At 75.0% G+C, this 41,821-nt stretch carries 21 protein-coding genes and 1 pseudogene; 17 read left to right on the top strand and 5 right to left on the bottom strand.

Going from position 1 to position 41,821, the window contains the following annotated elements; translation table 11 throughout:
* Positions 1-634: pseudogene (locus AB0N76_RS28150) on the bottom strand (hypothetical protein); the annotation flags it as partial.
* A gap of 254 nt (positions 635-888) precedes the next feature.
* Between AB0N76_RS28150 and AB0N76_RS28155 the strand changes: the two are divergent.
* From AB0N76_RS28155 to AB0N76_RS28170, 4 genes are all read left to right on the top strand, one after another.
* On the top strand, positions 889-1,575 hold the full coding sequence (locus tag AB0N76_RS28155) for a transposase (protein ID WP_363561698.1): 687 nt from the start codon (positions 889-891) through the stop codon (positions 1,573-1,575).
* A 90-nt stretch (positions 1,576-1,665) separates the two neighbouring features.
* Complete coding sequence (locus AB0N76_RS28160; RefSeq protein ID WP_363561700.1) at positions 1,666-2,748, top strand: RICIN domain-containing protein; 1,083 nt, start codon at positions 1,666-1,668, stop codon at positions 2,746-2,748.
* 584 nt (positions 2,749-3,332) lie between these two features.
* Positions 3,333-4,334: a hypothetical protein gene (locus AB0N76_RS28165; protein ID WP_363561702.1), complete on the top strand. Its 1,002-nt coding sequence runs from the start codon at positions 3,333-3,335 to the stop codon at positions 4,332-4,334.
* A 76-nt stretch (positions 4,335-4,410) separates the two neighbouring features.
* The gene (locus AB0N76_RS28170) at positions 4,411-5,040 is read left to right on the top strand and encodes a sortase (protein ID WP_363561704.1); all 630 of its coding nucleotides are present in this window, start codon (positions 4,411-4,413) and stop codon (positions 5,038-5,040) included.
* Between the two features lie 83 nt (positions 5,041-5,123).
* Here the strand turns inward: AB0N76_RS28170 and AB0N76_RS28175 are convergent, their stop codons facing one another.
* Positions 5,124-6,041, bottom strand: a complete 918-nt coding sequence (locus tag AB0N76_RS28175; RefSeq protein ID WP_363561706.1) for an LLM class flavin-dependent oxidoreductase — start codon at positions 6,039-6,041, stop codon at positions 5,124-5,126.
* Positions 6,042-6,269: 228 nt separating this feature from the next.
* On the opposite strand from AB0N76_RS28175, the gene AB0N76_RS28180 reads away from it, so the two are divergent.
* Positions 6,270-6,923 carry a hypothetical protein gene (locus AB0N76_RS28180; RefSeq protein ID WP_363561708.1) on the top strand — a complete coding sequence of 218 codons (654 nt, stop codon included), beginning with the start codon at positions 6,270-6,272 and terminating at the stop codon, positions 6,921-6,923.
* A gap of 87 nt (positions 6,924-7,010) precedes the next feature.
* Positions 7,011-7,589 (top strand): signal peptidase I, encoded by a 579-nt coding sequence (locus AB0N76_RS28185; RefSeq protein WP_363561710.1) that lies wholly within the window; start codon positions 7,011-7,013, stop codon positions 7,587-7,589.
* 2 nt (positions 7,590-7,591) lie between these two features.
* On the opposite strand, the gene AB0N76_RS28190 is transcribed toward AB0N76_RS28185, so the two are convergent.
* The gene (locus tag AB0N76_RS28190; protein WP_363561712.1) at positions 7,592-8,257 is read right to left on the bottom strand and encodes a response regulator transcription factor; all 666 of its coding nucleotides are present in this window, start codon (positions 8,255-8,257) and stop codon (positions 7,592-7,594) included.
* Between the two features lie 122 nt (positions 8,258-8,379).
* Positions 8,380-9,555, bottom strand: coding sequence for a histidine kinase (locus AB0N76_RS28195; protein ID WP_363561714.1), 1,176 nt, complete (start codon positions 9,553-9,555; stop codon positions 8,380-8,382).
* Between the two features lie 345 nt (positions 9,556-9,900).
* On the opposite strand from AB0N76_RS28195, the gene AB0N76_RS28200 reads away from it, so the two are divergent.
* Positions 9,901-12,198 (top strand): hypothetical protein, encoded by a 2,298-nt coding sequence (locus AB0N76_RS28200; protein WP_363561716.1) that lies wholly within the window; start codon positions 9,901-9,903, stop codon positions 12,196-12,198.
* A gap of 131 nt (positions 12,199-12,329) precedes the next feature.
* Here AB0N76_RS28200 and AB0N76_RS28205 read toward each other — a convergent pair whose 3' ends face one another.
* Positions 12,330-13,847 (bottom strand): oligopeptide:H+ symporter, encoded by a 1,518-nt coding sequence (locus tag AB0N76_RS28205; RefSeq protein WP_363561718.1) that lies wholly within the window; start codon positions 13,845-13,847, stop codon positions 12,330-12,332.
* Positions 13,848-14,471: 624 nt separating this feature from the next.
* Between AB0N76_RS28205 and AB0N76_RS28210 the strand changes: the two genes are divergently transcribed.
* From AB0N76_RS28210 to AB0N76_RS28255, 10 genes are all read left to right on the top strand, one after another.
* Positions 14,472-15,383 carry a winged helix-turn-helix domain-containing protein gene (locus tag AB0N76_RS28210; protein WP_363561720.1) on the top strand — a complete coding sequence of 304 codons (912 nt, stop codon included), beginning with the start codon at positions 14,472-14,474 and terminating at the stop codon, positions 15,381-15,383.
* An 11-nt stretch (positions 15,384-15,394) separates the two neighbouring features.
* Positions 15,395-15,607 carry an MbtH family protein gene (locus AB0N76_RS28215; protein WP_363561722.1) on the top strand — a complete coding sequence of 71 codons (213 nt, stop codon included), beginning with the start codon at positions 15,395-15,397 and terminating at the stop codon, positions 15,605-15,607.
* Between the two features lie 70 nt (positions 15,608-15,677).
* Entirely contained in the window at positions 15,678-16,382 is a 705-nt protein-coding gene (locus AB0N76_RS28220) for a response regulator transcription factor (RefSeq protein WP_363561724.1), read from the top strand.
* A complete protein-coding gene (locus AB0N76_RS28225) occupies positions 16,375-17,535 on the top strand; it encodes a histidine kinase (RefSeq protein ID WP_363561726.1) in 1,161 nt (386 codons plus the stop codon). Before AB0N76_RS28220 ends, AB0N76_RS28225 begins: the two co-directional genes overlap by 8 nt.
* 114 nt (positions 17,536-17,649) lie before the next feature.
* Entirely contained in the window at positions 17,650-18,552 is a 903-nt protein-coding gene (locus AB0N76_RS28230) for an ATP-binding cassette domain-containing protein (protein WP_363561728.1), read from the top strand.
* Positions 18,549-20,132, top strand: a complete 1,584-nt coding sequence (locus tag AB0N76_RS28235) for a hypothetical protein (RefSeq protein WP_363561730.1) — start codon at positions 18,549-18,551, stop codon at positions 20,130-20,132. Before AB0N76_RS28230 ends, AB0N76_RS28235 begins: the two co-directional genes overlap by 4 nt.
* A 3-nt stretch (positions 20,133-20,135) precedes the next feature.
* Positions 20,136-20,336 carry a hypothetical protein gene (locus AB0N76_RS28240; RefSeq protein ID WP_363561732.1) on the top strand — a complete coding sequence of 67 codons (201 nt, stop codon included), beginning with the start codon at positions 20,136-20,138 and terminating at the stop codon, positions 20,334-20,336.
* Positions 20,337-20,559: 223 nt separating this feature from the next.
* Complete coding sequence (locus AB0N76_RS28245) at positions 20,560-28,722, top strand: amino acid adenylation domain-containing protein (protein ID WP_363561734.1); 8,163 nt, start codon at positions 20,560-20,562, stop codon at positions 28,720-28,722.
* Between the two features lie 61 nt (positions 28,723-28,783).
* Positions 28,784-41,200 (top strand): amino acid adenylation domain-containing protein, encoded by a 12,417-nt coding sequence (locus tag AB0N76_RS28250; protein ID WP_363561736.1) that lies wholly within the window; start codon positions 28,784-28,786, stop codon positions 41,198-41,200.
* Between the two features lie 3 nt (positions 41,201-41,203).
* The coding region (locus tag AB0N76_RS28255) for a serine hydrolase domain-containing protein (protein WP_363561738.1) at positions 41,204-41,821 on the top strand (618 nt) is incomplete at its 3' end.

Raw genomic sequence — 41,821 nt, forward strand, 5'->3', positions numbered from 1 at the left:
GCTGGCCGTCCTGGCCGCCGTTGGTGCCACCGCCGCCGCCGGCCGCCGGGACGCCGGCGTCGGCACCCGGCGAGGCCCCGCCGCCACCGCCGGCGATCAGCAGCGGGTTGGTGCCGTAGCCGCCGTTCCACACGGCGCTCAGGCCGCCGCCGCTGCCGCCGGCGGCGAGGGTGGTACCCGAGCCGCCGGCTCCGCCGCCGCCGTAGGTGGAGCTGGTGCCGTTGAGCCGGCCGCCCTGCCCGGAGGTGACGGTCAGCTGCTGACCCGGCGTCACGGCAAGCGTTCCGGTGGTGTATCCGCCGCCACCGCCGCCGTACTGGCCGGTGTAGTAGGCGCTGGGGGTGCCCGCGCCACCGGCACCGAACACGCGGGCGTAGACGCTGCTCACGCCGGCCGGCACGGTGAAGGTCTGGTCGCCGCCGCTGTAGGTGAAGCGGACACAGTTGGTGTTGGTGCCGGTCGGCGTGCAGGCGACCTGGGCGCGGGTCTGCTCGGCGAAGGTCGTGACGGCCCGCTGCGGTTGCAGCGGCGCGGCGACGGCGAACCCGCCCTCCGGCGTCAGGCAGAGCAGGGCGAGCACGCCCCGCACCACCGTCGAGACCCGACCGTCGAACACCGACCTGACCGCGCGCACCCGGTACCGTCCTCCCACGATCACGCGTCCACACGCGTGCGCGATCAGGAATAGCCCGGACCGGGCCCAAAGAACGATCACCTGACGTGATGTCATCGGTTTTTCGTCCCCGTTTCCCCGCTTTCGGCCCAGTGCCGAGGCCGAAGGGGGTGGCCAGGGGCAGTGCATGTTCGAGATCGGTCCGGTCCGCCGGTCTTGTGATGTGATGTATCTGGGTGCCCGACCCACGCAGTCGGCGGGGGCGGCGGTATCCGATGCTCCCCCTGTTGTGCGCGGCGGCTTCGGCCGTGCCGGCCGGTGCCCGTTCCCTCATCGCGATCGGGGAGTGGATAACGGACGCCCCGCAGTCGGCCCTGGAGGTCCTCGACTTCCCGGCCGAGCCGCTCACCGGTGTCCATCCCGTCCCTCACCCGGCGACCGTCCGGCGCCTGCTCCAGCGGCTGGACGGCGACGCTCCGGACGCTGCCATCGGAGCACTCCTACAGGCCGGAGGAGTACACCCGAGCGAGTCCGAGCGATCGGCGAAGCCGGTGCCGCGGGCGATCGCGGTCGACGGCAAGACGGTCCGCCTCGACCATCCCGGCGCCCGCCAGGCGATCCAGACCGTCCGATGGCGCCGCGACCGCTCGACCGGGAAGCTCACCATCGAACGGGTCTACCTGATCACTGGCCTGGACACCTACGACGCCACCGCCGTCCAGCTCGCCACCTGGATCAGGGGCCACTGGGGCATCGAGAACCTCCTGCACCACGTCCGAGACCGGACCTTCCGCGAGGACGACTCCAAAGTCCGCACCGGCCACCTGCCCCGCACCATGGCGGGCCTGCGCAACCTCGCCATCCTCATCTTCCGCCAGAACGGCCACACCAACATCGCCGCTGCCCTCCGCCACACCGGCCGCGACCACACCCGACCCCTGCGAATCCTCGGCCTCACGTGATCAATCCGGACAGACCGCAACCATGCAATGCCCCTGGGATACATGCGGCGTTCCCTCAGCGGCCATTCATGATCCCTAAGCTCACGCCTCGTGAAGAACGTGAAGAGGGCGATCGTGTTGCTCGCCTTGATAATGAGCTGCTTCCCGCTGACCCCGACGGCGTTCGCGGCGGCCAAGTCGCCCGCGCAGGTAGCCGAGGACTGCGCCGACCCGAGGCCCACGCAGGCCGGGGACATCATCTACTGGGACCCCGAGTGCTACCTCACCTTCAAAAGCAGCAAGCAAGTATGGGGCGAGGCCACCATGCCCGACAAGCTCGGCGGTGGGAACAGCCCCATCGCCTACGGCTGCACCAGTAGCGGCAGCGTGAGCGTCGCCGGAACCAAGAGCTCCTCCACCAGCTTCTCCTTCGGCCTCGACATCGGCGGGAAGAAGAAGTTCGGTGACTGGGAGGCCTCCGTCGGGCCCAAGCTCGGTTGGAGCTGGACCTGGAGCACCAGCGACACCCACACGCACACCGCCACGGTCCCCCTGGGCAGCGTCGGCTGGATCGAGGTCAGGGAGCCGCTGATCGAGGCGGTCGTCGACATCGATGCCCGCTACGACGGCAACAGGAACGAGCTCGTCAAGAACGCGGTCGTCCGGGTGCCGGACACCAGCCGGTCCTTCGCCTGGTTGTATCAGAGCCGCAAGATGACCGACGCGGAGCTGAGGGACATCTGCGGGCAGGACCCGCCGGCCACCAAGACCTACGACATGTGGTCGGCCGGCGGCAAGGCTCCCTACAAGAACCTGCTGAGCGGCAAGTGCCTGGCCATCGGCCCCACCGTCCCCAACGGCGGGCTCGTGGTGCAGCGTACCTGCGACGGCGGGGCCGCGCAGAAATGGAACGCCGTCAAGGCGAGCAACGGCTATTTCACCATCCGCAACAACAATGGCTACTGCCTCACAGTCCCCTACAACAACGGCACCCCGCCCGGCCAGAACACCCAGCTCATGTGGTGGGGCTGCGAGACCCGCTGGGACTCGGGCAACCAGCTCTGGTCGGTCAACCCGACCAAGATCAGCGGTACCTACACCTTCACCAACCAGTGGACGGGGCTCTGTCTCGCGCCGCACTCCAGTGAGATGACCAAGAACGGCGGCCGGGTGACCATCCGCAAGTGCGCGTAGCGGGATCGGTTGACCCCTCCTATGGAGTCCTCTGCGGAGTGGAGAAGACTCCGTAGGAGGGGCCCTGTGGACTCTTCTGCAGGAGCGAACCGGACTCCACCGGAGTCCATTCCGAAGCGGACTCCGGTGGAGTGGAGTCCGCAAGCGTCCAGAGCGTCGCCGTCCAGCCGCTGGAGCGGGCGCCGGACGGTCGCCGGGTGAGGGACGGGATGGACACCGGTCAGCGGCTCGGCCGGGAAGTCGAGGACCTCCAGGGCCGACTGCGGGGCGTCCGTTATCCACTCCCCGATCGCGATGAGGGAACGGGCACCGGCCGGCACGGCCGGCCCACGGTGACGATGGCCGGGTGTTCCGGGGTGTCTGGCGGGCGGCCGTCAAGGCGCGGCGAAAGATCGACAGCTTTCGATGTCGACGGCGTTGAACGAAAGTGAAGTATTTCGTCGGTGAAGGTTGATTCGGTGGCCAATTGGCGGTTGGACTCCCATTTCTCGGCATAGCGTTGGCCGGCGAACCGCCATTGCTGGGCGGATGGAAGAAAGAGTTTCGGGAAAGCAATGCGTAATCGTTTTCGTCATGCAGCCGTAGTGGCAGGAATCGTGGGCGTCGTGGCGCTCCCGGCCGCGAATGCCTTCGCCGACACGCCGTCCGGCCCCCCGGCCGCGCCCCCGAGCGCGGACCCGCACCCGTGGCCGACCGGGTCGGCGACCCCGACGGTCCCCGGGCCGGCGGGGAACGGGCACAAGCTGAAGACGCAGGAGCTGCTCGACGGCTACGTCGCGGACGTCACCGAAGAGAAGGGGACCTATACGGCGGAGATCCGCATCGCCCTCAGTGGGCCGCTGCTGACGCTGAAGGTGGACAAGGGCGCCGCGCCGGTCACCGGTAAGCACAATGGCCACACCTTCATCCTGTCGGGCGACGGCAAGGTGACCGCGACCAAGGACAAGGCGCCGGATGTGGCGAGGCGGCCGGCCGGTTCGCAGGAGCTGATCGACGGCTACATTGCGGACGTCTTCAAGGTCGCCTCCGCGGCGGGTGTGGAGAAGGGCTACGAGGCGGACATCCGCATCGCCCTCAGCGGGTCGCTGCTGACGCTGAAGGTGGACAAGGGCGCCAAGCCCGTCACCGGCAAGCACAACGGTCACACCTTCACCCTGTCGGGCGACGGCAAGGTGACCGCGACCAAGGACGCCGGCGACCAGCCCGGTACGCCCAAGCCGACCTCGCCGTCCGGTGGGCAGCAGCCCACCGGGCAGCCCGGCGGTGGCGCACCGTCCAATGGTCAGTCGTCCGACGGCGGCAAGCCCGCGAACCAGGCGCCCGCCGGTGAGCAGCCCAAGGGGCAGCCTGCGGGTGGCGCGCCGTCCAACGGTCAGTCGTCCGACGGCGGCCGGCCCGCGAGCCAGGCGTCCGCCGGTGAGAAGTCCAAGGGCCAGACCTCTCTGCCGGTCGTTCCCAAGGGCGCCGTGAAGGCGGGCGCCGAGTCCGTCGACGCCGGTACCGGGGTGCTCGCGGCGGGTGTCGGCCTGGCCGGCGCCGGTGCCGCGGGCCTCGCCCTGGTCCTGCGCCGCCGCGGCCAGGCCTGATCCCCGTTCCCTCCGCCCCGGTGGCCCACTCGCCCGGCGAGTGGGCCACCGGGGTTCCCATTGCCCGGAGCAGCTCGTGATTCCCAGTACCCGCGCCCGTTCCCGCCACCGGATCAGGCTCCTCGCCGCCGCGGCCGTCGGCTTCGTCGCCCTCGGCACCACGGCCGCCTGCGGCGGTGCCGCGGACCTTCCCCCGGATCCCCAGGTCGGCACCAGTTCGGCCGCCCCGGCCCCCGAGCCCGTGCAGGCGCTGCCGAAGGCCCGCCCGACCGGGATGAGGATCGACACGGCGGGCATCGACGCCAAGAAGATGGTCGACCTCAAGCTCGACGCCACGGGCGAGCTCGGTGTCCCGGACCCCGACACCGACGCGGACAGCCTGGGCTGGTGGCCGGAGAGCGTGACCCCGGGCGAGGTCGGGATCTCCGTCCTGGTCGCCCACTTCGACACCAAACACGGCCCGGCCCTGATGAAGGACGTCGGGAAGATCAAGGCGGCCGACGTCATCGAGGTCCCGCGTGAGGACGGCACGACCGCGAAGTTCCGGATCCGGGAGGTCCAGGGCGTGCCCAAGAAGGACTTCCCGACCGAGAAGGTCTACAGCTCGACCGACCACGCCGAGCTGCGCCTGCTGACCTGCGGCGGCGGGATCGAGGACGGTCACCGCACCGACAACATCATCATCTACGCCGACCTCGTCGTCTGAGGCCGGTCGCTCGGGCCACGGGCTCGCGAAAGCGCCCGGCCGGGGTTCTCCCGGCCGGGCGCCTTCGTCTGGTGGTGGGCCCCTCAGGGGAAGGGGCGCCGACGGGTGATCAATTCCTGGACGAGGGCGTACGACTGGGTGCGCAGCCGGTAGTCCGGGCAGGGCGTGGAGACGGCCAGGGCGTCGGGCCGGTACAGGTCGAGCAGCCGGTTCAGCTCCGGCCGGATCTGGTCCGGGGTGCCGACCAGGGTCCGGGGCCGGGCCGAGGATGGGGGAGCAGGGCGCGAGGGGTGCGGCTCCGCCGGTTCCGACCAGGCCAGCAGGGCCCGCATGGCCGCGGCGTCGTCGGGCTTCTCGGCGCACGCGATCCGCAGGGCGAGGGCGACGCGCTGCGCCTCGGGGTCGCTCTCCGTCTCACAGAACATCCGGTAATAGTCGAGCGGCTCGGGGTGCGGCAGTCGATCGGCGGGGAGTCGGAGGCAGAACGGCAGCCCGTACGTGGCCGCAGCGATGGCGTCCTCGGTGTGCCGTCCGGTCAGCCAGATCCTCGGCGTCGTCCCGGGCGGTGGCGAGGAGGCATCCGGGGTCTCCTCGTAGCGGAGGGCGGCGAGGAGCGCGGCGAGCCGCGGACTCGGGGCATGAGGGCCGTGCATGGTGTCGGGGTCCGGTGTGACGATCAGGTCGGTTCGCCGCGGGTGCAGGTGCGCGAGCGACATGAAGCCGGCGACGCCGCGGACCGGGCCGCCGTCCGCGGGCAGCACCAGGCCGGATCCCACCCGGATCGACGCGGTGATGGCGGCGGCGGCGGAGGCCATGGCGGCGAGCACGTACCCGTGGCCGGTCGTGTCGGGGCCGGCGGCCGCCCAGTAGCCGTCCCACCCCAGCTGCTCGCAGTCGAGCGCCAGCCGGACGGCCTCCTGAGCGGCGAGCGCCGTACCGGCCGGCTCGTTCGCGTGGCCCGACACGTGGATCGGTGCCTGATCATCGACGATCAGTTCCATCGGAGGGGAGAAGAGCCTTTCGGATCGTGGAGCGGTGGCGTCGCGCCCCGAATGAAATACGAGGCGAAACGATTCCTGGTCGATTCGGTACAAATGGACCGTAGCACCGGGGAATGCCACTTTCGCTGCCGTTCCGGTCAACTTTGGATTCGCCCGGCCGGGATTTGATCAACGGGCGCCCGGTCGGTCCGGCCGGGCGCGGAATTCCGAAAACCGGAGATCAATTCAATGAGCATGGACAAGCGGCGCACCGAGACCGCCAAGCGCTGGACGAAGCTGGTGGCCGTGCCGGTCGGTGTCCTCGGCGCCGGCGCGATGGTGCTCGCCGCCACCCACGCCACGGTCACGGCCTCGGCCTGGAACAACAACAACGTCATCGAGTCCGGTTCGTGGACCAAGTCCAAGGTCGGCAGCGACAAGGGCACCGACGCCGTGGTCGACCTGACCGGCGCCAAGAGCCTGATGCCCGGTGCAACCGGCACGGCCAAGGTGACCTACACCTACGAGCCCGGCAAGGCGGAGGGCAAGGAGAGCTGGGGACAGGTGATCCTCAAGGACATCGCCGTCACCAAGGGCCAGGGCCAGCCGGTCATCATTCCCTCGCACTCCGAGCTGGCCAAGCACCTGCGCCTCAAGATCGGCGTCAAGCAGGGCAACCACAAGGAGGAGAAGGAGATGACCCTCGCCGAGTGGTACGCGAGCGAGAACGAGGGCCGCCGGGTGGAGCTGCTGCGGCAGAAGCTCGACCGGAACCAGATGCAGGCCCCGACGAACCGGGCTGACGTCACGCTGGACTGGAAGCTGGACGACGACGCCCCGGCCGAGGCCGCGAACTCCGGCCTGAAGTTCGGCCTCGGTGCCGAGATCGACGTCGTGAAGTAACGCTCCACCCTCGTGGCGGCCGCCCGTCCTCCCAGTGGGGCGGCCGCCACGAGGCGGGGTTGGCCGGAGGGCAGGAAGGTGTATGGAATGAATGGCGAATCGACGCCGGGGGAGGAGAACGGGGGAGCGGAGGGGACCGCTCCGGAGGAGACCGAGAGCTGGTGGCAGGTCTGCCGGGTCGCCGCGTGCTGCGCGAGCGTCACGCTGGTCACGAGTCTGCTGGTGATGCCCCTGGCCGCCCTGGTCTGGGGCTGGAGCCCGTCCGTGATCGTCTCGGGCTCGATGGAGCCGGCGCTCAGCCGGGGCGATGTGGTCGCCGCCAGGTCGGCGACCGTGCAGGAGGTCGGTGGCGGAGCCGTGATCTCGTTCAAGGACGCGGCGCGCGGCGACCGGATGACGACTCACCGGGCCGTCGAGCGACTGGAGGACGGCGCGGCCTACCGGACCAAGGGGGACGCCAACCGCGACCCCGACCCCGCGCTCGTCCGGGCCGAGCAGCTGGAGGGCATCGTCACCGTCGCGATCCCGTACGCCGGGACGGCCTGGCTCTGGCTGCAGGACGGGGAGTGGGGTGCGGCGGCGGTCGCCGTTGCGGTGTACGTGTTGCTGCTGCGGGGCTGCCGCAACGGTGCGCGGGACTCCGGACCCGCGCTCGCGACGCCGTGAGGCTACTCCTCGTCGAGCAGGCCCGCGATGTGCGCCAGGATCGCGGCCTGGGTGCGGTTCTCCACGGCCAGGGCGCTGAGCAGCCGGGAGACGTAGGCCTTGACGGTGCCCTCGGCGAGGTACATCCGCTGGGCGATCTGGGCGTTGGACAGGCCGCCGCCGACCAGGCGGAGGAGTTCGCGCTGCTGGTCGTTGAGCTTCTCCAGGCGGCGGCGCTGGTCCGGGGGGACGCGGGCGGGCTGGGTGGCGCGGTCGCGGGAGGCGTTCACCAGGTGGGCCGCCGAGGCCGGGGCCAGTACGGTGCCGCCGCTCGCCACCAGGCGGATCGCGCCGACCAGCTGCTCGGGCGGGGCGTCCTTCAGGAGGTAGCCGGCGGCGCCGGCCTGGAGGGCCTCGGTGACGCCCTCCTCGGTGTCGAAGGTGGTCAGGACCAGGACGATCGGGGGGTTCGGCAGGGCGAGCAGCTGCCTGGTGGCGGTGATGCCGTCCATGCCGGGCATCCGCAGGTCGGTCAGCACCAGGTCGGGGGCCAGGGCCCGGGCCTGCGCGAGGGCCGCGGCCCCGTCGGCGGCCTCGCCGACGACGGTGATGTCGTCGGCGGCCTCCAGCAGCGCGCGCAGCCCGAACCGCACGAGCGGCTCGTCGTCCGTCACCAGCACGCGGATCACTGCCGCCTCCTCCGGGTCCGTTCCACTGTTCGCCCGGTGCCACGACCGGGTGTTTCGAGATCTCCGAGGGTCGCACGGCGGGCGTTCACCAAAGTGGATGATGTGCCCGCCGGAAGTGGGTTCTAGGGGTGTACGGGGGCCGGGGCCGGGGTGTCGAGCGGGAGCGAGGTCACGACCTTCCAGCCGCCCGCCTCGGTCGGGCCGGCGTGGAACTCCCCGCCGAGCAGGGAGACGCGTTCGCGCAGCCCGAGCATCCCGAAGCCGTCGCCCGCCACCGCGATGCACCGGGCGGGGGCCTGCGACGGATCGTTGCGCACCATGGCTTCGAGCCTGCCGTCCGCCGTGGTGATCCGCACCTCGGTCTTCGCCTCCGGGGCGTGCTTGACGATGTTGGTGAGCGACTCCTGGACGGTGCGGTACGCGGTCAGCGCCAGCTCCGGGGGGACGGGGTCGAAGACGTTGGTGGCGAGGGTGACGGGCAGGCCGGACGTCCGGGCGTCGGCCACCAGCTTCTTCACGTCGGAGAGGCAGTGGCCGGCGATCACCGAGTCGTCGCCGTCCCGCAGCGCGCCCAGCACCTGGCGCAGGTCCCGCAGCGCGGCCCGGGAGGTGTCGCCGATGGCCCGGGCCACCTGCCGGCTCTCCGGCTTCACCCCCGGGACGAATTCGAGGGCCCCGGCGTGCATCGCGATGATCGCGATCCGGTGGCCCAGGACGTCGTGCATCTCGCGGGCGAGCCGGATCCGCTCCTCCGTCCTGGTCTGGGCGACCCGGCGCTCGCGCTCCTCGCGCAGGGCGACGATGCTCCGCTCGTAGGCCCGCCCGCCGAGGCCGAAGACGATCGGGAGGAGGGAGTAGAAGGCCGAGGTGAGCAGGTTGTTCGACATGCTGCTCACCGGCGATCCGGGGAGCAGCATCTTCAGCGGCACGGACAGGGTGCCGACCAGCGTCAGCACCAGCGCCCGGTGCCGCGGCTGGTACCGGGCGAGGTTGAACAGGGCGATGAAGACGGGGGTGCGGGCGCCGTCCAGGACCAGTCCGGCCAGGGACAGCACGGCCACCGCCAGCGGGGCCCGGCGGCGCCACAGGAAGGCCGCCGTCACCAGCAGGGCGACCAGGGAGGCGGGCAGCGCGCTGCACAGCAGCCCGGTGGCGGGGTTGAGGGCGTTGTTGACGGACCCGATGGCCACCAGGCCGACGACCAGGAGGTCGAGGCGCATCCAGGCGGACCGTCCGGCCGGCTTCGTGATGGCGGCGTACCAGCGCTCGAAGGCGTCCGGAGCGTCGGAAGGCGTCACGGCGAGGGGTCCTTGATCAAAGGTGGCTTATCCGGGCGAAAGGGACAGAGTGTAGTCGGTGCCCGGCTCGGCTGCGGACCCGTCCCGGCGGGTGGACCCCGGCCGCTCGGGCAGGGTGTGAAAGGGAGTTTCGGGAGGGGGGAATCGTTTCCTGTCGATTCCCGATCGTCCATGCACGAATGGTGAATTCCCAGGCAACCAGGGATGCGTTTTCATCGACCTTCGGCCGTGGAGTCCGATGCCCCGGCGAGGGGATGATCACTGGATGCCCGGGGGTGCGGATTCAGCAGCGAATTCCGCGCGGTTCCCGCCGACCCGGCACGACCTCCCCACAGAGAAAGCGCCATGAGCATTCGCCGTCTTCGTAACAGCAGCGCCCGCCTCGTCCGGACGGCCGTGACCCTCGCGTCCGGCCGTCCGCCCGGGCCCCGACCCGACATCCGGGCCCGGACACCCTTCGACCGAGGGGCGGAGGCGGCGCCGTTCGCGGCCGCGGCGGACGCCCTGGACCCGGCCGCCGCGGCCCGGCTGTTCGTCGTCGAGTCCGGCCGGCTCGGCCTGGACGAGGCGGACCCGGTGGTGGCCGACGTGGTGGCCCGGTGCGGGCACCACCCGCTCGCCGTCCGGCTGACGGCCGCCCGGCTGCGCCACCGGCCGTCCTGGCCGCTGGCCGGTCTCGCCGCCGAACTGGCCGGGACGGCCGGGCGTCCGATGGGCGTGCCCGCCGTCGCCGGCGCCTTCCACCTGGCGTACCGCGATCTGGAGGTGCCGCAGCAGCGGCTGCTCCGGCGGATCGGGCTGGTGCCCGGACCGGACCTCGACGTCCTGGTCGCCGCGGCCCTGGTCGACAGCGAGCCGGCCGCGGTCGGCCGGCTGCTGGACGCCCTGGTCGACCGCCACCTGGTCGAGCGGCCGGGCCGCGGCCGCTACCGGGTGCCCGAGGCGCTGCGCGAACCGGCCAGGGTGCTGGCCTTCGGCGACGGCCCCAACACCCGCGCCGCGGCCGTCAACCGGCTGCTGGACCACTACCTCGCCTGCGCGGCCACGGCGAACCGGCACCTCGCCCGCCGCCCCCTCCTGACGGCCGGCCGGCTCACGCCGAACCCGGACCGGGCCCCGGACCTGTCCACCCCGGAACGGGCGGTCGGCTGGCTGCGGGACGAGTGCGCCAACCTCCAGGCGGCGGTGGACTTCGCCGTCCGGCACGGCCGCCACACCCACGCGGTGCTGCTGCCGACGGCCCTGTACGCCTTCCTCCGCGGTCGGGGCCACTGGCCGGAGGCCCGGGTGCTGCACCGCCTCGCGCTGGACAGCGCCGCCATCGTCGGCGACCGGCGCGGCCGGGCCGAGACCCTGCTCAACCTGGGCGAGCTGGACGGGCTGACGGGCGAGCAGACGGCGGCCGAGGAGCGGTTCCGCGAGGCGCAGGAGCTGTACCGGGGCCTTGCGGACCGCACCGGCGAGGCCTACGCCCTGTCGGGGCTCGGCCGGGTCCAGGAGTCGCTGAGCGGCTACCGGACCGCGGTGGAGACCCACCAGAGCGCGCTGCACCTGCACCTCGCCGCCGGGGACCGGCTCGGCCAGGGCGCCGCGATGGTCGGGCTGGCCCGCGCGCAGCTCGCGCTGGGCGACCACGGGCCGGCCACCCAGAACCTCCAGCCCGCGCTGGAGCTCTTCGACTTCCTGGGCAGCCGACCCGGCCGGGCCGACGCCAACCTCGGCCTGGGCGTCGTCGGCGAGCGCACCGGCCAGTACCAGGCCGCCGCCGCCCGGCACTGGGAGGCCGCGCACCTCTGCGCCGCCATCGGTGACCGGCCGGGCCGGGCCGCCGCGCTGGCGGCGCTCGGGCGGATGCAGCAGCTGACGGGCCAGTACCCGGCGGCCGTCGGGAGCCTGGAGGAGGCGCTGGAGCTGCACCGCGCGCTGGGTCACGACGAGGGGCGGGCGGACACCCTGCTGCTGCTCGGGGACGCCCACCTGGCGCTCGGCGAGACGGCGCGGGCGCAGCGGGAGTTCACCGCCGCGCTGGAGCTGCACCGCGAGGGCGGCCGTCGGCACGGGGAACTGGAGGCGCTATTCGGGCTGGCCCGGGTGGACCTCGCGGCCGGCCGGGCCGTGGTCGCGGTCGAGTGGCTCTCCGGTGTGGTGTCCGGCTACCGCGAGCTCGGGCTGCGGTTCGGCGAGTCCCGGGCGCTCGCGGTGCTCGGCGACGCCCAGCGGTCCACCGGCGCCTACGAGTCGGCGCTGCAGAACCTGTGGCGGGCCCTGAGCCTGTGCCGGGACCTCCAGGACCCGGGGACGGAGGCGGAGGCGCAGAACCTGCTGGGCCGGCTGCTCGCCGAGACCGGCTGGTCCGACGCGCGCACCCACTACGCGCTGGCCCGCGACCTGGCCTGTGAACTCCCGCTCCCGCACCAGGAGATGCTCGCGCTGGAGGGCGCCGGGACGATCCTCTGCGGGGAGGGCGAGCAGGTCGAGGGCGAGATCCGGCTGCGGCTCGCCCTCAACGTCGCGGACCGGCTCGGCACCCCGGACGCCGAGCGGATCCGCGCCCGCCTGGACGCCCTGGCCCCCGGTCCCGCCTCCACCCCCGGCCCCGTCGCCAGGGCCCGGCTGATGGCGGTGCCGGACGAGGTGGACTGATCGTCGCCTGAACCGACACGACGGCGGTTCCCGGACCCGGTCACGGGCTTGGGAACCGCCGTCGTCGTCTTCCCGCCGAGCCGCCGTGACCGGAGGGTGTCCGGTCACGGCGGGGGGCAGCGGCAGGCAGGTCAGTGCACGTCGCCCATCAGGGCCCGCACCCTCCGGCGGCCCAGGTGGACGGCGAAGCCCGCCGCGACGGCCAGGGCCGCCTGGCCGAGGACGGCCGCGGGGCCGTTGAGGTCCACGCCGGCCGTCGCCAGCAGCCCGGTGACGCAGTCGCCGGTGGTGACGGCGAGGAACCACACGCCCATCATCTGCGAGGCGTACTTCGCCGGCGCCGTCTTGCTCGTCAGGGAGAGGCCCACCGGCGACAGGCACAGCTCGGCGACCGTCTGGATCAGGTAGATCAGCACCAGCCACATCGGGCTGACCCTGCCCTCGGCGCCGGCCGCGAGCAGCGGTACGGCGAACACGAAGAAGGAGGCGCCGACCAGGACGAGCGCCAGCCCGAACTTCACCACGGTGCTCGGCTCCTGGCCGCGCCGCGCGAGCGCGATCCACAGCCAGGCGAAGACCGGCGCCAGGGCCAGGATGAACAGCGGGTTCAGGGACTGGAACCAGGTGGACGGGAAGTCGAGGCCCAGCAGGGTGTTCGCGGACCGGGTCTCGGCGAAGGTGGCCAGCGTGGAACCGGCCTGGTCGTAGATCATCCAGAACACGGCGGCGGCGCCGAAGAACCAGAGGTAGCCGTTCACCCCGGACTGCTCGGCGGCCGTGAGGTCCTTGTCGCGCTTGATCCGGACCAGCACGCCGACCGGGATCAGCAGACCGGCCAGCGAGAGCGGGATGAGCACCCAGTTCAGGGTGAAGGCGTCGGTCAGGACCAGGGCCGCGTAGCCGAGGGCGACGAGACCCGTGACGGCAGCTGCCTTGACCAGGACCGCGGAGCGCTCCCGGGGGCTCAGCGGGTTCGGCACGACGAAGCTCTGCGGGCTCAGGTGCCGGGTGCCGAGCAGGAACACGCACAGGCCCAGGGCCATGCCCACGCCGGCCATCGCGAAGCCCACGTGCCAGTTCAGCGTCTGGCCCACGGTGCCGATGACGAAGGGCGCGGCGAAGGCGCCGAGGTTGATGCCGACGTAGAACAGCGTGAAGCCGCTGTCCCGGCGCGGGTCGGCCGGGCCGTCGTACAGGTGGCCCACCATCGTGGAGATGTTGGCCTTGAGCAGGCCGGAGCCGACCGCGACGAACGCGAGGCCGGCGAAGAACATCACCTGCCCGGGCAGGGCGAGCAGGAAATGTCCCGTCATGATCACGACGCCCGCGATGACGACGGTCTTCCGGGCGCCCCAGACGCGGTCGCCGAACCAGCCGCCGGGCATCGCCATCAGGTAGACCATGGCGACGTAGACCGAGTACACGGCCGTCGCGACCGTCGCCTTCATGGCGAAGCCGCCGCCCTGGCTGTCCACGACGGCGTCCGACCCGCCGGAGATCAGGTAGACGACGAGGAGGGCCCGCATGCCGTAGTAGGAGAACCGCTCCCACATCTCGGTGAAGAACAGGGTGGCCAGGCCACGGGGGTGACGGGAGAGGGGTCTCCCGCCGGCGGCGCCGACCGTGTCGGTGGTCAGGCTCGATGCCATGGTGGTTCCTTACTGATTGCTGCTCGCTGGTCGCCGGTGGGGGCGCCCGCCGGACGGGCGGCGCCGCGACCCTGCGACGGATCGGGGTCGGCGTGGGGGCCGACTGCCTGGGTGTCCCGTGCCGGAACGGCCGGATCTCCCGCAGGCTCCTCATTTCTAGGCCACGGTCCCGGCGCGCGACAGTCGTCGATTGTTCCCGGCGGGCTCCCTTTCGGTGTGGACGACCGGCCGATTCGTGCACGATCGTCGATTCCCGGTGGACGACTTTCGATGCCCCGGTAATCATCTTCGGCTGCCGCCGGGTCGACTTCCTCGGTGCGTTCCGTCCCTAGGATTCCCCGGGTCGGAACGAAGATCGACTTCGAGTTCGAGGAGGAAGCAGCTTGCTGCTCACGCTCATAGGAATGGTCGAGCGGCTCACACGGCCCCGCCGGGAGGCGGTCGTGCTGCCCCTCAGCCGGGCGGCGGCGACACCGGCCGAACTGTCGCCACCCGCGCCACCCGCGCCACCCGCGCCACCTGCGCCGCCCCGCACCGCGGACCCCGGGCCCGCTCCCGCCGAACCCCGTTCGTGACCGGGCGGGGGCGCGCTGCCGGCACCGTCACGTCCCAACGGAGATCCCTGTGTTGAGAATCCACTGCACGGTCGAGGACCTGGCGCGCTCACGGATGGTGGCCGGGCTCGGCCCGATGACCGAGGCCCTGTTCGCCCTGCACCTGTGGACCCGGGGCGGCTCCGCCGTCTGCCACCCGTGGCGGGCCCGGGTGCGCGCCGAGCTCGGCGCCCGCGGCGCCGGGCTGGAGGCCCTCGCCCAGCGGTACCGGACCCTGCCGGAGCTGCTGCACGCCTTCGGCCGGCCCGCCGAGGGCCGCCCGGCCGAGGGCGGGGCCGCGCCGGAGCTGAACGCCGAGCTCGCCGCCTTCGCCCAGGTCGCGGTGCTGCCGCACTGGGGAGAGGTCCGCACTCAGCTGGAACGGATCCGGGAGGCCCGGGCCCGGATCGTGATCGCGGGCGGCGTCGAGCGGCTACTCGGCACCGTCCACCCCAAGCTGCGCTGGAACGGACGGGTGCTCGAACTGCACGACGGACCCGACCGGGACGTCCGGCTGGACGGCCGGGGACTGGTCCTCAGCCCCGGGTTCTTCCTGCCCGGGCGGACCTGCGTGTTCCTGGAGCACGACCGCGAGGTCGGCGGCCCCGTCCTGGTCTTCCCCGTCGACCCGACCGTGCGGCAGGGGCTCGCGACCGGGCCCGGCCCCGACGAACAGGCGCTCGGCGCCCTGGTCGGACACACCCGGGCGGCCGCCCTGCAGACCCTGACCGACACCTGCACCACCAGCGAGCTCGCCGAGCGGCTGGGCATCTCCCTGGCCGGCGCCAGCAAGCACGCGGCGGTGCTGCGCCGGGCCGGACTCGTCACCACCCTGCGCAACCGCAACACCGCGCTGCACACCCTGACCGGACTCGGCGTGGCGCTCGTGCAGCGCCACGGCACCCGGCCGCCGGCCGGAAGCCGCGCCGACATCCCCGCCTGAAAGGTACCGACATGGCCAACGCCAACCCCTTCGACGACGCCGAGGGCACCTTCCACGTCCTGATGAACGAGGAGGACCAGTACTCGCTCTGGCCGGCCTTCGCCGAGGTGCCGGCCGGGTGGCGGGTCGTCCTGGCCGACGCCGACCGGGCCACCGCGGTCGAGCACGTCGACGCCAACTGGACGGACATGCGCCCCCGGAGCCTGGTCGTCGCCACGGACTGACCACCCGACCGCCCACCTCCACCCCACCACCCACCACCGGCCCCCGGGGCCAGTACGGAACGGCCTTCCCATGACGATTCGCCTGCTGATCGCCGACGACCAGGAGATGGTCCGGCGCGCGATGCGGCGGATCTTCGAGGGGCAGCCGGACATCACCGTCGTCGGCGAGGCCGCCGACGGTGTGGCGGCCGTCGAACAGGCCGAGCGGCTGCGTCCGGACGTCGCGCTGGTCGACGTCCGGATGCCGCGGATGGACGGCCTGGAGGTGGTGCGGCGGCTCTGCGGCCCCCGGGCGCCGGAACCCCGGGTGAAGGTCGTCGTGGTCACCACCTTCGACCTCGACGAGTACGTCTACCCGGCGCTGCGGGACGGCGCCTGCGGGTTCCTGCTGAAGCGTTCGGGGCCGGCCCTGCTGGTGGAGGCGGTGCGGGCCGCGATGGCGGGCGAGAGCCTGATCAGCCCGGCCGTCACCGTCCGGCTCCTGAAGCACCTGACCAGCGGCGAGCCCGGCGGCGAGCCGGCGGGGGAGCGGCTGACCGCGCGGGAGGCGCAGATCGCCGGGCAGGTCGCGGAGGGCCGGACCAACGCCGACATCGCGGCCGAACTCTTCATCTCGGCCGGCACGGTGAAGACCCATGTCGCCGCCGTCCAGCGGAAGCTGGGGGTGCGCAACCGGGTCGGCATCGCGGTCCGGGCCGTCGAGCTGGGCTACGCGCCGGGCCGGTCCGCCGCCTCCCGCCTGCCCGGGCCCCGCACGGAGGGCTCCGATGCCTGAGACCGACCGGCGGCTGACCGCCCTCGCCGTGCTGGTCACGGCGCTGCTCGTACCCGTGCCGCTGGCGCCGAACGGCGGCCGGTCGGCCGCCCTGGAGGCCGCGCTGCCCGCCGTCCTCGCGGTGACGGTGGCGGCGCTGCGCGGCCTGCTCGGGCCGCGGGCGGTGCCGTTCGCCGTCGGCGGGGTACTCGCCGCCTCCCTGGCGGTCGACCTCGGCTACCAGGGGAGGGCCCAACTGGTCCTGCCCTGGGTGCCGTTCGAGCTGGCGGCGCACCTGGTGCTGCTGGCCTGGGTGCTGCGCCGGGCGCCGCTCGGGCAGGCCGCGGCGCTCGGTCCGCCGCTCGCCCTGGTGGCGCTGGCACTGCCACTCCGCTACACCCTGCACCACCCCCCGAGCGACGTCGAACAGGGCGTGCTGCTCTGCACGATCACGGCCGCGCCCGTGCTGGCCACGGCGGGCGTCGCGGTGCACCTGCGGCTGCAGGACGCCCGCCGGGCCCGCGCGGTGCGCGCGGCCAGGCGCGAACAGCGCCTCGAAGTGGCCCGCGACCTGCACGACTTCGTGGCCCACGAGGTCACCGGCATCCTGCTGGAGGTGCAGGCGGCCCAGGTCAGCGGCTACGACGCCGAGCAGACCCGGGAGCTGCTCGACCGGCTGGAGGCGGCCGGGCTCCGCGCCCTGGAGTCCATGGACGACACGCTGCGGACCCTGCGCGAGTCGGACGGCCGGCCGTTCACCGAGCCCCCGCCGACGCGGGTCTTCGGCCTGGCGGACCTGCCCGACCTGATCGACCGCTTCCTCGCCTCCGGCACCCTGACCGGCAGCCTGGAGCTGGACCCCGGCCTGGCCGGCGCCGCCTCGCCCGAGGTCGAGGACGCCGTCTACCGGCTGGTCCTGGAGGCGCTCACCAACATCCGCCGGCACGCTCCCGGCGCCACCCGGCTCGCGGTCCGCGCCGGCCTCGGGGACGCCGGCCTGCTGGTGTCGGTGACGGACGACGGCGGCGGGAGCGCGTCACGCGTACGCCACCGCAGCGGCGGCGGCACCGGCCTGCTCGCCCTCACCGAGCGCGTCCGCAGCCTCGGCGGCGACGCCAGCGCCGGCCCGCACGAGGGCGGTTGGCGCGTGAAGGCCTCCTTGCCGCTCGCCTGAGGAAATCCGCTCCGACCCGGGGATTCCGGCGCGATATCTGCCGAATGGTGGATGTCGTCGGAGCCGGTGTCCGGAATTCTGGATCGCACACCAATTGATCCGGAAAGGCGAATCATGCTCGAAATGACCGACGTCACCAAGGTCTACAAGGGGGGGAAGCGCGCGGTCGACGGAGTGTCGATGCGGCTGGGGGCCGGAATCCTCGGGCTGCTCGGGCCGAACGGGGCGGGCAAGTCCTCGCTGATGCGGATCGTCGCCACGGTAACCCGGCCCAGCAGCGGCCGGCTCATCTACCGGGGGGCCGACGTACTGGCCGAACCGGATCTGCTTCGCCGCGAACTGGGCTACCTGCCGCAGGAGTTCGGCGTCTACCCGAATCTGACGGCGCGGGAGTTCCTGGCCTACCTGGCGGCCGCCAAGGGCCTGTCCGCGCGCTCGGCGAAGGCCCGGATCGAGGAACTGATCGAGCTGGTCAACCTCACCGAGGCGGTCAAGCGGCCGCTCGGCAAGTACTCCGGCGGCATGCTGCGCCGGGTCGGCATCGCCCAGGCGCTGCTGAGCGACCCCCGGGTGATCGTGGTCGACGAGCCGACCGCGGGGCTGGACCCGGAGGAGCGGGTGCGGTTCCGGAACCTGCTCAGCGAACTGGCCGCCGACCGGCTGGTGATGCTCTCGACCCACATCGTCTCCGACATCGAGTCGGTCGCCTCGGACGTCGCGGTGGTGGCCGCCGGCCGGCTGCTGCGGCGCGACACCCCCGAGGCCCTGCTGGCCGAACTCGACGGCCGGGTCTGGGAACTGACCGTCGCCCCGCACGAGGTCGCCCGCCACCAGGACGCCCACCTGGTGAGCCGGACGGTCCGCACCGCCGAGGGCGTGCGGCTGCGCGTCCTCGCCGACGGCGCGCCGGTGCCCGGCGCCGTCCCGGTGCCGCCGGACCTGGAGGACGCCTACCTCGGCATCGTCCACCGGCCCGCCGCCGCCCTGGACTTCGCCGCCACGGCGGTGCGGGCATGAACGCGCGCAACCTGGCCGCGCTGGCCCTGGGGGACTTCCGGGACCGGGTGCGCCGCCCCGTCTACGCGGTGACCCTGCTGGCCGCGGTCGGCCTCGGCTGCCTCGCCGTCCCGCCCGCCGGCGGCCGGTGGGCGATCGTCGCCGTCGGTGAGTACCGCGGGCTCTACAACAGCGCCTACACCGGCGTGGCGACGGCCCTGGCGGCCGCGCTGTGGATCACCGTCGGCGGCTTCTACGTGGTCCGCAAGGGCATCGGCCGGGACACCGACACCGGGGTCGGCCAGATCCTCGCGGCCACCCCGCTGCGCAGCGCCGGCTACCTCGCCGGGCGCTTCCTGAGCAATCTGCTGGTGCTGGCCTCGATGCTGGCCGTACTGGCCGGCACCACGCTGGTGCTGCAACTGGTGCGCGGCGAGGACCGCGCCGTCGACCCGGTGGCCCTGCTGGGACCGTTCCTGACGCTGGCGCTGCCCGTGGTCGCGGTCACCGCCGGTGCCGCCGTCTTCTTCGAGACCGTCCGGCCGCTGCGCGGCGGGGGCGGCAACGTGGTCTGGTTCCTGCTGGCGCTGGCCTTCTGCATCGGCGGGCAGGCCGGCGGGGGACCGTTCGACGGCCTGGGCGTCCACGAGGTGTCCGGTTCGATGGACGCGGCGCTGACCGGCGTGACGGGCGGCGCTCCGCACCGGCCGTTCAGCCTCGGTCTGACCAAGGTGGACGCGCCGCTGATCCCGTTCCAGTGGGACGGCCTGCGGCTGTCCGGTGGTTTCCTGTGCGGCCGGCTGGTGCTGGTCCTGCTGGCCGTGGGGCTCGCCGTGCTGCCGGCGCTCTGGTTCGGCCGCTTCGACCCGGCCCGGTCGTCCGGGTCCGTCAACGGCGGCGTCGGCGCAACCGGCAGCGGGCAGCAGGACGTGCCGACCGCCCCCGCCGGACCGGCGCCCGTCGTGCTGCCGGCCACCGCGCCGGAGCGGGGCCGGGGCATCGGCCGGCTGGTCGCCGGCGAGGTCCGGATCCTGCTCGGCGGGGTCTCCCGCTGGTGGTGGCTGGGCGCGGCGGCGCTGGGCGCGGCCGCCGCCGTGCTGCCGATCGGCCTGGTCACCGGCCTGGTGCTGCCGGCGCTCTGGCTGTGGCCGGTGCTGCTCTGGTCCCGGCTGGGCAGCCGGCAGGCCGAGCACGGCCTGGACGGTCTGCTCGGCGCCTGCCCGGCCCCGCGGCTGCGGCTGCTCGCCGAGTGGGCCTCCGGCCTGGTGCTGACCGTGCTGCTCGGCCTGGTCCCGCTGGTCCGGGAGCTGCTGGCCGGGGACGTACGCGGGGCGGCCTGCTGGGCCGCCGGTGCCCTGTTCATCCCCGCCCTGGCGATGTTCCTCGGCTACCTGAGCCGCTCCCACCGCCCCTTCCAGGCGCTCTACCTGCCGCTCTGGTACCTGGTGGCGAACCACGTCGCGGCCGTCGACTTCATGGGCGCGGTCCGGGTGGCGGGCCGTCCGGCGGGCCCCGGCCCGCTGGTGGTCGCGGCGCTGGCGCTGGCGATGCTGCTGGCGGTGGTCCTGCTGGGCGCCGCCCGGCGCGGCACGAGGGACTGAGCCGTGCCGTTCGGAGCGGACGGCTGCCCGGCCTGCCGGCGGCGGATCGCCGAACTCGCCTCCGAGAACGCGGAGTTGCGCGAGGCCAACGAGCTCCTGCGGCGGATCGCCGCCGGCTGCCTCGGCCGGGCGGAAGGGCGGGACCCGGGCGGCCGCGGCGGCCCGGGAACCGTGCTCACCCTCCCGCTGCCGGACCCCGGCTGAGGGCTGCTCAGAAGGGCTGCTCAAGAGGGCTGCTCAAAAGGTGCGAACGGGCTGTTTAGCGGACGAGTCAAACACCTGGAGCGGCCGCGAACCCCTGACGGAGACTCACAGCGAGGAACCCCCGTGGGCGTCCGGCGCGCGACGCCGAGCGCGCGGAGCGGGGCGAGGCCGACCGTTCGTCGTGCCGTGATTCCTCGTCGAGGTCCGAGAGGGAGTTGCACCGATGGCAGTACCGCAGGAGAGATGCCTGGACCAGCTGTTCGCCGCGCAGGCCGCGCGAACGCCGGACGGCATAGCGCTCACCCACCGGGAGCGGTCGCTGAGCTACGCGGAGCTGGACGCCCGCTCCGACCGGCTGGCCCGGCTGCTGGTGGCCGGGGGCGCCGGACCGGAGCGGTTCGTCGCCTTGGTGCTCCCGCGCTCGGCCGACCTGCTGGTCGCCGTCCTCGCCGTGCTCAAGTCCGGCGCGGCGTACGTTCCGGTCGACCCCGAGTACCCGGCCGAGCGGATCGGCTACGTGCTCGACGACGCGGACGCGGTGCTCACCCTGACCACCGCCGAGGTCGCCGAACGGCTCGGCCCGCCGGCCGCCGGCACCCGGCGGCTGGTGCTGGACGCGCCGGAGACCGAGGCCGCGGTGACGGCGGCCCAGGGGATCGACCTGGCCGCCGTGCGGCGCTCGCCCGACCACGCCGCCTACGCCATCTACACCTCGGGCTCCACCGGCCGGCCCAAGGGCGTGGTCGTCCCGCACCGCAACGTGGTGCGGCTGCTCACGAGCACCGCGCACTGGTACGCCTTCGACGAGACGGACGTCTGGCCGCTCTTCCACTCCTTCGCCTTCGACGTCTCGGTCTGGGAGATCTGGGGAGCGCTGCTGCACGGCGGCCGGCTGGTGGTGGTGCCGCAGGAGGTGACCCGGTCGCCGGCCGAGTTCCTGCGGCTGCTGGTGACCGAGCGGGTGACGGTGCTGAACCAGACGCCCTCGGCCTTCTACCAGTTGCTCGCGGCCGACCTGGCCGAGCCCGAGCTCGGCGACCGGCTGACGCTGCGCCGGATCGTCCTGGCCGGCGAGGCCCTCGACCTCGGCCGGCTGGCGGACTGGTACCGGCGGCACGCCGACACCGCCCCGGTGCTGGTCAACATGTACGGGATCACCGAGACCACGGTGCACGCCTCCTACCTGGCGCTGGACCGCGCCTCGGCCGCGGCCGCCGAGGGCAGCGACGTCGGGGTGGCCATCCCCGACCTCGACTTCCACGTGCTGGACGGCGGGCTGCGTCCGGTCGCCCCGGGCGAGGTGGGCGAGCTGTACGTCGCCGGGCCGGGGCTGGCCCGCAACTACGCCAACCGCCCCGGCCTGACCGCGGCCCGCTTCGTCGCCTGCCCGTTCGGCGCCCCCGGCGCCCGGATGTACCGCTCCGGCGACCTGGTGCGGCTCCAGCCGGACGGCGGCCTGGAGTACCAGCGGCGCAGCGACGACCAGGTGAAGGTCCGCGGCTTCCGGATCGAGCCCGGCGAGATCGAGGACGCGCTGCGGCGCGACCCCGCCGTCGGACAGGCCGTGGTGCTGGTCCGCGAGGACCGGCCGGGGGACCGCCGGCTGGTCGCCTACCTGGTGCCCGCCGAGGCCGGCGGCACGGTGCCGGCCCCGTCCCGGCTGCGCGAGCACCTGCTGCGCTCGCTGCCCTCGCACATGGTCCCGAGCGCCTTCAAGGCGCTGGACCGGTTCCCGCTGACCGTCAACGGCAAGCTGGACCGCCGGGCGCTGCCCGCCCCGTCCCGCCGGGACAGCCTGGACGCCGTCCCGGTGGCCCCGCGCACGGAGACCGAGCGGGTGCTCGCCGGGATCTGGTGCGAGGTGCTCGGCCTCGACGACGTCGGTGTCGCCGACGACTTCGCCGAACTCGGCGGCGACTCGCTGGCGATGGCCCGGGTGGCGTCCCGGATCCACGCCGCGACCGGGGTCCGGCTGCCGGTGTGGACCCTGTTCCGGCACCGCACCGTCGAGGCGCTGACGGCCGCGCTCCTCGCCGGGACGGACGCGCTGCCCGCCGGGGCGGACGCCGTGCGGGCCATCCCGCCGGCCGACCGCACCGGCCGGCTGCCGCTCTCCTCGACCCAGCGGCGCTTCTGGTTCACCCAGCGGTTCGACCCGGAGAGCGCCGCCGCCAACGTGCACACCGCGTTCCGGCTGCGCGGCACCCTCGACCCGGCGGCGCTGCACACCGCGCTGCGGCAGCTGATCGACCGCCACGAGCCGCTGCGCACCACCTTCGCCGAGGACGCGGACGGGCCCTTCCAGGTGATCCACCCGGCCGGGAGCACGGAGGTCCCGCTGGAGCTCGCGGACCTGTCCGGCATCGCGGGCGCGCAGCAGCGGGCCGCCGCGCTGGACGAGCTGCTGCGGGCCGAGGTCGCCCGGCCGTTCGACCTGCGCCGCGGCCCGGTGCTGCGGGCGCTGCTGGTCCGGCTGGCCGACCGGGACCACCTGCTGGCGCTCGGGGTGCACCACGCCGCCACCGACGGCTGGTCCACCGGCGTGCTGACCGCCGAACTGAGCGCCCGCTACACCGCCACGGCCACCGGTGCGCCGGCCGCGCTGGCGCCGCTGGCGACCGGCTACGCCGATTACGCGGCCTGGCAGCGCGAACACCTCGACGACGCCCGGACCGAGGAGCAGCTCGCCTACTGGCGGCAGCGGCTGGACGGCGTCGAGCCGCTGCGGCTGCCCACCGACCGGCCCCGCCCGGCGGTCCGCGGCTCGGCCGGCGCGGTGCACCGCCGTACCGTGGACCGCCGGGTCACCGCCGCCCTGAAGACGCTCGCCGCGACCGGCGGCGGCACCCTGTTCACGGTGCTGGCCGGCGCCGCCCAGCTGCTGCTGGCCCGGCTGACCGGGCAGCGGGACGTGGCCGTGGGCACCGCCGTGTCGGGCCGTGAACGGCCCGAGCTGGAGGGGCTGGTCGGCGCGTTCATCAACACCGTGGTGCTGCGCGCCACGGTGGACGGCCACCGCTCGTTCCGGGACTTCCTGGGCGAGGTGGGGGAGGCCGCGCTCGCCGCCTTCGCCCACCAGGAGGTGCCGTTCGAACGGCTGGTGGAGGAGCTCTGCACGGAGCGGGACCCGAGCCGCACCCCGCTGGTCGAGGCGCTGGTGGTGCTGCAGAACGCGCCGGCCGGCGGGCTGGACCTGCCCGGCCTGCACGGCGAGCGGGTCGACCTGCCGCGCACCGCGGCCGTGCTGGACCTGACCCTGGAGTTCACCGAGCGCCAGGGCGCGCTGGACCTGATGGTCGAGTACAACACCGACCTGTTCGACCCGGTGACCGTCGAGCGGATCGCCGACCACCTGTGCGTCCTGCTGGCCGCGGTGGCCGCCGACCCGGACCGCCCGATGGCACGGCTGCCGCTGGAGGACGAGGCCGAGCGCGAGCGCCGGCTGGCCGCCTGGAACGACACCGCGGACGACTACCCGACGGACCGCCCGGTGCACCTGCTCTTCGCCGGGCAGGCCGCCCTGCGGCCGACCGCGGTCGCCGTGTGGTCCGAGGGCGAGCAGCTCGGCTACGCCGAACTGGACGCCCGGGCCAACCGCCTGGCGCACCACCTGGTGGCGCTCGGGGTCGGCCGTGACGTCCCGGTCGGGCTGTACCTGGAGCGCTCGCCGGAGCTGCTGGTCGCCCTGCTCGCGGTGCTGAAGGCCGGCGGCGCCTACGTGCCGCTGGCCCCCGGGCTGCCGGCCGAGCGGCTGCGGTACATCATCGAGGACACCGGTGCGCCGGTGCTGATCAGCACCACCGCGCGGGCCGAGGAGCTGCCGACGGGCGACGGTCCCGCCGTCGTGCTGCTGGACCGCGCGGCGGACCGGGCCGCGATCGCCGCCCGTCCGGCCACCGCGCCCCGCGTCCACACCCACCCCGAGGACCTGGCCTACCTCGTCCACACCTCCGGTTCGACCGGACTGCCCAAGGGCGTGATGGTCTCGCACCGCTCGCTCGCCGACCTCTGCGGCTGGCACGTCCGGGCCCACCGGGTCGGCCCCGCCGACCGGGCCTCGCAGGTGGCCGGGCTGGGCTTCGACGCGGCGGTGTGGGAGATCTGGCCCTACCTGACCGCCGGCGCCCGGATCGACCTGCCCGGTGAGGCCGCGCTGGGGAACCCGGCGGCGCTGGTGGACTGGTTCACCGAGCGCGGCACCACCGTCTGCTTCCTGCCCACGCCGCTCGCCGAGGTGGTGCTGGACCAGCCCGCGATCGGCCGGACCGCCCTGCGCACGGTGCTGACCGGCGGCGACACGCTGCACCGCCGCCCGGCCCCCGGCCTGCCGTTCCGCCTGGTCAACAACTACGGGCCGACCGAGTACACGGTGGTCGGGACGGCCGGCGAGGTGGCGGCGGAGAGCCCGGACGGCTGGGCCCCCGGCATCGGCGGCCCGGTCGCCAACACGGCCGCCCACGTGCTGGACCGCTACGGCCGGCCGGTGCCGGTCGGCGTGCCCGGCGAGCTGTACCTGGCCGGGGCCGGGCTGGCCCGCGGCTACGCCAACCGCCCGGCGCTGACCGCCGAGCGTTTCGTCGCCGACCCGTTCGGCGCGCCCGGCACCCGGATGTACCGGACCGGGGACCTGGTGCGCCGCCGGGCCGACGGCACCCTGGACTACCTGGGCCGGGCCGACGACCAGGTCAAGCTGCGCGGCTACCGGATCGAGCTCGGCGAGATCGAGAGCGTGGTCGCCGGCCTGCCGGAGGTGGCCCAGGCCGCCGTGCTGGTCGAGGGCGACCGCGGCCGGAACCGGCGGCTGGCCGCGTACGTGGTGGCCGAGGCGGGGGCCGCGGCGGACCCCGCCGCGCTCACCGCCCGGGTCGCCGAGGTGCTGCCCGAGTACATGGTGCCGTCCCGCTTCACGGTGCTGGAGCGGATGCCGCTCACCCCGAACGGGAAGGTCGACCGCCGGGCGCTGGCCGCGCTGCGCCCGGCACCGCAGGCCGACGGGGCCGGGGCGCCGCCGGTCCGGGTGGCCCCGCGCACCCCGGTGGAGCGGCGGCTGTGCGCGATCTGGTCCGAGGTGATCGGGGTCCCGGAGGTGGGCGTCGAGGACAACTTCTTCGCCCTGGGCGGCGACTCGATCCTCAGCCTCCAAGTGGTGGCCCGGGCCCGGCGCGCCGGACTGCGGCTCACCTCCAAGGACCTGTTCCGCCGACAGACCGTCGCCGCGCTGGCGGCCCACCTGAGCTGGGAGCAGACGCCCGAGGAGGGCGCCGCGGACGGCGAGCCGGAGGCCGCGGCCGCGCCGGAGCGCACGCCCGTGCTGCCGATCCAGCAGCTCTACCTGAGCCGGTCGGCCGAGCCGACCGCCTTCCACCAGTACCTCACGCTCGACCTGGCGGCGGACTGCGACCCCGTCGCGCTGGCCACCGCCCTGTCCGCGCTGGTCGCGCGGCACGAGGCGCTGCGGCTGCGCTTCGCCGAGGTGGACGGGCGCTGGACCCAGCTGCCGGACGCCCCGGCCGAGCCCGCCGGGCATGCGGAAACGATTCTGCGGACCGTCCCGCTGGCCGGGCTCGCCGAACAGCGGGCCGGCGCCCTGGTCGACGAGCACACCGCGCGGGCGCACGCCGAACTCGACCCGCGGGCCGGCGAACTGCTGCGCGCGGTGCTCTTCCACGGCGGCCCGCAGGGCGCCCGGCTGCTGCTGGTGGCCCACCACCTGGTGGTGGACGGCGTCTCCTGGCGCACCCTGCTGGAGGACCTGGAGCACGCCTACCGGCAGGCCCGGGCGGGCGGGCCGATCGACCTGGGCCCCCGCTCCCACTCCTTCGCCGCCTGGTGCCGACGGCTCGCCCGGGCCGCCTCGGACGGCACCTTCGACGGCGAACTCGGCCACTGGGCCGGGCTGTTCGCGGACGGCGCGGCCGAGGTGCCGCACGTCCGACCGGACGGTCCCGGCGAGCCCGCCAACCTCGTCTCGGGCACCCGCGAGGTGCGGGTGGCCCTGGACGAGCGGACCACCGCCGCGCTGCTCCGCGAGGTGCCGCCGGTCTACCGCACCGAGGTCAACGACGTCCTGCTGGCCGCCCTCGCCCCGGTGCTTGCCGAGTGGACCAGGCGCGAGCGGACGGTGATCGCCCTGGAGGGGCACGGCCGCGAGGAGATCGGCGCGGGCCCCGACCTGACCCGCGCGGTCGGCTGGTTCACCTCGTACTTCCCGGTGGCGCTCACCGCCCGGGCCGGCGCGGGGCCGCGCGAGCTGCTCCGCTCGGTCAAGGAGCAGCTGCGCGCCGTCCCCGGGCGCGGGCTGGGCTACGGCGTGCTGCGCCACCTGGCCGGGGCGCCCGAACTCGCCGCGCACCCGCTGCCGAGGGTCAGCTTCAACTACCTGGGCCGGTTCGGCGGCGCGGCCGCACCCGGCGGCCTGGTCACGGCCGTCTCCGACCTCGGCCTCCACCAGGACCCGGCGGCCCGGCGGATGCACCTGCTGGACATCGTCGGCCAGGTCCGGGACGGTCGGCTGGAGTTCACCTGGTCCTACGGCGAGGGACTGCACAGCCGGGAGACCGTGCGCGCGCTGGCCGAGGGCTTCGCGGCCCGGCTGGTCGCCCTGGTCGCGCACTGCGCCGAACCGGGCGCGGGCGGCCGGACGCCCTCCGACTTCCCGCTCGCCGGGCTCGACCAGGACGCCCTGGACCGGCTGGTCGGCGACGGCACGGCGGTCGAGGACGTCTACCCGCTGACGCCGATGCAGAGCGGCATGGTGCTGCAGAGCCTGCTCGACCCCGAGCGCGGGCTCTACCTGGAGCAGAACCACGTCGAGCTGGCCGGCGTGGACCGGCCCGAACTGCTCGCCCCGGCCTGGCAGCGGGTGGTCGACCGGACCCCGGTGCTGCGCACCGCCGTGCACCGGCGCGGCCTGCCCGAGCCGCTCCAGGTGGTCCACCGCGAGGCCGCGCTGACGGTCACCCGGCTCGACTGGCGGGGCCTCGACCCGGCGGCCCGGCAGCACGCCACCGAGCGCCACCTGGCCGAGGACCGGGCCCGCGGCCTGGACTTCGAGGCCGCCCCGCTCTCCCGGGTGGCGGTGGCCCGGCTGGACACCGACCGGGTCCAGCTGTTCTGGACCTTCCACCACGCCCTGCTGGACGGCTGGAGCGCGATGCGCCTGCTCGGCGACGTCCTCGCCGAGTACGCCGCGCTGGCCGCCGGCACCACCTCCGTCGAGCGGCCGCGCCGCCCCTACCGGGACTACGTGGCCCACCTGGCCGCCCGGGACCACACGGCGGCCGCGGACTACTGGCGCCCCGCGCTGGCCGGCCTGACCGCGCCCACCGCGCTGCCGTACGACCGGCCCGCGGTGCCGGGACGGCCCGCCGCGTCCTCGGCGCAGACCCGGCTGCGGCTGCCCGAGCAGGTCTCGGCCCGGCTGCACGCCGCCGCCCGGGACGCCCGGGTCACCATGAACACCCTGGTCCAGGGCGTCTGGGCGCTGCTGCTCGCGCACTACAGCGGCGACCGGCGGGTCTGCTTCGGCGCCACCGTGGTGGGCCGCCCGGCCGAGCTGGACGGGGTCGAGGAGATGATCGGCCTCTTCATCAACACCCTGCCGGTGCGCGCCGAGGTCGACCGGGACGCCCCGCTCGCCGACTGGCTCCGCCGGTTGCAGGCCGACCAGGCCGAGGCCCGCCAGCACGAGCAGGTCCCGCTGCACCAGCTGCGGGCCTGGGCCGGGCTGCGCGGCGAGGCCCAGCTGTTCGACAGCTGCGTGGTCTTCGAGAACTACCCGTTCGACCGGGAGCTGGTGGCCGGGTACGGCCTGGAGCTGCTCGACATCCAGGCCGTCACCGGCACCAACTTCCCGCTGAACCTGATCGGTTACGCGGCGAACGGCCTGTCGCTGGTGCTGCACTACGACCCGGAGCGCTTCCACCCGGCCACCGTGCGGCGGATCGCCGCCGAGCTGGCGGAGCTGCTCACCGCGGTCGCCGCCGACCCGGACCGGGTGATCGGCACGCTGCCGGTGCTCGCCGGGCCCGGCCCGGCCGACGGCGCCGCACCCGCCCGGGCACTCCCGGCCGCGGCGCCGTCCGCGCGCCCGGCGGCCGGCCGGGTGGCACCGCGGACACCCGCCGAGGAGGCGGTCGCGGAGCTCTGGGCCGAGGTGCTGGATGTCGCCGGATTCGGCGTCGAGGACAGCTTCTTCGACCTCGGCGGCGACTCGATCGGGACGCTGCGCCTGCTCTCCCGGATGTCGGTGGTGTTCGGGGTGGACCTCTCGCCCCGGGACCTGTTCGACGGGCCGACCGTCGCGGAGCTCGCGGCGGTCGTCGAGGAAAAGATCCTGGCCGGTCTGGAGCGGACGGCCGGAGGCGGCACCGATGACGCGGCCTGACCCGAAACCCGACCCCCGGACCATCCAGAGCCACACCCACACCCACACCGAGAAGGCGAGCATGGACAGCACGAGTGCGCGGGCCGACCGGATCGCCGCCCTGCCGGCCCACCTGCGGGAGCAGCTGCGGAGCCGGCTGAGCGGCGCGGCGGCCCGGCCCGACGGGGACGCGGCGGACGCCGGGATCCCCCGCACCGACCGCGCGGGCGGCCTCCCGCTCTCCTCGGCCCAGCAGCGGCTCTGGTACCTGCACGAGGTGGACCCGGCGAGCGTCGAGTACAACACCCTGCACGCGGTGCGGCTGGCCGGCGCACTGGACGAGGCGGCGCTGCGGACGGCGCTGCGGCAGCTGGTGGCCCGGCACGAGTCCCTGCGCACCGTGTTCGAGCCCGGGGCCGGCACCGGCCTGCAGCGGGTCCTGCCGGAGGCCAGTGCGGAGCTCGCCGTCGTCGACCTGACGCGCCGCCGGGACGGCGAACAGGCGCTCACGGCGGCCCTGGAAGCCGAGGCCCGCCACCCGTTCGACCTGCGGCGCGGCCCGCTGCTGCGCCCGGTGCTGATCCGGCTGGCCGAGCGGGAGCACGTGCTGGCGCTGAGCCTGCACCACATCGTCACCGACGGCTGGTCGATGGGCGTCCTGCTCGCCGACCTCGCCGCGCTCTACACCGCGCGGACCACCGGCACCGAGGCCGCGCTGGCGGAACTCACCGTCCAGTACCCGGACTTCGCCCGCTGGCAGCTGGAGCGGGCGGCCGGCGAACAGCTCCGCGCCGACCTGGAGTACTGGCGCGGGCAGCTGGCCGACCTGCCGCCGCTGGACCTGCCGACCGACGCGCCGCGCCCGCCGGTGCGCTCCGGCGCCGGGGCGATGCACGAGTTCGCGGTGCCCGCGGAGCTCGCCGAGCGGCTGCGCGGGCTCTCCCGGGCCGGCGGGGCCACCCTGTTCATGACCCTCGTCGCCGCCGTCCAGCTGCTGCTGGCCCGGTGGACCGAGCAGTCCGACGTGGCGGTGGCGACCGCCGTCTCCGGCCGCACCCGCGCCGAGACCGAGCCGCTGGTCGGCTTCTTCGTCAACAACCTGGTGCTGCGCTCCCGGGTCGACGAGGCCCGCTCCTTCACCGAGCTGCTGGACCGGGTGCGCACCACCGTGCTGGACGCGCTGAAGCACCAGGAGCTGCCGTTCCAGCAGGTCGTGGAGGAGGTGCGGGCCGAACGGGACCCGGCCCGCCCGCCGCTGGCCGGCGTCGCGGTCAACCTGCACAACACCCCGCGCCCGACCGGCGGGTTCGCCGGACTGGAGCCGGCCGAGGTCCGCCCGCCGGTGCTGACCGCCAGCCTCGACCTCTCCTTCGACTTCTTCGAGCGCGACGGCGGCCTGACCGGCTACCTCGGCTACAGCACCGACCTGTTCACCGCGCCCACCGCGGCGCGGCTGGCCGACCGGCTGCTCACCCTGCTGGAACTGCTGGCCGAGCGGCCCGGCACCGCCCTGCACCGGCTGCCGCTGCTCGGCGAGGCGGAGCGGCGGGAACTGGCCGACCGGACCGGCGGCGCGCCGCGGTGGCCGACCGGGACGGTGCCCGCGCTGTTCGCCGCCCGGGTCGCCGCGCACCCCGCGGCCCCCGCCCTGATCGGCGCCACCGAGACCCTCGACTACGCCGAACTCGACCGCCGCGCCAACCGGCTGGCCCACCTGCTGATCGCCCGCGGCGCCGGGCCGGAGCGGCTGGTCGCGGTCGGCCTGCCCCGCTCGCCGGCCGCGATCGTGACGATCCTGGCGGTGCTCAAGAGCGGTGCCGGCTACCTGCCGCTGGACCTCGCCCACCCCGACGAGCGGCTGCGCCTGATCCTGGCCGACGCGGCCCCACTGCTGCTGGTCACCGAACCGGCCGCCGCCGAACGCCTGGCCGCCCTCGCCGACCCGGCCGACCTCGCCGGGGTGCTCGTCCCGGACGAGCCGGACACCGCGGCCGAGCTGGCCGCGCTCCCGGACACCGCCCCGGCGGGCGGACCGGACCCGGCCCACCCGGCCTACGTCATCTACACCTCCGGCTCCACCGGCCGCCCCAAGGGCGTCCTGGTCACCCACACCGGCGTGCACGAGATGGCGGCCGCCTCGGCCGCCCGGCTCGGCGTCGGCCCGGGCTCCCGGGTGCTGCAGTTCGCCTCGCCCGGCTTCGACGCGGCGTTCTACGAGCTGAGCACCGCCCTGCTGACCGGCGCCGCCCTGGTGGTCGCCGACCAGGCGGAGCTGCTGCCCGGCGACCCGCTGGTCGGCACGCTGACCGGCCACCGGGTCACCCACGTCACGCTGCCGCCCAGCGCGCTCACCGCGCTGCGCCCCGAGGCGGTGCCGCCCGGCCTGACCCTGGCGGTGGCCGGCGAGGCCTGCCCGCCCGCGACGGCCCGGCTCTGGTCCCGGGGCCGACGCATGATCAACGCCTACGGGCCGACCGAGGCGACGGTCTGCTCGACCATGAGCGACCCGCTGGACCCGGCCGACCTCACCGACGACCGTCCGGTGCCGATCGGCCGCCCGATCAGCGGCACCCGGGTCCACCTGCTCGACCGCCGGCTGCGCCCGGTGCCGGTCGGCATGCCGGGCGAGGTCTACCTGGCCGGCCCCGGACTGGCCCGCTGCTACCGGGGCCGCCCCGACCTGACCGCCGAGCGCTTCGTGGCGAACCCGTTCGGCGCGCCGGGGGAGCGGATGTACCGGGCCGGCGACCGCGCCCGCCGGCTGCCCGACGGCACCCTGGAGTACCTCGGCCGCACCGACGACCAGGTCAAGCTGCGCGGCTTCCGGATCGAGCCGGGGGAGATCGAGGCCGTGCTGGCCCGCTGCCCGGGCGTCGCCGCCGTGGCCGTCGCGGTCAAGCGGGACGGGCGCGGCACCCGCCGGCTGGTTGCCTACCTGGCCGCCGAGGACGGGCGGGACGCGCCGGACACCGCCGCGCTGCGGGCGCACGCCCGGGCCCGGCTGCCCGAGTACATGGTCCCCGCGGCCTTCGTCCAGCTGCCCGCGCTGCCGCTGAACGCCAACGGCAAGGTCGACCGCCGGGCGCTGCCCGACGCCGACCCGCGGCTCGAACCCGGCACCGCGCACACCGCGCCGCGTACCCCGGCCGAGGAACTGCTCGCGGGCATCTGGGCCGAGCTGCTCGGACTGCCCCGGGTCGGCGTCGAGGACAACTTCTTCGACCTCGGCGGCGACTCCATCCTCGGCCTCCAGGTGGTCGCCCGGGCCCGGGACGCGGGCCTGCCGCTCACTGCCAAGCACACCTTCCGGCACCAGACCGTCGCCGCCCTGGCCGCCGCGGCCGAGGCCGAGGGCGCGGGGACCGGCCCGGTCGCGGACCGCGGCCCGGTGACCGGCGAGCTGGCGCCGACCCCGATCCAGCACTGGTTCTTCGAACGGCTCGGCGCCAGCCTCGACCGCTTCAACCAGGCCGTGCTGGTCGAACTCGGCGAGCGGCCGGTCGAGTCGGCGCTGCGCGCCGCGCTGGACGCGTTGCCCGCCCACCACGACGCGCTGCGGCTGCGGGCCGAACCGGCCGCGCACGGCCGGCGGCTGCACCACGCGGCCGCCGAGCCGCACACCGTCCTCGAACGGCTGGACCTGTCCGACCGCCCCGCCGCCGAGCAGGACGCCGTCATGCGGGCCGCCAACGAGCGGGCCCAGACCGGCTTCGACCTGGCCACCGGCCCGCTGGTGCGGGCCCGGCTGTTCGACCTCGGCGCCGGACGGCCGGCCCGGCTGCTCGTGGTGATCCACCACCTGGTGGTCGACGCCGTCTCCTGGCGGATCCTGCTGGACGACCTGGAACGCGGCTACCGGCAGGCCCTGGCCGGGCGGCCGGTCGAACTGCCCGCCCGCACCACCTCGTTCCGCGACTGGTCGGCCCGGCTCACCGCGCACACCGCCGCCGGGGGCTTCGCCGCCGAGGCCGCGCACTGGGCGGCGGTCGCCGAGACCGCCCGCACCGTCGACCCGCTGCCCGTCGACACCGACCTCAAGGGCGGGAACACCGTCGCCTCCCAGCGCACCGTCACGGTCGCCCTGGACGCCGGACGCACCGGCGCGCTGCTGCGCGACGTCCCCGCCGCCTACCGCACCCGGATCAACGACGTGCTGCTCGGCGCCCTCTGGCGCACCCTGGCCGACTGGACCGGACGCGACACCGCGCTGGTCGCGCTGGAGGGCCACGGCCGCGAGGACCTGTTCGCGGACGTCGACCTGTCCCGCACCGTGGGCTGGTTCACCACGCTCTTCCCGGTGGTCCTGACCGCCGACCCCGGCGCAGGCTGGGGCGAGGTCCTGAAGAGCGTCAAGGAGCAGCTGCGCGCCGTACCCGGCAACGGCCTCGGCCACGGCGCGCTGCGCCACCTCGCCGAGGACGGCGCGCGGCTCGCCGACGGGCCGGAGCCGGAGATCGCCTTCAACTACCTGGGCCGGCTGGACTCCGGCGCCGAACCCCGGGGCCTGCTGCGCGGCCGGCTGACCGCCGAGGGGCACGAACGCGCCCCGGAGCAGGCCAGGACCCAGCTGATCGAGATCAACGGCTGGATCGCCGACGGCGAACTGCGCTTCCACTGGACCTACTCGGCGAACCGGCACCGGCCGGAGACGGTCCGGCGGCTGGCCGAGGCGTTCACCGCCGCGCTCACCGCCGTCGTCGAGCACTGCGCCGCCCCGGACGCGGGCGGCGCCACCCCGTCCGACTTCCCGCTGGCCCGCCTCGACCAGGCCGCGGTGGACCGCCTGGTCGGCGACGGACGCACCGCCGAGGACGTCTACCCGCTGACCCCGGCGCAGAGCGGCATGCTCTTCCACGCGCTCGGCGAGTCCGGCCGGGACACCTACACCGGGCACTTCGGGGTCCGGCTGGACGGGGTCCGCGACCCCGACGCGCTGGCCGCCGCCTGGCAGCGGGTGGTCGACCGGACGCCGGTGCTGCGCACCGAGGTGGTCTGGGAGGGCGTGCCCGAACCGCTCCAGGTGGTCCGCACCGGGGTCACCGTCCCGGTCGAGCGGCTGGACCTGTGCCACCTGGCCCCCGCCGAACAGCGCACCGAGCTGGAGCGGATCTGGCGGGAGCGCACCGCGCACGGCCTCGACCTCGCCACCGCCCCGCTGCTGCGGCTGGCCCTGGTGCGGCTCGGCGCGGACGCGGTGGAGCTGTTCTGGTCGACCCACCACCTGCTGGTGGACGGCTGGAGCTTCGCCGACGTGCTCTCCGAGGTGTTCCGCGAGTACGCCGCGCCGACCGGGGCGGCCCCCATTGCCCGCCGCCCCTACCGCGAGTACGTCCACTGGCTGGCCGGGCAGGACCCGGCGGCGGCCGAACACCACTGGCGCACCGCCCTGAACGGCTTCACCGGCCCCACCCCGCTGCCCTTCGACCGGGCCCCGCTGCGCACCCACGGCGCCCGGTCCTCGCGGGAGGAGCAGATCACCCTCGCACCCGAGCTCACCACCCGGCTCTACGACACCGCCCGCGCGGCCCGGCTGACCGTCAACACCCTGGTCCAGGGCGCCTGGGCGGTGCTGCTCGGCCGCTACAGCGGCGAGCGCGACGTCTGCTTCGGCGCGACCGTCTCCGGCCGCCCGGCCGACCTGCCGGGCGTGGAGTCGATGATCGGACTCTTCATCAACACCGTGCCGGTCCGGATCGCCCTGGACGACGCCGCCCCCGCGCTCGACTGGCTGCACGGCATCCAGCGCGCCCAGGGCGAGGCCCGCCAGTTCGAGCACACCGGCCTGGCCGAGATCCAGCGCTGGACCGGCGCGGCCAGCGGCCGGCTGTTCGACTCCATCGTGGTCTTCGAGAACTACCCGTACGACGGCGCGGCGGCCGCCCGCCACGGCCTGACCGTCGGCGCCTACCGCGGCGACGAGCACACCAACTACCCGCTGATGCTCACCGCGCACGCCGGCGAGGCGCTGCAGCTGGCCGTCGGCTACGACCCGGCGCTGTTCGACCCGGACACCGCCCGCCGGATGGCCGGCCACCTGACCCGGGTGCTCACCGCGCTGGCCGACGCGCCGCACACCCCGGTGGCCGAACTGCCGCTGCTCACCGCGGCGGAGACCCACCACCTGCTGGTCGAGCGGAACGACACCGCCGTCGCCTTCCCGGCCGCGCGCACCGTGCCCGAGCTCTTCGCGGAGCAGGCGCGCCGCACCCCGGAGGCGGTCGCGGTCGCCGACGACACCGTCGAGCTGAGCTACGCCGAACTGGACGCCGAGGCCAACCGGCTGGCCCACCACCTGGTCGGCCTCGGCGTGGCGCCCGGCACCCTGGTCGGCGTCTGCGTCCCCCGCGGCGCCGCCGCGGTGGTCGCGCTGCTGGCCGTCCAGCGGGCCGGCGGGGCCTTCGTCCCGCTGGACCCGGACTACCCGGCCGAGCGGCTGGCCCTGATGCTCGACGACGCGGCCGTCCCGGTGCTGGTCACCACGGAACGCCTGCTGGACCGGCTGGCCGGGCACGCCGCCCGGACGGTCCGCCTGGACCGCGACCGGCCCGCCTGGGCCGACCGGCCGGCCACCCCGCCGGAGCACGGACCCGGCCCGGACGACCTCGCCTACGTCGTCTACACCTCCGGCACCACCGGCCGCCCCAAGGGCGTCATGGTCGAGCACCGCCAGGTCCACCACATGGTGCGCGCCTGGGACGCCCGCTACGGGCTGACCGCGCTGCGGCCCCGGGTGCTCTCGGTCTCCAGCCTCTCCGTCGACCTCTTCTTCGCCGACTTCCTGCTCGCCGCCCTGTTCGGCGGCCGGATGGAAGTCTGCCCCGCCGAGGCGGTCGCCGACCCGGTCGCGCTGACCGACCGGCTGCTCGGCGGCCGGGCCGAACTCCTGGTCACCGTCCCGACGCTGGCCCGCGCGGTGGCCGCCGAGCTGCGCTGGCGCGGCGTCCGCCCGGACCACCTCAAGGTGCTGCTGGTCGGCTCCGAGGGCTTTCCGGCCGACGCGGCCGCCGAGGTGCTGGAGCGGGTCGTCCCCGGCACCGTGGTGGCCAACGCCTACGGCGCGACCGAGACCACGGTCGACTCCACCGCCCACCTGCTCCGCGCGGACACCCCGTCCGGGGCGGCCCACGTCCCGATCGGCCGCCCGCTCGCCAACACCCGGGTGTACGTCCTGGACCGGGAGCTGCGCCCGGTGCCGCTCGGCGTGGTCGGCGAGTGCTGGATCGGCGGCGACGGGGTGGCCCGGGGCTACCTCAACCGGCCCGAACTGACCGCCGACCGCTTCCGCGAGGATCCGTTCGCCAGCGTGCCCGGCGCCCGGATGTACCGCACCGGCGACCTGGTCCGGCACCGGGCCGACGGCGAACTGGAGTGCCTGGGCCGGGCCGACGACCAGGTGAAGATCCGCGGTTTCCGGGTCGAACTCGGCGAGGTGGAGGCCGCGCTGGCCCGCCACCCGCTGGTCGGCGCCGCCGCCGCGGCGGCCCGCCCGGACGGCACCGGACTCGCCCGGCTGACCGGCTACCTCGTCCCGGCCGGGACGGAGCCGCTGCCGGACACCGCCGAACTGCGGACCTGGCTGGCCGAACGGCTCCCCGCCCCCGCCGTCCCCGCGGCCCTGGTCGTCCTGGCCGCCCTCCCGACCACCCCGAGCGGCACCCTGGACCGCAAGGCCCTGCCCGAGCCGGACCGCGAGCCGGACCGGGCCGCCGCAGCCCACCGCGCCCCGCGCGCGGGCACCGAGAGCGTCCTGGCCGCCATCTGGGCCGAGGTGCTCGGCGCCGAACGGATCGGCCGGGACGACGACTTCTTCGACTGGGGCGGCGACTCGGTGCTCAGCATCCGGGTCGTCTCCCGGATCCGCGCCGCCCTCGGGATCGCCGTCCCTCCCCGCCAGCTCTTCGACACCCCGACCGTGGCGGGACTGGCCGTCGCCCTCGCGGGCGAGGCGGGCCGGACCGGCGACGGCACGCCCGGCCCGGTCCCGGTGGACCGAAGCGGGGAACTGCTGCTCTCCTCCGCCCAGCAGCGGCTCTGGTTCCTGCAGGACTTCGCCCCCGCGAGCACCGAGTACAACACCGCGCTCGCGCTGCGGCTCTCCGGCGCACTCGACCTGCCGGCGCTGCGCACCGCGCTGGCGGGCCTGGTCGCCCGGCACGAGGCGCTGCGCACCGGCTACCACACCGTGGCCGGCCGCCCCGTCCAGCGGGTCGACCCGCCGTTCGAACCCGAGCTGCTGGTGGCGGAGTTCACCGACGGACCGGCGGCGCGGCGGGAAGCGGCGGGCCAGGCGTTCCTGCGGGCCCGGATCGAGCAGCCCTTCGACCTGCGCACCGGCCCGGTGCTGCGCGCCGCGCTGGCCGAACTCGGCGACGGCGAGCGGCTGTTCGCCCTGATCATCCATCACATCGCCACCGACGGCTGGTCGATGGACCTGCTGTCGGCCGAGCTGGGCGCCCGCTACGCGGCGGCCGTCGCCGGCGAGCCCTACCGGGCGGCCCCGCTCCCGGCGCAGTACGCGGACTACGCGGCCTGGCAGCGCGGCCGGCTGGACGGCCCCGAGCACGCCGGTCACCTCGCCTACTGGAAGCGGCAGTTGTCCGGGATCGTCCCGCTGGAGCTGCCCACCGACCGGCCGCGCCCCCCGGTGCGCTCCGCCGCCGCCGGGCTGGCCGTCTTCGAGCTGCCCGCCGACCTGGTCACCGGACTGCGGCAGGCGGCCCGGCGCCGGGACGCCACCCTGTTCATGGCGCTGGTCGCGGCCGTCCAGCTGCTGCTGTCCCGGCTGACCGGACAGCCGGACATCGCGGTCGCCACCCCGACCTCCGGCCGCGGCCGGCCCGAACTGGAGGACCTGGTCGGCTTCTTCGTCAACACGGTGGTGCTGCGCACGGCGGTGGACGAGAGCCGTCCGTTCGCCGAACTGCTCGACCGGGTGCGGGAGACCGTCCTGGAAGCCTTCGACCACGAGGAGGCGCCGTTCGACCAGGTGGTCGACGAGCTGAACCCCGACCGCGACCCGAGCCGCACCGCGCTGGCGGAGGTCACCGTCGGCCTGGTGGCCGAACACACCACCGGGCCGGAGCTGCCCGGACTGCGGGCCGAACCGTTCCCGCTGGTCAGCTCCGAGCGCGGCCGCGACCTGGGCTTCGAGTTCTTCAAGCAGCGGGGCCGGCTGATGGCCGCGATCAGCTACAGCACCGCGCTCTTCGACCCGGAGACCATCCAGGGGATGGCCGAGCACCTGCGGGTGCTGCTGGCCGGCGTGGTCGGCGACCACCACCGGATGGCCGAACTCCCGCTCACCGCCACCGGCCCGGCCCCGGCCGACGCTCAGGCCGACCCGGTCTCCCTCGACGACGGCCTGCTCGCGCGGTTCGAACGGACGGCCGCCGCGCACCCGGACGCGCTCGCACTGGTCGCCGACGAGGCCCTCAGCTTCGCCGAGACCAACGCCCGCGCCAACCGGCTCGCCCGGGCCCTGGTGGCCCGCGGCGCCGGACCCGAGCGGGTGGTGGCCGTGCCCGGCGACCGGACCGCCGCCACCGTGGTGGCGATCCTGGCGGTCCTCAAGGCGGGCGCCGCCTACCTGCCCTTCGAACCGGACGCCCCGGCGGAACGGCTGGCGTCTGTCCTCGACGAGGCGGCACCCGTCCTGCTGCTCGGCCCGGCCCGCGCCCTGCCCGCCGACCGGCCGGGCCCGCCCCGGCTCGACCCGGCGGACCTGAGCGATACCGACCTTTCCAGCGCCGACCTGACCGACGCCGACCGCCTCGCGCCGCTGCGCTCCGGGCACCCGGCGTACGTCATCTACACCTCGGGCTCCACCGGCCGCCCCAAGGGCGTGCCGATCGAGCACCGCAACGTCGCCCGCCTGGCCGAGGACGTCCACGGCCGCCCCGGCCGCCCCGTCGGCGGCTCCGCGGACGGCCGGCCGCGCTGCGCGCTCAGCTCCACCCTCGCCTTCGACGCCTCGCTGCTCACCCTGCTCAAGCTGGCCGAGGGCGTGGAGACGCACCTGCTGGACGACCTGACCCGGCGCGACCCGGAGGCCCTGGTCCGCTATGTGCGCGAGCACCGGATCGACCACCTGCACCTCACCCCGGCCTTCGCCGAACAGCTGCTCGCCGCCGGACTGCTGGCGGCCGACGGACACCGGCCGAGCCTGCTGGTGGTCGGCGGCGAAGCGGTCGGCGAGGCGCTCTGGCAGCGGCTGGCCACCGCCCCGGGCCTGGTCGCGGAGAACTCCTACGGCCCCACCGAGTGCACGGTGCAGACGCTCTGGACCGCGCTGCGGCCCGACCGGCGCCCGCACCTGGGCCGCCCGGTCGGCGACACCTCGGCGTACCTGCTCGACCGCTACCTGCGGCCGGTCCCGACCGGCGTGCCGGGGGAGCTCCACCTGGCCGGCGGCCAGCTCGGCCGCGGCTACCTGGGCCGCCCCGGGCCGACCGCGGAACGCTTCGTGGCGAACCCCTTCGGTCCGCCGGGCAGCCGGATGTACCGCACCGGCGACCTGGCCCGCCGCCGCCCGGACGGCACCCTGGAGTTCCTCGGCCGGACCGACGACCAGGTGAAGATCCGCGGCTTCCGCGTCGAACCCGGCGAGGTCCGGGCCCTGCTGGCGGCCCGTCCGGAGGTCGGGACGGCCGTCGTCCTGGTCCGGCCCGGCCCGGGCGGCACGCCGCAGCTGGTCGCCTATGTCACCGCCCGGCCGGGCCACCGGCCGGACGTGACCGAGCTGCGCGAGCACGCCCGGCAGGCGCTGCCCCCGTACCTGGTCCCGGCGGTCGTCGTGCTGCTCGACGAACTGCCGCTCACCGCGAACGGCAAGGTCGACAAGCGGGCGCTGCCCGCCCCGGCCACCGCCGCGGCGGGGGAGGGGTACCGGCCGCCGGCGGACGGCGTCGAGGCGGAGCTCGCCCGGATCTGGGCCGAGGTGCTCGGCGTCGAACGGATCGGCGCGGACGACGACTTCTTCGACCGGGGCGGCGACTCCATCCTCAGCATCCAGGCGGTGCACCGGATCCGCCAGGCCGGGCTGCGGGTGGTCTCCAAGGACCTCTTCCTGCACCCGACCGTGGCCCGGCTGGCTCAGGTGGTCACCCCGGCGGAGCCGACGGCGGACGCGACCGCCGGGCCCGGCGCGGGCCCGGTGACCGGCACCGTGCCGCTCACCCCGATCCAGCACGACTTCCTGACCGGCGACCCGGTGCGGCCCGCCCACTTCACCCAGTCCGTCCTGCTCGAACTCGTCGACGGCGTGGACGAGCGGGCCCTGGCGGCGGCCCTGGCGGCGCTGCCGGACCACCACGACATGCTGCGGGCCCACTACCGGCCGGCCGAGGGCGGCTGGCAGCAGGAGGTGGGCCCGGTGGCCCCGGACCTGCTGCCGCTGGAGCGGCACGACCTGGCCGGCCTGCCGGAGGCCGAACGCGCCGCCCGGCTGGACCGGTTGGCCACCGAGGCCGACGCCGGACACGACCTGGCGGCCGGCCGGCTCGGCCGGGCCCTGCTGTTCGACCTCGGCCCCGGCCGGCGCCGCCGCCTCTTCGTCACCCTGCACCACCTGGTCGTCGACGCGGTCTCCTGGCGGATCCTGCTCGACGACCTGGCCACCGCCTACCGGCAGGCCGCCGACGGCGAGCCGGTCCGGCTGCCGGCCCGCACCACCTCCTTCCGGGAGTGGTCGCGGCGGCTGCGCCAGCACACCCTGGAGGGCGGCTTCGACGCCGAACGGCCGCACTGGACGGCGCTGCCCGAAGCCGGGCGGATCCCCCGGGACGAACCCGGCGAGTTCCGCCGCGGCGACGTCCGCTGGGTCGAGGTGGAGCTGGACGAGACCGAGACCGACCGGTTCCTGAACCAGGCCACCGGTCGGCTCCGGACCGGGCCGCGGGACCTGCTGCTCGCCGCGCTGGCCGGCACGCTGGCCCGCTGGACCGGGCGGCGGCAGGTCGCCGTCGGCCTGGAGGGCCACGGCCGGGAGGACCTCTTCGAGGACGTCGACCTGTCCCGGACCGTCGGCTGGTTCACTACCCGCTACCCGGTGCTGCTGGACCTGCCGCCGGCGGCACTTCCTGTCCCGGACGGATCCCCGGACGGCGCCGACTGGCGCGCCCTCGCCCGGGCGGTCCGCGGGCAGCTGCGCGCGGTGCCCGGCAACGGGCTCGGTCACGGCGCGCTGCGCCGGCTGTCCGCCGAAGGCCTGCCGGCCGGGCCCTTCCCCGAGGTGGTCCTCAACTACCACGGCCGGACCGCGGTGGCCGAGCCGGACGGCGACGGCCCGGTGCACGCCGTGCTGCCCTCGGTCGGCCGCGACCGCAGCCCCGACGCCCGCGAGGGGCACCTGATCGAGCTGGTCGGCGCGGTGAGCGCCGGACGGCTCCGGCTGACCTGGTACTACGCGCGGACGGTGCACCGACGGGCCACCGTCCAGCGGCTGGCCGAGGACCACCTCGCGCTGCTGCGCGCCGCCGCCCGTCCGAACGAGGAATGGTGATCCATGGATGACGCGTACCTCCACGAGCTGCTCACCGGGCTGGCCCGGGCCCACCGGGTGCCCGGCGCCCAGCTGGTGGTCCGCTCCGCCGGCCGCTGGGCCGGTGCCGTCACGGGCACGACGGCGGTGGACGGCGGGGGACCGGTGGAGCGGGACTCGGCGTTCCCGGTCTCCTCGCTGACCAAGCCGTTCACCGCGGCGCTGGTGCTGATGCTGGCCGCCGACGGCGACCTCGACCTCGACGAGCCGGTGACCGATCAGCTCCCGGAGGCCGGGCTGGAGTCGAAGGCGACACTCCGCCAGCTGCTCAGCCACACCGGCGGACTGGCCGCCAACCTGCCCGAGGAGGACGGGCACCCGGACGACCTGGCCCGCTGGGTGGCCAAGTCCGCCCGCCGGCTCACCCCGGTGGCCGAGCCCGGCGCCGCCTTCTCCTACTCCAACGTCGGCTACGTGCTGGCCGGCCGGCTGGTCGAGCGGACCACCGGGATGAGCTGGGCCCGGGCCATGGAGGTGATGCTGCTGCGACCGCTCGGCCTGCCGCCGGGGTCCGCCCCCGGGGGCGGGCGCCCGCCGGTGCCGGGCCACCTGGTCCGCCGCTCGGACGGCCTGGTGGTCCCG

It is taken from the genome of Kitasatospora sp. NPDC093806 (genome assembly GCF_040683335.1).
Lineage (GTDB): Bacteria > Actinomycetota > Actinomycetes > Streptomycetales > Streptomycetaceae > Kitasatospora.

What these genes read in the sequence shown, in the direction of transcription:
- AB0N76_RS28155 (WP_363561698.1), top strand. Translation starts at nt 889, where the DNA reads ATGCTCCCCCTGTTGTGCGCGGCGGCTTCGGCCGTGCCGGCCGGTGCC.
- AB0N76_RS28175 (WP_363561706.1), bottom strand. Translation starts at nt 6,041, where the DNA reads ATGGAACTGATCGTCGATGATCAGGCACCGATCCACGTGTCGGGCCAC.
- AB0N76_RS28180 (WP_363561708.1), top strand. Translation starts at nt 6,270, where the DNA reads ATGAGCATGGACAAGCGGCGCACCGAGACCGCCAAGCGCTGGACGAAG.
- AB0N76_RS28185 (WP_363561710.1), top strand. Translation starts at nt 7,011, where the DNA reads ATGAATGGCGAATCGACGCCGGGGGAGGAGAACGGGGGAGCGGAGGGG.
- AB0N76_RS28200 (WP_363561716.1), top strand. Translation starts at nt 9,901, where the DNA reads ATGAGCATTCGCCGTCTTCGTAACAGCAGCGCCCGCCTCGTCCGGACG.
- AB0N76_RS28205 (WP_363561718.1), bottom strand. Translation starts at nt 13,847, where the DNA reads ATGGCATCGAGCCTGACCACCGACACGGTCGGCGCCGCCGGCGGGAGA.
- AB0N76_RS28215 (WP_363561722.1), top strand. Translation starts at nt 15,395, where the DNA reads ATGGCCAACGCCAACCCCTTCGACGACGCCGAGGGCACCTTCCACGTC.
- AB0N76_RS28220 (WP_363561724.1), top strand. Translation starts at nt 15,678, where the DNA reads ATGACGATTCGCCTGCTGATCGCCGACGACCAGGAGATGGTCCGGCGC.
- AB0N76_RS28225 (WP_363561726.1), top strand. Translation starts at nt 16,375, where the DNA reads ATGCCTGAGACCGACCGGCGGCTGACCGCCCTCGCCGTGCTGGTCACG.
- AB0N76_RS28230 (WP_363561728.1), top strand. Translation starts at nt 17,650, where the DNA reads ATGCTCGAAATGACCGACGTCACCAAGGTCTACAAGGGGGGGAAGCGC.
- AB0N76_RS28235 (WP_363561730.1), top strand. Translation starts at nt 18,549, where the DNA reads ATGAACGCGCGCAACCTGGCCGCGCTGGCCCTGGGGGACTTCCGGGAC.
- AB0N76_RS28245 (WP_363561734.1), top strand. Translation starts at nt 20,560, where the DNA reads ATGGCAGTACCGCAGGAGAGATGCCTGGACCAGCTGTTCGCCGCGCAG.
- AB0N76_RS28250 (WP_363561736.1), top strand. Translation starts at nt 28,784, where the DNA reads ATGGACAGCACGAGTGCGCGGGCCGACCGGATCGCCGCCCTGCCGGCC.